Origin of the sequence: Brevibacillus borstelensis, assembly GCF_003710865.1 — a bacterium.
GTDB classification, from domain to species: domain Bacteria; phylum Bacillota; class Bacilli; order Brevibacillales; family Brevibacillaceae; genus Brevibacillus; species Brevibacillus borstelensis.
In genome coordinates this window covers 1-57,671 of sequence record NZ_RHHO01000014.1, presented here as the reverse complement: position 1 = coordinate 57,671, position 57,671 = coordinate 1, and the positions used below count along the sequence as shown (strand labels likewise).

The window sequence follows — 57,671 nt, the reverse complement described above, 5'->3', positions numbered from 1 at the left end:
GGTTTCCAGCCGTCCGGCCCCAAGACTGAGCGAGGCCTCTTCGATGGCAAAATCAAAGTTGGACAGGCTGGATGCGATAACCCGGATGATAAACGGGAGCATCAATACGGTGTGCCCGACCAAAAGGCCCGCGTAAATCGGCAGTTGGTACGTGATGATGACGTATTTGAGCATGGCAAATCCCATGACGATTCCCGGAATCAGAACGGGAGAGATGAAGACGCCGTTTAGAAGCGACTTCCCCTTGAACTGAAAGCGGCTCAGCGCATAAGCGGCCGGGATGCCCAAAGCCAGAGCCAGCAAATTTCCCGCCAGCGACACAATCATGGAGGTTTTAAATGTCTCCATGAACATTTCTACCTCAAAAATGTTTTCATACCATCTCAGCGAGAAACCCTGAGGCGGAAATTTCAACACCGTGCCGGGCTCGAATGAGGTAACCGAAATAATCAGCAACGGCCCGAGCAAAAAGAGAAAGATTAAAAACGTAAACAGGGCGAGCCCTCGATTTTTCTCCCGCATGCCTCTTACCCCTTCGGATTTAGTTTCGTAGCCAGTTTGTTCATCAGCCCGATCACGATAAAGGTGATTGCAATCATGATCGTGGCGATCACGGAGGCCATATGCCAGTCATTCAAGGTAATCGCGTTTTGATAAAGGAACGTCGAGATCACCCGCTGCTTCCCTCCGAGAAGCGCCGGTGTCGTGTAGGCGGTCAGGCTGCCCACAAAGACCAGAATGCTGCCGATGATCAAGCCCGGCACACTCAAAGGAACGATCACCTGGCGAAACGCCGTAAACTTGGATGCACCCAGGCTTTCTGCCGCTTTCAGCAGGTCTGGATCGATATTTTCCATGACCCCTACCAGTGTGATGATGATCAGCGGGAGAAACAGGTGAATCAGGCCGATCATCATGGCGCTCGGCGTATAGAGGATTTCCAGCGGCTTTTCGATCAGCCCCAGCGAAAGCAGCGAGCTGTTCAACAGCCCCTTTTTCCCAAGGATGATCATCCAACTGAACGAACGGACGACAGAGCTGGTCAGCAGCGGGAAGATCGCCAGCGCGAGCAGAACTCCCTTTTTCCGCGGTCCGAGCTTGGAGATATAGTAGGCTGCCGGGAAGCCCAGCAGAATGCATGCAATCGTCGTTACCACGCTTACCTGCAAGGTTGTCCACAAGATCTTCAGGAAGTACGGGTCGGCGAGAAAGTGCAGATAGCCCTCAAGCGTAAAGCTTCCTTCCTGGAAAAACGTAGACAGTACCGTCATTGCAATGGGAATGACCATAAACAGCGTTAAAAACAGCAGTCCAGGCAGCAGCAACAAATACAAACCCAGTTTTTTCATCACATGTACTCCTGTTCCTGATTTCGCTACGACTGCAGCGTGCGGATAAATAGGTCGAGAAACGCTTTGGAATCTACCTCAAGGCAAACGTCCATGTTCGGCGCTTTGGACAAGCGGTTTTGGAAATCGCATACTGTCTGGCCGTCGCACAGCTCGCTCCGGGTCTCCACGTCCACAAAAAGCTTCCGGGTCCCTACCAGGTCTTTTTGCAGCGCGACCCCGACTGCGAGCGGGTCGTGCAGGGCACATGCACGTACGCCATTCCTCTCAAAGTAGCGCTGCATGTAATCAGCCGTGCTTGTCTTCACGTATTGGCCGACAGGAGTGTCTCCAAGCTGGCGGATATGCTCCTCCGTCAACAACGCTTTGCGCGTCACGTCCAGACCGACGAGTGTGAGCCTTTGGAATCCGGCGTGAAAGACGATCTTGGCCGCTTCGGGGTCGACGTAGATGTTGTACTCCGCCGTCGGGGTAACGTTTCCGAAATCCTTGACCACGCCGCCCATCACAATCACTTCTTTTACATGGCGGACGATCTCCGGACATTTCCGCACCGCCAATGCGAGATTGGTCAGCGGCGCCGTCATGATCAAGGTGATTTCTCCGTCATGGCGCAGCACGTTCTCGATCAGGAAGTCAGGGGCAAAGCCGACTGCTGCTTGTGTCTTCACGGAAACGTCCTGCAGCGCTCCGCCAAGCCCGTCCTCTCCATGGACCCGGTGTTCAAAAAAGGTCGGTCTGAGTACAGGACGGTCTGCTCCACGGATCACCGGAATTTCCTTCTCCACGCCCAAAAACTCCAGTACCTTCAAGGTGTTCTCCGTCGCTTTTGCCAGCGACACATTTCCGTTCACCGTCGTGATCCCGAGAATATCGAAGCGTTTGCTTTTGACTGCCAGCATGATGCCCAGGGCATCGTCAATTCCGGTATCGACATCGAGGATGACTTTTTCTTTCACGGCAGGGTCCTCCTTTGGCATGTACAATTGCCAGCGTTTACTTGTCCTTTTGACAGAAAAACAAGGGCATATGTGTGTGATATACCCTTGTTTTCGTCTTAGCGATCTATTGGGCGATTTCCCGGTTCCAGCGGTCAATCCATGCTTTGGATTGCTCGTTTACGGCCTTCATGTCCAGCTTGCGCAGCTTGCCGATGACCTCTGCACCGTAGGTGACGCCTTTTGCTTCCTCGTCGGAAAGCTGTACGTTCGTATTTACAGGAGAATCGACTTTGGCTTTCGCCGATTTTTCCTGGACTTCCTTGCTCAGCTGCCAGTTGATGAACGCTTCGGCCAGCTCTTTGTTCTTGCTTCCCTTGACGACGTTCACGGTGTTCATGACCGCGTAGCCGCCTTCCTCAGGGGATACGAATTTTGCTTCCGGTACGGCAGCCTGGATGTCCTTGAAGTACATTTCCATGATCGGACCGATTGCGATTTCGCCTTGGCTAAACATGTTCACATATTCGGAAGTTTTGTCGTAGTATTTTACGACGCCCGGATTCACTTCTTTTACCTTGGCAAACGCCTTGTCTTCATCGAATGCTTCGCTGCCCGCTACAATTGAAGCAGCGTCCAGCAGCATTGGACCGGTGGTCGACGTGATGTTCGGCAGTGTCAGTTTGCCGGCCATCTCCGGATTCCACAGGTCTTTCCAGAATTTCACCTCGGTCTTGATGACGGTCGGATTATAGGCAATGCCAAATTGGCCGATGGTATAGGCTGGGCCGTAGTCCTCGCCCAGCGGCGCTTTGGCGATGTCGTAGATTTGGTCAATGTTCGGGATCTTGCTGCGGTCGATTTTTTCAAACAGACCGGCATCGATGCCCTGCTGAGCATAGTAGTCGGAGAGGTAGATGACGTCTACTTGCGAGCTGCCCTGGCGGATTTTATTGAGTCGTTCCGCATTGTTTCCGATTTCCACGACGATTTTTACGTTGTGTTCTTTTTCAAACGGCTCGTACACTTCTTTGCGGAAAAAGTCCTCGGAGAAGCCCCACGTAGAGATAACCAGCTTTTTCGGTTCGCCTTTGTTTGAACCGCCTGCTGCTCCGTTTTCCGCTTGTCCGTTTCCTCCGCCGCATCCGGCCAAAGCCGCGGACAACAGGGAAATGGTCAGAAAGCCACCAAACAGTTTCGTTTTCTTCATCGCTATATTCCTCCACCCATTGCGTTATTCACTAAAATCGAACATTAATATAATAACATCAAAATACGTTCGTTTTTTTAATTGTTTTTTAGTAAAAAAAAACAAAATAATGCTTATCATTGTCCTGTTTGCTAATCTTCAGTTGTGTTTGGGTTCGCTCGGCTGCGTTTTTCTACGTTTTGTTTTGCTTCATTTCGCTTGTTTATCTTGCGCTGCAGTCTCACCGCCTTGCCATTTGTATTTTTTTGCCAAATAGAAAAAGAAAAGTACCCTTGGTAGAAAACTTGCTTTCTAACAAGAGCACTTTTCTTTGTAAACAAAGAACAGTGACGCCCGTTTCAGCCACGCTCCGGTCATCTCTTAAGATAGATCAAAAGGGATAATCCGTTCACTGGCGGTTTCACGTATTCGATTATGGCGACTCCAACAAAATCACATTGGTGATCGCCCACAACGTCGGTGCATCATAATCCCGCAAGACTGCCTCAATGCGCAGACCCATCTCTTCCTCCAGCCGCTCGCGGAGTCTCTTTTTGTACAAAAGCGACATCCGGAAATCGACTTCCAGCTTGAGCGTTGGGGCTTCACCTTCCAACGCTGCTGAACGAGGCGACCTGCGATGCTTGGCTTGAAAGGTAATGATCTGCTTGTCAATCTCCACTCGCAAGAGCGTTGTGCCAAATCCGAATAATTCCTTGGAGATCTCGTTGTAGATATGGCTCAGCTTTTTTTTACTCTCATTCGAGTCCAGTAGGCTCATGATATCACCTGCTAGAGCGATGTTCAGGTATATTCATTGTCCTCATTATACATATGATCTTGTCTTCGGGCAAGTAAACATTCGTATTTTCGCACAAATAATAGACGATGCGCAGCTTTATCATTCGGAATGGGCTTTATCCTGGCTTTATCCTGGTGTGTACCTGCTTTATGAGGATAGCCGTTGCTGTCGTGAAAACCTGTATAAGCAACGGGACTGCAGGGAAAGAAGCATGTTCCCAGACTCACTTCGGCTCCGCCCTGCGAGGAAGCTAAACTGTCCGCTTCGCAAGCAATCGCGGGAAAGCGCAAAACGACGCGCAGCTTCGAAGCTTATTCATAGGTTGCGCTTTGTTTCCCCGCGATTGCTTGCGAAGCTGGGCAGGGCTCCACAGGCGTTCGTCTGGGAACATGCTTCTTTGACGAGCAGGGGGTTTGCTTCGGGTTTTTGCTGGGGAGTCTTAAGGGAGGTAACGGATTTTGTAGGAAACTCAGGATGAGAAGGGAGTCTGAAGTGTTCAAGGATGACGGCTTATCCGATGGTTGAGATATGATCTGATGGCGAAGAAGGTGGACGCTTGCATAATAAGAATAAGGTTGCAATTCTGATTCAGACTCGGATTTCATTTCTTATTCCTCTGTCCTTTATCCTTCCCTCTTTGATTTACCCGGAAAAAATGTCTGAACGAACCCCAAAGCTGTAGAGATGAAAAAGCAGAAAAACGCGAAGGTCTTTGGGACACCTCCCAGGCAGAGCGAAGAGTGCGGAACACGCTTTTAGCGTCCAACTCTGAGAAGCTCCCTGAGTCGCTGCTTTTGGACGCGGTTCCGCTTTTGGAGTGGAGCCGGACAGTGAATCTTCCAAGCAGTGTCCCACCGAACCTTGAGCGTTTTTCTGCTTTTTCATCTCCTCCACCAAAGCCCGATCAGCGGCCTTTCGGGCTGTACCCATTGGAAAGAAAAAGAGCCCCAGTTGCCAGACGCCGACCAACCGATTACAGTGAAGGAAAATCACCTGCGGAGGGAAGCTGAACACGATGAACAAGACGGACCGCCTGCTCGCCATCGTACTCGAATTGCAGCGTAAAGGAACATTGCGTGCCGAAGATCTGGCAGCCATTTTCGAAACAAGCGTAAGAACCATCTACCGCGATGTCCAGGCGCTGTCAGAGGCTGGCGTTCCGATTGTCGGCGCTCCCGGGCAGGGATATTCCTTGATGGAGGGCTACTTTTTGCCGCCGCTTCATTTTTCGGCGGACGAAGCGGTAACCCTGCTGCTCGGACTCGACTTCGTCGAACAGCAGCTCGATCCGCTCTATCTCGCCAAAGCGAAAGCCTCGCGCAAAAAAATCGAAGCGATCCTGCCCCAAGCTGTACAGCGGGAAGTGGAGAAGACGCGATCCGGCATGAAACTGCTCACCGCCCAATCGGCAGCAGATGCCGATTCCCGGACGATGCTGCAATTGCTCCGTCAAGCAATACAAGAGGAAAGGAAAGTGCGGTTTCTCTATACGAAAAAGCTACCTGAAGCAGATGGAAATCGCCAAAACCTCCGTACCGTCGCTCCTTATGGCTTGGTATTCGTAAACGGCTCATGGGGACTGCTCGGGTACTGTGAGCTGCGGGCGGACATCCGCCGTTTTCTCGTAAAGCGAATGCGTGATCTTACCCTGTTGGATGAAAAAGCGGTGCGGCCTCCCGATTTCAATCTGCAGGACTATACCCCGGCAGATGACCGAACTATGACAATCACTGTCCGCATTGCGCATGACGTTTCCGACAAGGCAAGGGAATCGCGTTTCTATTATATAGACGCTATTCAAGACCATCCGGACGGCCTGCTCGTCACGCTCCGGGTCCGGCAGCCCGAGGAAGTGCTGCCATGGGTGCTCGGCTGGGGAAGCAAGGCGGTGGTCGTCGAGCCGGAATCGTTTCGGCTGCAAGTGCGTAAAGAAATCGAAAACATGCTGAAACACTACTGACATACTGCTGTCAGGAGCGCTCTCGTATAGTAAGGATAGTAGATCGAGAAAACGAGAGGAGCTGTCTGATATGCTTATGAATACGAAAGAGACGTTGAAAAAAATGGAGGAAATCACGGAGCTGTACGTGAGGGAACTGGACCGCTATGATATGGAGCAGCTCACCCGCAAACCAAGTGAAGACGAATGGTCGCTCGGACAAATGTATATGCATTTGATCCGCGCCGCCCTGTTCATGCAGCTTCGCCACGTGGATACCTTCAAAGCGCAGAGCGAGCAGATTGAAGCCGCAAACGGCGAAGCTGGCAGCGAGTCCTTGTCAGGCGGAGATACGCCAGGAGAAAAAACGGAAGCAGGGCAAGCGGTATTTGCCCAAGGCAGCCTCCCTCCTGTGCGCATTCGTGTCCCGGCCTCCCCGGAATATACGCCTCCGCAGCCGGAGAGCAAGGAGCAGCTTGCAGAAGGATTGCGCCAGGTTTTAAGCAAGATGCGCGAGCTGGAGCCGGTGTTGGCTGACATTTCTCCCGTCTTTACGGCTCCCCATCCAGCCTTTGGCCACTTGAATGCGACGGAGTGGTTCGCCATCGTAGAGATGCACTACCGCCACCACCTGCGGCAAAAAGAACGTCTGGATGCTCTGCTGATGCAGGTATGACCGACTGCTGCGAGAGACCGGCCGGAAGAAACTGAGGCACACGGTCCGAAGGCATGGGACCAACTCCAAGTGCCCAATAAGCAAAAAAGGCTCTTTCCTCGACACACGTTTCGCCGGGAAAGAGCCTTCCGCTTTTTTAAGACGTTCACTTGCTTCGAGTATGATACAGCACCCATGCGGCAGGACTCGGGCTATTGCCGCCCCTCCTCGCTACAGCACCATCTCCAGCCATTCCTCTTTGGTGACCGGCCCGAAATAATACGCGAGATCCAACGTATCCAGCACCTGCTCCAGTGCTTCCCGGTCATACCTTACACCCACCAGCTTGTCCGTAAACTCCGAAGTTTCGCCCAAGCCAAAGAAGTCTCCATAGACGGAGGCAGATTTGATCAATCCCTTTTCCACATACAGACGGACATCGAAGGTCCCTGAGCCAAGCCGCTTCACCCGCTTGACGTTGAAAGCCGGCGACTTGCCGTAGTTCCAGTCCCAGTTCCGGTAGCGCTCCGCCGAGATCTGGTCGATGCGTTTCCAGTCTGCTTCAGTCAGTACATACTGCTGCACTTGTGATCCGGCAAAAATCGAGTTGAGAATGTGCTGCCGAAATTGTTCGATGCTCATCGGCTCACGCAAAAACTCGGAAATGTTGGCCACGCGGCTGCGAACCGATTTTACCCCTTTGGATTTGAACTTTTCCGGGTTCACATTCAAGGCTGAGGCTACATTTTCCATCTGGGAGTCAAACAGCAGGGTCCCGTGCGTAAACATGCGCCCTTTGGTGGAAAACTGGGCGTTGCCGGAAATTTTCCGCTCCCCTACCTGAATGTCGTTGCGTCCCGTCAGTTCAGCTTCGACGCCCAGCTCGTTCAGCGCTTTTACGACCGGCTCCGTGAACTTGCGGTAGTTGTGAAAGGAGTTCCCGTCGTCATTGGTGATAAAGCTGAAATTGAGATTGCCCAGATCGTGGTAGACAGCCCCTCCACCGGACAGGCGGCGGACGACGTGAATGCCGTTCTTGGCTACATAGTCGGCATTGATCTCTTCGGCCGTATTCTGGTTCTTGCCGATGATAATAGACGGTTCATTTATGTAGAAAAGCAGGTAGTCGTGATCGGCGGGGAGATATTTCAATGCGTATTCTTCGATGGCCAGATTGATCCTGGGGTCGGTTATGTTTTGATTGTCGATGAAAAGCATCAGGCTTGTCCTCCTGTCACTCTTTTGTCTTTTGCTTTTATTTCTGCCTCTGTCGAAGGCCGGGAAAACGGATGCACTCTCTTGTACTATAACCGATCCGGCCCTTTTTTCCTATGAGTCTGCTCTCTGTATGGCACACTCTCTGTCACTTCCAGGCAAAAAAAAAGAGAAGCGTTCGGCCTCTCTTTAAAACGAACGCCCCTCCGCGTCCGTTTGTCATTGTTTTTCAGAGGACACGATCGTCTTCACTCTGCCGACCTGCCCATCCTGCAAGCGAACCTTTATCCCGTGCGGGTGAGCCGGAGAATTGGTCAGAAGATCTTTGACGATCCCCCGCGTCGTCTTTCCGGTGCGTTGATCCTGTTTGAGAACGATCTCGACCTCAAGTCCCGGATATATGTTTTTTCGCTGCTGCCCCGCCAGGCTGGTTGGCAGCGGTTGATTCGCTTTGTCTGCCATTGTTCGCAAAACCTCCAGTTGTCTGTATCCTTCCTTGTCTTACAGCCTTCTTTTGAACCTGCTCTGTCGACAAGCTCAACCCAACATCCTCACTTCGTGCAAACCGCCACTCCGATAAAATAACGAACGCCGTTTCTCGGCTTCTCAAAGGTAACACCCCGCTGATAGTAGATGTCTACATCTGAGAAACGGACAAACAGCTCCTGGAACTCTTCCGGCGTCAGCTGATGGACATGAAAAGGCTCGCTGGTCGGCATGCCTCTCCCCCGTCCGAACGGACTGGACAAAACAAGCGTCCCGCCCGGCTTCAGCAGACGATAAAGCTGGTCCATGAACCGAACGTCATCCGCTACATGCTCAATCGTTTCGAAACTGAGGATCGTATCAAACATCCCGAGCTTTTCCGGCAGGTGCGGGTCAAGCGCATCGCCCTGCTGATAGACAACCTTTTGGTGATTGTACTCCCGATTGGCATACTCGACCGTTTCCGGATCAATATCCACCCCGACAATCTCGGTGACTTCGCGCTTTCGGTCCTTGGCCACCATATGACAGCCATATCCAGTGCCGCATGCCAAATCCAACACCCTTCCGCGGATGTACGGAGTGGCGAAATAATAGCGGGCGATGTGCTCCAGCAGCATGCCATTTGTCGGCTTTAGCAGCTTGGGGATAATCCTTTCTCCTGTCCATGAAAGCATACCCGTCACCCCTTCCTGCATGATTTTCTCCCATCTTACCGCATTCACAGGCAAATTCATAGAAACGGCTCGGAAAGCACCCAAAGTCATTATTGACATAAAATATTTTCATGTGGTAAGATTATTTATTTTTACCGAATATCAAATTTGTGTTATACTAGATGTATTACAAGATCGGGGGTGGGGTTATGTTTCACATTGGCGACAAGATTTTTTATCCGATCCACGGAGCCGGAGTGATCGAAGCCATTGTTGAGAAAGAATTTCTCGGCGAAAAACAGCCATACTTTGTTTTGGACATGTTGCTTCGAGAACTGCAAATCATGGTCCCGCTGCACAAGATGGACGATCTGAACATTCGCCCGATTGTAGAAGAGCATACACTGGAAGCTGCTTTTGTCGCCCTGAACGAGGGAGAGCCTGACTTGAGCGTCACCGCTGCCCAGAGACACCGCATCAATATGGAGAAGATCAAACGCGGGGATATTTACGAGGAGGCCGAAGTCATCCGCGATCTGACCTGGATCTCGAGAACAAAGGTGCTCGGCACAGGAGACAAGCTTATGCTCGATCAGGCACAGCAATTATTCATCAGCGAAGTAGAACTCGTCAAAGGGATTGCAACAGAAGAAGCATCCGCCCTATTGATGCAGGCCATTCATCGGTAATTTATCACTGGCTATAGCAATACCCTCCACTACCTCAACGAACCTGTGAGGCAGTTTTTTTATGCGATACGCAAACAGGGGCTCCCCTCGTCTTTTCAGACATGAGGGAAAGCCCCTTTTTTCTATGTTTTTTGATAGACCATGCAGTATTGTTCCAGATCGCTGTTTGGCCATTTGATGATGTCCACGATCGCGAACTGGTTTTGTAAAAATTTTGGGTCAGGAGAGATTATTTCACGAGCTTTTCCGCGATGGCGAGCAAGTCTTCCTTAGCAATGTCCGGGGAAGAAGTCGATACAAAGACCATCAATTTTTTATCTTCCTTGTAAAATTGAATGGACTTGTCAACCCTTACTACACTTCCGTTTTCTCCCTTGAGATTAGTCAGTTGGTAAAGGGCCTCCTGGCCGCCTACTTTTACATTTTCCACAGTATCGTCCGGGCCTGCTTCCGCGGCAGAATACTTGACTTTTTCAAAGTTCTCGATTCTTACCGTAACGTCACCTTTGCTATTGGAATAGGTACCTGCTATCAGCTGGAATGTCGGTTCCACCTTCAGTTCTTTTACGATGACATCCTTCTTTGTTTCCTCTGCCTCTTTATAAAAGTCTTCCTTGTTGTAGTCACGAATGACTTCGTGTTGAACCGAACCATCTTTAAACGTGAAACCGCCTGCCAATTCGGCCGGGAAAGTAAACTTGTCTCCCGCCTCCTTCTGTATTACTGCCCGGTCAGTCGAGGTAATCGGGATCTGGAAGAAGCTCACGATCTTATTCGGATTGTCCGGGACGATATAGACCGCAGCAGCATTGCCCGGTTTGACAGATTCACGGACTTCATTGAACAATTGGCTGTAGGTTTTATGCTGACCCTCTCCCGGTTCTGCTGTCGTGTGGGTGATCTGCGATACGACTTCGCCTTTTTCATTTTTCAACTCGTACACTTTTACCGCCCCATACGCTGTTGTCACACTGAATACCATACACGCCGCAATGATCAATCCCATTCTTTTTTTCACTCGAAATTCCTCCTTTTTATTTTGCCGCTCGCGCAAACGATCCAGCACCTGATCCTTGACATCAATCTGGGGAACTGGTGTATCCGTTATCAGCTGTTTGACTTCATCGAATGAGTCTGAACGCTTCACTCATTTCCCCACCTTTCTGCGAAATTAGTTGGTTTTTGCACTTTTTCATTGCCCGCTCGTATCGTTTTCTCAAGGTTGCCGGCTTTTCTTGGAAAAGAACAGATAACTCCTCATAGCCTTTTTCTTCGATTACCCGTAAAAGGATCAAATTTCGTTCCTCCGGGGATAGAGTCGATAACGCCCGATGGAGGGGAGCGCTCAACTGGCCCTGTTCCACCCGGGCTGCTCCTTCCTCTCGGTCATCCGCCGGCACCCGATTGTTCAAAAAGGGAACCAGGCGGTAAATCCGCTTTCGCTTGATCAAGTTAAGACAGTGATGATAGGCAATCTTGTAAACCCATGCGGAAAAGGAAACCACTTCCGTGTACTTTTCCAGGTTTTCATAGGCTTTAATGAAAACCTCCTGAACCGCGTCCTCCGCCTCCTGCCGATGCCCGAGCATGTGGTAGCAGTAGGTGAAAATAGGCTGCTGCAATTGCTCAATGACCATTCCGAACCCTTCAAGCGAACCGGAGGCCTTGATCTCCACGACAAGCCGCTCGATTTGCTCTTTATCCAAGAGCTTTTCACCCCCTTTTGCCCTTCTATAACAATCAACGATCGCACTTTGTGACCGTATCCGAAAAATTTTTTTCGTTTGGGAAAACTGTCTACTGGCAATTGACCATAAAAGTGCGTCTATGCTAACGTAAGGTAGTGATAATGATTATCATTATTGAAATTTGGAGGTTTCCAGCTTGGAATATACCCCTGACCATACACAATCTGTCCAAAACATTTTAAACGACCTGTGGCTGAAGCTGCAGAGCGCCGAACTGATTCGCGTCGGCAAGATGGAACAACAGCTCATCGAGTCCCATATTCTCTTCGTCTCCAAAGCCGGAGAGGGGCGTTTGATGATCGATTTTCACGATTACCGATTGCGTCCGGATGCGATTCATTTCGCTTATCCCGGTCAAACCATCGGGGTGTTTGCCGAGTCTGAAAAGGAAGTCGAGCTATATGCGGTCAGATTCGCGGTTTTGGAAGACACAAAGACCGCTAGTGTCTTCCCCTTGGCGGGCGAGGTGCCGGTTTACCCCGAGCCCAAGGCTTTGCTGCTGTGCGATCTGGTTACCGCTTGTTTTCGCAGCGACCAACCGTTGGAACATTTTCGCGGGCAATCGGCGTTTTTGGAGCTGATGTATGTGCTGCTGAAAAAGATCCGGCTTCTCCCCGAGCGGGACCCGCGAACAACGCTGGACAGCATCAAGACGTATATCGAAGCTCACTACCAGCAGAATCTGACGATTGAACAGTTGGCCCGCATGGCCGACATCAGTCCGAAGTACTTTGTCGACCTGTTTAAAAAGACGTACGGAAAAAGCTGCATCGACTACCTGACAGAGGTGAGGATCAACAACGCCAAACGGCTCATGCTGCAATCCGATATTCGCCTTCGCGATCTTGCCCACCAGGTAGGCTATAGCGACGAGTTCTACTTTAGCCGAAAGTTCAAGAAAGTGGTAGGAGTTTCCCCCAGCATTTACATAAAAAACCGCCGCCGGAAAATCGTTGCCTATACTCCGTCCATTCTCGGACATTTGCTCGCGCTGCAGATCACGCCCTACGCCGCACCCCTCCACCCGAAATGGACGCATTACTACCATCGGCGGTATCGGGCGGATATTCCGCTGCACCTGAGCGCCTATCGGTTCAACCGGGACTGGGAATCCAATGTGGAAATGCTCGCCCATGCCAAGCCGGATATCATCGTTTGCGACAAGGACAGCCTGCACACCAGGGAGCGGGAAGAGCTGGAGCAAATCGCGCAGATCCTCTACATACCCGGAGCGGAGATGCACTGGCGGGATCAACTGAAGCTGACGGCCCAGTTGTTGGGGGCGGAGCATGAAGCCGACTGCTGGCTGCGCAGCTACGACCAAAAGACAAAGTCCGCCAGGGAGCGGCTACATCGGGAACTGAAGGATGACAAAGTGCTCGCCATGAGTATCTACAAAAAAAGCTTCTACGTATCTCCGGCTCGCGGGATGATGGATGTCCTCCGCCGCGATTTGATGCTGAACGTCATTCCCGGCCCGCGTCCTGACGAACACCGGCAAGCCATTTCCGTGGAGCAATTGGCCGATCTGGACCCCGATCATATTTTGGTCAACGTTTGCCAGGAGCCGGAATCGCTTGGGGAATGGCACCATTTGCAATCGTCCGCAGTTTGGCGGGATTTGAAGGCCGTCCGCAAGAACCGGGTGCATCTCATCTCCTCCGACCCGTGGCGAGAATACTCCGCCTATGCCTGCGACCGAATGGTGGACGACCTTTTGATGCGGCTGCATGGAGATCGTCCAAATGATTTCCGGATATAGTCCATGTTCCGTTCGCGGGAGCTGGTTTATACTCATTGTTGAGAATGATTATCAAACGCATTTCCTGGAGAGGAGAAAAGCAACGATGCTCAAAAAATATTGTGCGGTACTGTTCGTTTCCCTGATGGCAGCGGCGCTTGCGGCATGCGGAGCCGACAAGGCGGCGACAACGGCAAACGGTTCATCGACAAGCCCTGCCGTGGCCCAGGAAGCTGGCGGCAAGCCTGCTGCCAATCCGGCAAACGCTACCGCCGAATCAAGGACAATCCAATATCTCGGGAAAGACTACACGGTTCCGGCTGTCGCCGACCGGATTGTGATCACCGGATCGGTCGAGTCAATGGAGGATGCTCTCGTGCTTGGCGTGAAGCCGGTTGGGGCGATGACGACCGGAGGCAAGTTCGCTCCGATGTTCGCCGAGATTACCGAAGGAACCGTAGGGATCGGGGAGAAAACACAGCCGGATATCGAGGCGATCTTGAAGCTGAAGCCGGATGTGATTCTGGCCAGCACCAAATTCCCGGCAGAAACCATCGAGAAATTGAACAAAGTCGCTACTACCATTCCGGTCTCCCATATATCGACAGACTGGGAAGCCAATCTGAACCTCTTGGCAGAGCTTGCCGGAAAGCAAGACAAGGCCAAGCAGGTGCTGCAAACCTACAAGGAACAAGTGCAGGAGCTCAAGGAAAAAATCGGGCCGATCTTTAAAGACAAAAAGGTTTTGGCCATTCGCGTCCGGGCAGGCAGCACGTTTATTTATCCGGAATCCGTATTCTTCAACCCGTCCCTTTACGCCGACCTCGGTGCGGAAGCTCCTGCGGAGGTCAAGCAGGCGAAGGCGCAGCATCTCATTTCCCTTGAAAAGCTGTCCGAGATGAATCCGGATTATCTGTTCGTCCAATTTGCCGAGAGCGAAAACAAAGACACCCCCCGGGTTTTCGAGGAGTTGCAAAACAACCCGATCTGGAAGAGCATCAACGCCGTTAAAAACGGCAATCTCTTCGTGAATATCGTAGACCCGGTTGCCCAGGGCGGCACAGCCTACAGCAAAGTGGCCTTCCTCAAGGCGGTAAAAGACAGTGGCATCCAGCAGACAAAGTGAGCAGAATACGATGCGTTCAAACAAGCTTGCATCTGCCCTGATCCTGGGGAGCTCGCCGGTTCTCATCGTCCTTGCGATCCTGCTGTCAGTCCTTTATGGGGCCAAGGAGATTGATGTGGATACGATTCGCGATGCGCTGTTCCATTTTGATCCGGGCAATGTCAATCACCAGATTATCATGCACTCCAGATTTCCGAGAGCGATCGGGGCCCTGTTGATCGGGGCCTTCCTGGCTATTTCAGGGGCGATCATGCAGGGGATTACACGAAATTATCTGGCGTCGCCTTCCATTATGGGGGTGACCGACGGTTCGGCTTTTGCCATCACGATCTGCATGGTGTTTATGCCCAACTCGTCCTCGATGGAGATGATTCTCTTTTCCTTTATAGGATCGGCCCTCAGCATCTTTCTTGTTTACACACTGTCCACCCTGCTGCCGGGGGGGCTCTCCCCGGTGCGCATGGCGATTCTGGGGACGATTATCGGCACGTTTTTGAGCAGCGTGGCTACCGCTGTGGCGACCTACTTTCAGGTGTCGCAAAGCATCAGCTTCTGGTACAACGCCCGGCTTCACCAGTTGGACCCGACGCTGGTCAAGCTGGCAGTCCCGTTTGCGGTGGTCGGCATACTGGCAGCGATCTGGCTCTCCAAGTCCATCTCGGTCCTGTCTCTCGGAGAGGAGATCGCCGTCAACCTCGGGCAAAAAACGACCGCTATCAAGTTTATGGCTACCGGAAGCGTGGTCATCCTGACCGGCATATCCGTAGCGCTGGCAGGAAAAATCGGCTTTGTGGGACTCATCGTTCCCCATATCGCCCGCTTTTTGGCCGGCGCCGACTACAGATGGATCATCCCGTGCTCCGGAGTGCTTGGCGGCATCTTTCTGGCGCTATGCGATGTGCTCAGCCGGTTTGTCAACTATCCGTACGAGATGCCGATTGGCGTGGTCACTTCCTTGCTTGGCGTCCCTTTCTTTCTCTATCTGATCCGGACAAGAGGGGGCGAAAAGCGTGCATAATGCTTCCAAAGGCCGTTACGCTGCCGTATTGGCCGCCGGGATCGGCGTGATTCTGGCCGCTGCTTATATCAGCTTGACGAACGGCTCTTTCGATATGACTGTGCTGGATATTGTTCGGACGCTTTTGCGTATCGACCCGCAGCCGGAACATGATTTGGTCATCCTTGAGTTTCGTCTGCCGCGCATCGTCATCGCCGTGCTGGTCGGAATCGGGCTTGGCATTGCCGGAGCGGTCATTCAGGGAATTACGCGAAACGGCCTGGCAGATCCCGGCATTTTGGGAATCAATGCGGGGGCAAGCGCGGCCATGGTGATCTTTCTGTTTTTTTATCAGGGACAGGTAAAGGGAACCGGGTGGACGGCGATTTTGACCATGCCGCTGTTCGGATTGGCTGGCGGTCTTCTGGCGGCCCTCCTGATCTACCTTTTTGCCTGGAAAGACGGGCGGCTGGAGCCGCAGCGCCTGCTTTTGACCGGGATTGCGATCGGTTCCGGGCTCGGTGCGCTCACCCTTTTTCTGACCTTGAAGATGAACGCGAGCGATTTTGAGATGGCCGTCGTCTGGAACTCGGGCAGCATTTACAACGCCAACTGGAAATATATCGCCTCCATCCTCCCGTGGCTTGTCTGTCTGATTCCCGTCATTGTCAGCAAGTCGGCCATCCTCGATGTGTTCAAATTGGACGAAGACATCGTCATCGGCATCGGTGTTTCGTCGGAAAAAGAAAAGGCAATGCTCATCCTGTGCAGCATCGGCATCGTGAGCGCCTGTGTTTCGGTGTCGGGTGGCATCGGTTTTATCGGACTGATGGCTCCCCACATCGCGAAGCGACTGGTCGGCCATTTCCACCGGTACATGATTCCTGTTTGCGGACTGGTCGGAGCGGCGCTGGTGCTGGTCTCCGACACGATTGGCAAGCTCCTCTTTGCCCCGGCCGAATTGCCGGTCGGAATCGTCATTGCGATCATCGGTGTTCCCTATTTCATCTTTTTGCTTTCCAGAAAAAAAAGCCGTTGAGTCCGAAAAAAATACTGCGAGAGGAAGTAGATACAGTGGAGAGCCAGCAAAAGGAGCTTGAAGAAGTGAACGTGTGGGAAGGCGGAGGCGGGGTCTTTCTTCCCCAAACCGAACAGTACGCCATGCGCTCCAGCGTCAGCAGCCGGGAGTATCGCATTCTCATTTACAGGCCAAGCGAGGCTCCGCCACCCTCGGGGTATCCGGTGATCTATTTGCTCGACGCCAACGCCTTGTTCGCCACGATGGCGGAGGCCGTACGCATTCAGTCCCGCCGCTCCGAGAAGACGGGCGTTTTTCCGGCGGTTATTGTCGGGATCGGCTATCCTGAAGAAGCGCCGTTTCCGCCCGCCCGCTTTTATGATTTTACGATGCCAAGCCCCCTTGCCGAGCTGCCTCCTCGGCCCGATGGGACCGCATGGCCGGAGCATGGCGGCGCCGAAGCCTTTTTGACATTCATCGAGGAGGAGCTCAAGCCGAGGATTGAAAGCCGCTGCCCTGTCGATAAAAGCAGACAGGCCATCTTCGGGCACTCTCTTGGCGGTCTTTTTGTCCTGCAAGTCCTGTTCACCCGTCCGCAGGCCTTCCAGACTTATATCGCCGGCAGTCCGTCCATCCATTGGAACAAGGCCTTTCTGCTGGAAGCCGAGAAGCAGTTCTCTTCCCTTGCAAAGCAGCAGGCAGTCGGCGACATCGGCATCATGATCGCGGTAGGAGAGCTGGAGAAGGGCCACCAGAGCCGCATGAACGAGAATGCAAAGGAGCTTGCAGAGCGTCTTTCCGCCTTGGCAGACTGCGGGATTCGCACCGAGTACAAGGAGTATGAGGGAGAAGGCCATGTTTCGGTGCTGCCGGGCTTGATCAGCCGCGCCGTGCGGTTTGTATCCCGCCCTTTATAAATGGGGCCGCTTCATAAAAGGGAGCCACTTTTCTTTATAAGCATAACGCCGAAGCCAACTTACCTGGACAACACCGCTACAGCCAGTCCAGCTTCTGCTATACCCATTTGCAGCGGAAAAGGAAAAAGCTGACGTATGCAAACTAGCTTGCAAACGTCAGCTTTTGTTTTCCTCTCAAGCAGCATGGAGGCGGGGACTCACTTTCCTGACAGCCTGACTTACGCTTTTGCTTTGAGTCCGGCCCCTTCGCCAAAGCCGCATCCCTCACATTACTTCCACGGAATCAGCTTTCGCTCCAGCCACTGCAGCGTGCGGTTGAAAATCAGACCGAGCAGGGACAGGAACAGCACGCCCACCATCAGCTTGGTCGTTATCATCAGGTTTCCGTAGTGCAGCACCATGGAACCAATCCCCTGCTGGGCCGCGATCATTTCCGCAGACACCAACAGGAGCAGCGAGGTTCCGGCCGCCAGCTTCAGACCGGCAAAGATCATCGGGAGCGCCCCTGGCAGGATCACTTTTCGGATGACATTGAGATGGTTGGAGCCAAAGGTGACAGCGGCCTTGATCAAAATGGGATCGACCGTTTTCACGCCCGAATACGTATTGATCACGACCGGGAAGAACACCCCGAGCGCGATGATTGCGACCTTGGGCATCTCGCCAATCCCGAACCAGAGGATGATCAGCGGCAGCAGGGCAATTTTCGGAATCGGATAAATCGAATAAACGATAGGGGTCAAAATGGCATCGGCCCACCGGGAGAACCCGAGGATCAGGCCAATCGCGATTCCACAGATCGCTCCGATGGCGTATCCCGCTCCGATCCGGTACATACTGGCCAGCAGATTCTCGATCAGCTCGCCGTTCACGAGCATGTCCCATGCTGCTGTCAAAATAGCGGAGGGAGCAGGCAAAAAGAGCGGGGGTACGATGTTCATCCGGCAGACGATTTCCCACAGTACCACCAGTCCGGCAATCCCCAGTGCGGCGGCATACCCCGGAATTTTTTGCTCCAGAAAGGCGACGCGGTTGGTAATGACTTGTCTTTGCTCGTTCATCTTGCTCACCCCTCCTTCAGCGCTTCCTGGGCATCGTGTTTGATCAGCTGCCAGATTTGATCGGCGTATTGCTCGAACTGGCTGCGGTACTCTTCTTTGTCCCTTCCTATTTTCGGAAGGTCAATGCGAATAATCTCCTTGATCTGGCCCGGATGTCTGGACAGGACAATCACCCGGTCAGCCAGGTAAACGGCCTCTTGAATGTTGTGCGTTACATACAGCGTGCTCAGTCTGGTCCGGTCCCAGATCGTCAGCAGCTCCTCCTGCATGAGTGTGCGCGTCTGGGCATCCAGCGCGGAGAAAGGCTCGTCCATCAACAGCAGATCCGGCTCGACCGCAAGCGCTCTGGCGATCCCGGCCCGCTGCCTCATCCCGCCTGAGAGCTGTTTCGGGTACGCCCCTTCAAAGCCCTGCAAGCCGACCATGTCGATGTAGTGCTTGCCCTTTTCCTGCTGCTCCTGTTTGCTGGCGCCGCTCTCTTCCAGTCCGTAGATGACATTTTCATAGACCGTCCGCCACGGAAACAGGGCAATTTCCTGAAAGACAATGCCTAGTTTGGGCTTTTTCCCCTGGGTTCCTTCAAAATAGACCGTCCCGCTGCTGGGCGACATCAAGCCTCCGACGATGTTGAGCAGCGTGGACTTGCCGCAGCCGCTCGGTCCGACCAGCACGACGAACTCCTGCTCTTCAATGGAAAAATTGATGTTCGTAAGCGCGGTCACTTCTCGTTTTTTTGAATCAAGAAACGTCTTGCCGACATCTTCGATGACAATTCTCATGCGATCACTTCCCTAACTTTTGCAAAGCATCTTCCAATAGCTGCGTATTCACGATTTCGCTCGTATCGATCGCTTTGTCGATCAGCTTTTCCTTGGCATACCACTCTACCTGGGTCTTGATGTCGGACTCCAGCAGCTTGCCGTCGCGGTCAATGTAAGGCAATCCTTTTTTGATCATGTCCGGCTCTTGATCGGTGTACTTGGCGATGATTTGGACGACTTCATCGTAATGCTTGCCAGGGACGATCTGTCCGTCTTTCTTTGTGAGAACGGCATCGTAGTAGTAACGGGTCGCTTTTGCGTATGCCTTCAGGAAGCGTTCGGCCACATCCTTGTTCTCAGCCAGCTTCGGAGAGAAGAAGATGCCCGAAGTCTGGTACTCGATCTCGTCGCCTACCTGGGCGATTACCTTGCCGTAGCCCTCGTCTACAACGGTCGAGATATTCGGCTCGTTCAAAAGAACAGCATCCACTTGTTTGCTCTTGAGGGCTTCCATCAATCCTTTGATGCTGTTGAGCGGGACGAGCTCCACGTCGCCAAGCCCGAGGCCGTGCTTTTCGAGCATTCTGCCGGCCATGTAATGATAGGTCGATCCGGTCTGTGTGATGCCGATTTTCTTGCCCTTTAATTCTTCGATGCTTTTAAGTGGTGAATCGCCAGGTACTAATAAAGCAGAGGAGGAGTAGCCCTGCTGTTCCCTTCCTTTATCGGCCACAATTACCAGTTTTTGTCCGCCAGACACCATATTGTACAGGCTCGCCGTAATCCCGGTCGCTCCGACATCCACGCTTCCCGCAGCTGTCGCTACCGCGATCGGCTGAGCAGCTTCAAACCACTTTGCCTGCGCATCAATGTTTTCTTCTTTGAAAAAGCCTTTCTCAATCCCGATAAACAACGGTGCAGAGCTTGTCAGCTTGAGCATCCCGATTTGGACAGTAGCCGCTTCCGCCTTCTGCTGCCCGTTTGATCCTCCGGCTGCGCTTTCCCCTTCCTGCTTTCCACAGCCAGCGAGAGCCAGGGATAGAGTCAATAGAGTGCTTGCAACTAGCATTGCTGATTTCTTCACGTAACGCCCCTCCATGTCGTGATCTTTTGATCGTCGTAAAATTACCATTATATTTCGACAAAGTAACACAAAAAGTGACATAGATCAATGCTTCCAGCTCAATAAATGCTCATCGCCGTCCTGTAAAAGCTTGGTCATGTAGACAATTTGACCTGTATGATACGAATAATGGGCAGTCGTATGGTACAGGATTTCCAGCAAATGACGGGTGTACGAGGCCATTCCCGTGTCCGGCGGATAGACAATCGTCACTTCTCTTTCCATATCTTCTGGCGAGAGCGATTCCAGTATCGCCCGCGTCTGCTGGCGCACGCCTGTCAGCTGCGCCAAAAGCTCGTCCGGACTGACGCCGCCTTCCGCGAGAAATTCTGCCGATCTTTCCCGGATGAACGGCTTTTGGCCGATCCCGCTGACGATGTTTTGATATTCGTTTCCGGCCAGATGCAAGCAGAGATTGCCGACGCTGTTGGTGCTCCCGCGCACTTTTTTCCACACCCGCTCCTCCGGCAATCGGTCCAATGCTTTTTTGATCCGTTCCAGCTCTGTGTCCAGCAGCTTCAGTGTTTGGCTGTAAAAACGATGCATGCCTGCTCCCTCTCTTCCCTATGTATTTTGATTCATACTCCATAGGATACCACAGGTCTTCCGGGAACTGGCGCAATGTCGGCATCAAGCGCCTGACGCCCCCTTTTGCCTTTATGAAAATGGGCTTCGCGAAACTTTGTTGGCCAAAGAAAAAACGGCCGGAAGCCAGCCGTTTTTTCTCCCTGCGGTGCTGTATGGCAGTAGTCGGACCACATTGTCTACCATTGCGACGACCCGGAGGATCTCCCGCTGTTCGACGACCCGCCTCCCCAGCTTGAGCTGCCTGACGAATGGCCGCCTCCGCCCCAGCTCGAGCTTCCCGAAGAGCGTCCTCCTCCCGAGCCGCCGCCAAAACCTCCTCCGAAGCCGCCTCCAAATCCGCCAGAATTGTTTCGTCGGCGCTCCTCATCCAAAGCTCGCCGGTACTCCCGATCCATTTCGCTGAGGATCGTTTCTCCTCGGGAGATTTCCTGCATGGCCTCGGCAAAGGACCCCTCCCTGATCGCCAGCTCCACCTGTTCTTTTAAGCGATCGTACTGGGAGGAATAGCGGGAAAGGCGGATTCTTCTGCCGTATCGATTGCGTCTGCTCGAATAGGCGTCCTCGAACCTCCGGAAAGCGCGCACCGTCTCTTCCTTTTTCTGCTTGACCAGCTCCACCCGGTGAGCAAGCTGATCGACAAGCATTTCAAATGAAGTCAGCGCCTCCTCGATCTGATAGACGTCGAGCAATTGACCGTTCATCAGGCTCTCCAGCCCGTTGATCTCCTTGTCTATCTCGGCGATCATCCTGGCAATCTCGGGAATTCTGACATAAAGCTGCTCAAAAGCAGACGCTGATTGATAGAAACGGCTTTGGAACTGCTGAAAACGGTCGCCTGCCGTCTGTACCCGCTCCTCCAAAGCCATGCGATAGCCAAGGCTCTGCTCCCGGACATTTTTTATCTGTGAAAGCAGGTGCTCTGACAGCTCGCTCCGTTCGTGGGCCAGCCTGTATTTTTGCACGCGCTCGTCAAGCGCCGACTTTATTTCGATCAAAAGCCGTTCAAGCTCTTCCTTGTCCCCCATGATTTGTCCGTAACGCTCTTCCTGCTCACGGAGATGAACTTCGGCAAAGCGTTCGCGCAGTCTCGCGAACTCCTGACTGTACGCGGAGTCATATTCCCGCAGTTCAGCGAGAAGCTGTTCCGTACTGCGCACTGTCGTCTTTGCCCTGTCCCGGTGCCGAATCATTTCTGCTACGACGTCGCTCGCCTGCTGCAAGTCATTCTCCAGGCCATCGACACATGCTTTTGCTTCCTTGCTGTCGCCTGCTTCAATCAGCGCTCCGAGGCGAGGCACTTCCGCTTCCGCCGCTTTCAAAATGGCAAAGGGGTCGGCATCGACAAGCAGCAGTTGTTCACGTCCTACCACTTGGCGAAGCTCCTCCTCCTTCGCTTTGATTCGGGCAGGAAGCTCCCTGTGCTTTTCGATCTGGGCTCTGATCTCATCGACAGCAGCCAGCAAGCCGTCAAACATCTGGTGGACCTCTTTCGCCGGTCCTTCGGCTTGCAAGTAATCAAATTCGTCCATGCTGTCCGCTTTGTTCAAAATGGCTTCCGCCTGCTCCAGCTGCTTCCTCATGACGGTCAAGGAGAAGGACGTTTCCCCGGCGAGCGCCTCGATGATTGCCGACGTCTCTTTTTCTCTGTCTTTGGCCTCCTCGACGAGACGCCTTACCTCGACGGACAGCCTTTCAATCTCTTTCAATCTTGCTTGATTTTGTTCAATCTTCGTGCAATACTCCTCCACTGTATCCAGAAGGTCCTGTATGGCCTGTTCCGTTTTGGCCCCGGAGAAAAAGGAAACCTTTTGTCCCGCCAACTGCTCCTGCAGCTGCTGCGATTCTTTATGCAGTTGGAGGGCGGCTTGTTCAAGCTGTGCAACCTGCTTTTTCGTTTCCCCCTCGATGAGGCCGACCTCCAGCTCGCGGAACAGCCCGGAGACGATCATCTGGTCGACGGCAGGCGTCGCTTCCGCATGGCTCTTTACAGCCCGGTCCAGCATTTTCTTTAGACGGGAGCGATAGACAAGCTGTCTGATCGTGAAAAACAGAGCCGCTCCGACGCACAGAAAGAGCAGAACCCAGACGATGGAGTTCTGGGAATGAGCCGATGTCGCCGATTTGGCCTGTGCAGGAGCCGAACCGGATGGAGCGGATGATGGCGGCGGAGTCGCAACGTGCTTCGATGTTGCCGCATTGCCGGAGGGTGCCGTTGAAGCGCCTGAGGCCGCGGGCGATGCTGACGGTGCCGTCGTCGCATTTGCCGGAGACGATGCCGGGGTCGTCGCAGTGACTCCCGCATTCCCCGCAGACGCCGACTCGGAAATCTCATTGACGTAGTCGCTGACCGCAATCACTCCTGCAGCGACATTTCCCTCTCGCGCCAGCGGTACGAATTGCAGGTCGAGAATCCCCTTTACATCCCCCGCATCGCTTTGGGCGACTTGACTTGCCAGCTCCTTGTTTTCGAATACGAGATGCACGTGATTCGGATTCACCGTCACGACCAGCATCAGTTGATTTTTTCCGAGCTTCCAGCCGTCGTAGGCCTCGTTGGCCAAGCGCTCCCCTTCCGCCTCATCCAGCCCGCTGGCGGTAAGGAGCAGCAGCTCGTACTTTTTGTCCTTCGTACTCTCTTTGATCTGCTCGGCTTCATCGGATGAAAACAACCCGACGGGGTCGGTCACGACTCCATTCCGCTCCGGGAGAGCGGCCGCGGAGGCGATGGAGCCCGAGACAAGCCACAGGATCGCCAACATAAACAAACTGATTCTCTTCATTCTTTAATCCTTTCCTGATATGTCGTTCATTTCCAAATTATACAGTAACGAGAGCTGTCGCGCTTGCCCGGCTTGCTTTTCCATTTTTCTCCTCCGCAATCGAAAGGCCAATTGTGGAAGTGGCTCTAGACTCGCTCGTCGGCTGCAAGCAATACTGTGGGTATTGACGAGAGGAAGATCATGAAGGAGGCGATACCCATGTGTTCAGAAAAAAAGCTGGCGGTTATTACCGGTGCGGCTCAGGGACTTGGCTACGCGATTGCAGAGGACCTCGCTGCTTCTGGTCACCGCGTTGTTTTGCTGGACCGCAATCCGGATAAACTGCTTGCCGCCGTCGAAACGCTCCGATCCAAAGGTCATACAGCAGATGGGAAACAAATCGATCTGGCGGAAACAGATGCGATACAAGGCCTGCTCTCCCAGATCGTTCAGGAGCACGGGGCCTTCCACGTTTTGGTCAACAACGCTGGCGTCAATATCGTCAAGCCGATGGATCAGGTCACAAGCTCCGACTGGGACCTGGTGATGAATATCAACCTGAAGGCTGTCTTTTTCATGATACAAGCCGCCGCTCCATTCCTGCATGACGGCGGCTCCATCGTCAATATCGCCTCGGTTGCGGCAAACAGCCCGCGCCCGCTCTCCGCAGCCTATGCGGCTTCAAAAGCGGGGGTTTTGAGCGTGACAAAAACTGCATCGATTGTCCTTGCCCCAAGACGCATTCGCGTAAACGCCGTTTGTCCCGGTGCCATGGAAACAGAGCTGTTGGCGAAAATGGCTGACGACATGAGCACTCTCTTTGGCCAAAGCAGCGAAAGGTCCCTGCAAAATTACATCGGTAACATCCCGCTCGGGCGAATCAGCTCCGCGCATGATGTAGCAAAGACCGTTTCTTTCCTGGCATCCGACGCCGCTGCCTATATAACAGGCCAATCCATAAACGTCTGCGGCGGGTGGACAGTTACATAGCCGGGAGGATCGCCTATGCTTCGCTTTTTCCAAGCAGCCGTCACCAAATTGTTGCCCTTGTGGATCGTCTGTTGTGCGCTTCTCGCCTACCACTTTCCCGGCCACTTTCTGTTCTTGAAAAATTGGACCGCCCCTGCGCTCGCTTTTATTTTGTTTAACATGGGACTTACCTTGTCGCAGGAGAGCTTGAGACGGGTCATTCGGCAGCCAAAGAACGCCTTGCTTGGCGTAGCCGGCAAATGGACGATCACGCTGGGCATTTCCATCGGGCTCGCGTTTCTGTTCTTCCGGGATCAGCCTGATCTCTTGGCGGGGACAATCCTCGCAGGGGCGGTGCCCAGCGGGACATCAGCCAATCTGTACACCTTTATGGCAGGAGGAACGCTCGCTTTGAGCATCATGATGTCCGCTGTGGATACGCTGGTGGGCCCCGTTTTGACCCCGCTGATCATGAAAGCGACGGTCGGCAGCGTTGTCCCCGTAGCTTTTCTGCCGCTGTTTTTGCAAATGGTGTACGTCGTCCTCCTGCCGATTTTGGCGGGCCTGGCGATCCAGTGGAAATGGGAGTCGCGGCTGGCCCCTGTCAAGAAAGTCATTCCCCTGCTCTCTGCTGCCGCCCTCATCGTTGTTGATCTCGCTGTCGTTTCCGGCGCGCAGACTATGCTTCAGGAGAATCTGGTCCTGCTCCCCTGGCTGTTTCTCTGCGTATTTCTGCAAATAACCGTTCCCATGGTGCTCGGGTACTGCTTTGGCGCCGGTTTCCGGATGCCGGAAGCGGATCGACGGTCCGTCGTCTATGAATTCGGGATTTGCAATACGGCCCTGGCTGCGCTTCTTGCCATGGAGCACATCAGCCCGATCGCTGCGGTCCCTGCTGTAGCGAATATGATCACCAATACGTCCCTCGGCGCTTTCATCGCCGTTTTGTGGGAACCGGCCCGCACCCGCTGGCAGCGATACAGATCGAGCTCAAGCTCTGCGGCACAACATCAGTCAACGCAGTAAGGCCCCTTTTGTCTGCGAGACAAGGGAGCCTTTTTTTGTCTGTTTAGGTTTCTGCAAACCAGCCTTTTCCCTGGCGTGTACGGCAGTGCCTCTTGGCAGGCATGCAAGCCGCAGCCTCCCTGGACTAGGGGAGGTGAATTGCTTGCCCCATGATGCTCATCGCGGCTTCCTGGATGCCTTCCGCGACCGTAGGATGGGGATGGATCGTTTTGACCAGCTCGTCGAGCGTAGCCTCGAGCGTCAGACCGAGCGACGCTTCCGCAATCATTTCGGTCGCGTGCGGAGCCAGCAGATGAATGCCGAGAAGCCGCCCGTACTTTCTGTCCGCTACCACCTTTAAAAACCCGTCCGTCTCTCCCCCAACCAGGGCTTTGCCGCTTGCCATCAGCGGAAAGACCCCTTCCTGAACGTCGAATCCCCTGTTTCTCGCCTCTTCTGCCGTTAGGCCTGCCATAGCCGCTTCCGGATGAGAGTAGACGCAGTGAGGGACGAGGTCGAAGTTGACTGGCTGTGTGGGGAAGCCCAGGGCATGTTCAGCCGCTACCCTGCCTTCTGCCATCGCGACATGCGCCAGCATGATCGGACTTGCGCAATCCCCGATGGCGTAGATGCCCGGCTGATTCGTCTGTTGATACGCATCTGCCTTTATTTTGCCGTTCACTACCCGAATCCCCGCCTTATCCAGCCCGAGCGGTTCCAGAACGGCTGCTCTGCCCACCGCCGCCAGCACCAGGTCGGCCTGTACCGATTTGCCTTCCGACAATTGCAGCTCCAGCCCTTCCGTTTCCTTCTTGATGATTTTTACGACCTTTTGGCCAAGGCAAAAGGCAATGCCTTGTCTTTCCAGCAGCTCTTTCAACTGCCGGGACAGTTGCGGGTCCATATTCGGCAGGATGCGCTCTGCCGCTTCGATGACATGCACATCCACGCCCAGCTCGGAAAAAGCGGTCGCAAATTCCACACCGATGACCCCGCCTCCGATGATGGCAAGGCGTTTGGGCAGCTCGGCAACGGAGAGCAGCTCATCGCTTGTGACTACTCCCGGCAGGTCAATGCCTTCAATCGGCGGAACGACCGGACGGCTGCCTGTCGCCAGGATAATGGCATCCGCCTCCAGCAACAACTGCTCTTCTCCCGCAACAGCCACCCTTTTCTCTCCGGCAAGCGAAGCTGTCCCTTTTACGACCCTGATCTGCCCCTTCCGAAGCAACCCTTCTACGCCTTTTCGAAGCTGCATGACCGCTTTTTCTTTCCGCTCCAGAATGGACGGCCATGGAACTTCACCAGCTTTGTTCTCCGGGAACCACTGACTGCTTTTCGCCCATATGTGGGAGGACTCCAGCAGGCTTTTTGTCGGGATGCAGCCGACATTCAGGCAGGTGCCGCCGAGCTGTCCTTTTTCAATCAGGGTGACGTCCGCCCCCAGTTGGCCCGCGCGCAAAGCTGCCGTATATCCTCCCGGCCCTCCACCGATGACGATCAGCCTTTTTTTCATCCTACCGCCTCCCCTTTACAAGCAGCCGCAGCGGCTGCTGGATGTAGTCATGCACCGTCTGGAGGAACCCGGCTGCCTCCGCCCCGTCGAGTGCCCGATGGTCAAAAGAGAGGGACAGCGTCAGCATGGAACGTCGAGCGAGGTCATCACCGATCCATACGGGCTTTTCGACGATCCTGCCGATCCCCAATATCCCGGTTTCTGGCGGATTGATGATCGGCGTAAAACCGTCGACACCCATCATGCCGAGATTGCTGATCGTAAACGTGCCCCCGCGCATTTCATCGACCGTCAGGCGCTGCTCGCGGGCGCGCGTCGTCAGATTATGCAAGGCTTCCGCTATCTCGCCCAAATCTTGTTTGCACGCGTGAGGAATGACCGGAACGAGCAGCCCGTCTTCGACAGAGACAGCCACGCCGAGATGGACGTCCGGGTGGATAGTGATCGCCTGATTTTGGCACCAGGCGTTCAGACTGGGGTGCTTTTGCAGAGCCATGGCAACGATTTTGACCAGAAAATGGGTAACGGTCAGCTTGGTCCCCGTACTCGCCAAATCTGCGGAAAGAATGGCATGTGCGGCCAGCAGCGGAGTTACATCGACTTCCCTGGTGAGTGTAACGTGGGGGATCTGCTGCCAGCTTCGGGTCATCCGCTCCGCGATCACCTTGCGTGCGCCTGTCATCGGGCGGGTTGCGGCTGCCGACTCCGCTTCCCGTGGCGGATGCGTCCACTGACCTCCCGCTTGCTTCAGTTGTTCGGCAATCACGTCAGGCAGCATGATCCGCCCCCGCTGGTCGATCCTCTCCCAGGCCACACCTTGCTCCTCCGCATATTTTTTGGCTGCTGGCGAGATAGCCGGCTGCTTTGCCCCAGTATCCCCGACATCGCGGGAGACAACGATGCTTCTCGGGCCGGATGCACTGACTTGGCCTATATCGATTCCCTTCTCCCTGGCGAGCTTGCGAGCGAGCGGAGTCGCGAGGCGAAACCCCTCAGAAAGGGTGTGATCGCCTGATTCGAGACTCGAAGCATCGTTCGAATCACGGCTAACAGCATCGTTGGATTTGTGATGTGAACCCTCGCCTGCCCCCTGCTGACCGTCTGCTCCCAGCAACCCGCTAATATCCTCGGACTCTTCCGCCACGATCGCAAGCGCTGCCCCGACCTGTGCCGCTGCGCCTGCGGGCGTAAAAATATGGCGCAAAACCCCGGTTCCTGGTGCCGTCACTTCATTGGTGATCTTGTCTGTCTCCACCTCGAACAGCACTTCGCCGCTCTCGACACGCTCGCCTACAGCTTTGCACCAGACGGAAACGGTCCCCTCTGTCATCGTCAAACCGAACTTGGGCATGGTGATTACGAATGCCATGTTATTTCCCCCCTTCCTTCAATTTGTTTACCAGCGTGCCCGCAGAACAGCTTCTACGATTGATTCCACTTGTGGAATCACCCGCTTTTCCAGAGGCGGGCTGAAAGGAATCGGGGTAAAGGCGGCACCTACGCGGATGATGGGGGCGTCCAGGTACTCGAGGATGTTTTCGCTGACCGAGGCGGCAATTTCTCCCCCGACACCGCCTGTTTTGACAGCCTCATGAGCTACGACAAGACGATGTGTCTTTTTGACAGACTCGTAGATCGTCTCCATGTCCATTGGAACAATCGTCCGCAGATCGATCACCTCCGCCTCGATTCCGTGCAGGCTGCCAAGCTGATCGGCGGCCTCCAGACATTTCCCCAGCATGGCCGAGTACGACACGATGGTCACGTCCTTCCCTTCGCGCACGACCGCCGCTTTGCCGATCGGGGTGAGGTAGTCGCCGTCCGGAACAGGTCCTTTTTTGCTGAACAAGTCTTTGTGTTCAAAATAGATCACCGGGTTTTGGTCGCGAATCGCCGCTTTCAGAAGCCCCTTGGCATCCGCGGGATTGGACGGAATGACGACCTTGAGGCCCGGAATATGCAAAAACCATGCTTCCAGCGATTGCGAGTGCTGCGCCGCCGCTGAGCGTGTCACGCCGTCAGGTGCCCGCAGCACGAGCGGCAGGGTCGCCTGGCCCCCGAACATGTAGCGTATTTTGGCCATCTGGTTGAGCACCTCGTCCATCGTCACCCCGATAAAATCGGCAAAGTGCATATCGACGACCGGCACAGCTCCCGCGAGAGCGGCGCCAATTCCCGCTCCCACCAGCGCAGTTTCCGAAATCGGCGTATCGCGTACACGCTCCAGGCCGAATTCCTTTGGCAAGCCCTTGAACTGCCCAAAAATGCCGCCCTGGCTTGCGATGTCTTCTCCCATGATGAAAACTCGCTCGTCCCGGCGCATTTCTTCCTGCATCGCTTCCAATGTTGCCTGAGAAAAGGATATGTTACGCATGGCTGGCCTCCTCCTCTACGTACAGATCATCAAATGCTTCCTCCGGATCAGGGTAAGGGCTCTCCTCGGCAAAGCGGATCGCCTCTTCGATTTCTTCCGCGACCCGCTGCTCGATTGCTTGGAGCTGCTCTTCGGTCAGAAGCTTTTCCGGGAGAACCCGCTCGAGGAATTTCTTGATCGGGTCGTTGCTCTCCATCTGGCTCATCACTTCTTCCCGCGTCCGGTACTGCTCCGGATCGCCTACGAAGTGGCCTTTGATCCGGTACGTTTTGCACTCGACAAGTGTAGGGCCCTCGCCTCGCCTGGCTCGTTCTACGGCTTCTACTGCGGCTTCATACACGGCAAAAACATCATTGCCATCCACCATCGCGCTCGGCATGGCATAGGACGACGCTCTTACGCAAATATCCGTGACGGCCGTCGCTTCGTGAATCGGCGTCGTCGATGCCCACTGGTTGTTTTCGCAGACAAATACGACGGGCAGCTTCCAGACGGCTGCCATATTCAGCCCCTCGTGAAAGGTACCCCGGTTGCTCGCCCCATCGCCGAAAAAGCAGACGGCTACCTCTGAGCCTTTGCGCAATTGGACTGCCAGCGCGGCTCCGACGGCCAAATTAAACCCGCCGCCCACGACGCCGTTTGCCCCGAGCATGCCAATGCCAAAGTCAGCAATATGCATCGATCCGCCCTTTCCCTTGCAGTAGCCTGTCTTGCGCCCGTACAATTCGGCCATGCACCGTTTTGCTTCGGCGCCTTTTGCCAAGGTGTGGCCGTGCCCCCGATGTGTGCTGGTAATGTAATCGGTGCGGTTCAAGGCGGAGCAAACGCCGACTCCGGTCGCTTCCTCGCCAATGTACAAGTGAACAAAACCCGGAATGTCCCCGGCTAAAAACTTCTCGTTGATCGCCTCTTCAAAGCGTCTGATCAAGAGCATGTGGTAATACCAATCCTGCAAGAGGTCCGTCGATATCGCTTTATTACCCACCAAAAAACACCCCTTCTGGTAAGATTGTGAGAATTCCCACCATCAGCATAAGGGGTGTGCAAACGTTTTCATATAACCATTCCCGTGATTGGTCTTACTGATATTCGGAAATGGCCTCACGAATCATTTCGAATCCGGGTTTCAACAAGTCCAGCGAGGGCTGTGTATAGGCCAGGCGGAGATAATTTTCTCCCAAGCCCACGCCGCTCATCCAGTTCCCCGGCACAAACGATACGCCTTTGCGCAGGGCTGTCTGCAGCAGTCTCTCCGCCCGGACCTGGCTGGGGATCCTGCACCACAAAAAGACACCGCCCTCCGGCATGCTGCAGCGGATTTCAGGCATGTCCTTTACGATTTCCCTGATGAGGGACAGACGCGCGCTGTAGGCCTGACGGAGCCTGGCTGCGTGGACCGACAGGCGCCCTTCCGTCAAATAGGCATGAACGGCAATCTGCGTCAGGTTGTTGCTGTGCAGATCGATCCGCTGCTTGATCGTGGATAAATTGGAGATGATTCCCTCCGGGGCTACCAGGAGAGCTACCCGCAGGCTCGGAAACAAATACTTCGAGAACGACTGGAGGTGGATGACATAATTGTCCTGATCCAGCGCTTTGAGCGGCGGCACCGGTTTTTTGCCGAAATAAATCAAGCTGAACGGATCGTCCTCGACGATGGGAACCCTGTATTTTTTCGCGAGGACGAGCAGGTCCTTTCTCCGTTTCAGGGACATGGTCACGCCAGTCGGATTGTGAAACGTCGGGTTTACGTAAATAAACTTCACCGGAAACTGCATCAGGAGATTCTCCAGATTGTCAATGCGAATCCCTTCCTGATCCAGGGTGATGCGCAATATTTTGGCGCCGGTCGCCGTAAACGCGTCAGAGGCGGCGAGAAATCCGGGGTCCTCCATGATGACGTAATCGCCCGGAGCCAGGAACAGCCTGCTGATGAGATCCAGTCCTTGCATCGCTCCGGAGACGATCATGATCTCTTTCGGGTCGACGTGAATGCCGCTCTCCTCCAGCCATTTGCAAGCGTCTATCCGCAGAGGCTCATAGCCCTGCGTCGGTGCGGGCAACTGGAGCAGGATCGGGTTTTTCCGCAAATGCTCGGCAAAGTATTGGCTCAGCTCGATTCCCGGGTGAACCTCGGGGGCCGTGCCGACACCCGCGAAATTGATCAGGCGCGGGTCTCGGCCAAAACGCATGATCTCTTCCATCGCATGATTGACATTCCCCGTCTGATAGGCGAAGTCGGCATGCCAGGTGACAACCTGCTCTGTCCGCTCCATCTGCGGTCCGCGCATGATATATGTGCCGCTCCCCTGCTGGCTGCGGACGATCCCTCTTGCTTTCATGTCTTCATTGGCAAGCGTGATCGTCATCCTGCTCACCTTCAACAGCTCAGCCATCCGCCGCTCGGAAGGCAGCCGCGTCCCGGGCTTCAACTTCCCTTCGTGCACCATTTGTTCTATCTGCCGCGAGATTTGCTTGTACAAGGGCTCTTTTTCCACCGCATCCAGAACAATTTGATCCCAATGGGTCGCTGACAAAAGAGATCACTCCTTATTTCATGTTCAACAGTTCAGGAAGCCACAGTGTAATAGACGGAATGTAAGTGATCACGAGCAACGCGAGTATGGATGCGACAATAAACGGAATAACCCCTTTCGATATCTCCTTCAACGAAATTTTCGCCAGTCCGCAAGCAACGTAAAGATCGAGGCCAACGGGCGGTGTGACCAGACCAATGGCGAGGTTCATCGTCATCATGACGCCAAAATGGACAGGGTCAATGTCCATCATGGTGAGAATCGGCAAAAAGATCGGCAAGAAAATATAAAATGCGGATATGGCATCCACAAACATCCCCGCGATCAGCAGGACCAGGTTGATCATCAGCATCATCGTAATCGTGTTGGGGGCGATGCTCATCAAGGAATTGGCCAAATCCTCCGCAATCCCCTCAACCGTGATCAGCCAGGCAAAGGTGGAGGCCGAGGCGACGATAAGCATGATCATCGCTGTCGTTTTCGCAGATTCCACCAAGAGGCTTGGCAAATGTTTGATTTTGATTTCCTTGTAGATAAAAATTCCGACAAACAAACCGTAGAATACTGCCACAACGGCAGACTCTGTCGGCGTGAAAATCCCCGTGTAGATTCCCCCCAGGATGATCACAGGGGCCATCAAGCCCCACGAGGCATCCTTCAGAGCAGCCACAATGTCCCTGGCGCTCGCTTTCGGAAGCGTAGGGATCTGTTCTTTCCTGGCGATCATGTATCCCGTCAGCGCCAGTATGGCACCCATCAAGAGGCCGGGGACAATCCCCGCCATAAAGATTTTACCAATGGAAACCTCCGCGATTACACCGTAGATGATATAGGCGATGCTGGGCGGAATGATGATGCCGATGCCGCCTGCCGTCGCGAGAAGCCCTGCCGACATATCCTTGCGATAGCCTTGCTTGACCATGGCCGGTATGATAATCGCGCCCACGGCGGCCATCGTAGCGGGACCGGAACCGGAAATCGCCGCGAAGAAACACGCTGCCACGACTGACACGATGGCAAGCCCGCCCGTGAAATGGCCGGTAAGCGTCTGAGCTAGCTGGATCAGCCTTTTGGAGATGCCCGCCCTCTCCATGATCAGCCCGGCGAGGAAAAAGAACGGAATCGCGAGCAGCGTAAATTTGGTCAACGATGAATACAAGGTCGGCGGCAGCGACTGGATGGGCAGATCAAACAGCAGCAGCGTGATCGCGGTAGAGAGGCCGAGGGCTACGGCGATAGGCATGTTTAAAAACAGCAGCAGAAAGAAGGACCCGAATAGACAAATCGCTGTTGCGCTCATTGGTTTGCCTCCTCTCTTTTATGCCTTCGTATCTCCAGGACGTACCCTTCCCAGAAACGAAACATGCACAGCAGCGCACCGAGCGGCACCGACAGACCCATCAGCCACTCCGGCAGGCCCATGGCCGGCGTCTTCTGGTTGTACTGATACTGCTGCATGACCATTTCCCAACCGTACCAAAGCAGAATGACGAAAAACACCGTCGTCAAACAGCCGACAATCACGGTACAAACGATCCGGAAGCGGGCGGGAAGCTGATCGGTCAAAAGCGCAAAGCCGAGGTGCCCGTTTTCCCTGGCAAGCAAGGCCGCTCCGATAAAAATGATGAAAGCGAAGATGTTGGTGGTCAGTTCTTCCGTCATGGAAAGCGAGCTGTTGAAAAAATATCTCGATAATACGTTGACCATTGTCAAAACGCAGATGATGCCCATTAAGACTGCCAGAATCCACTCTTCCAGCCGAACCCAGAATTTCATGACGATCCCCCCGTAAAAAGCAATTGCCCTGCGATTGGGATGAAAAAGGGGGCTTTATCGCCCCTTTTTCCACCTGTCGTGTTTACTTGCGGAATGCATCCAAAAGATCCTTGCCGATGATGCCCTCATATTTGTCGATAACCGGTTGGACTTTTTCCTGGAATGCCTTGATCTGCTCAGGTGTCAGCTCGACGACTTCCATCCCTTTTTCCTTGAGCTGCGCCAGCACTTCTTCGTTCTCTTTGCGATTCAGCTCGATCTGGTATTTGGCGGCTTCTTGGGCCGTTTCTCTCAGCAGCTTTTGCGTGTCCGCGTCCAGACTGTCATACAGCTTTTTATTGACGCCAAAAACAATCGGATCGTACATGTAGTTCCATACAGTCAAGTACTTTTGCACCTCGTACAGTTTGGAGTTGAGAATGATCGGAAGCGGATTTTCCTGTCCGTCGATCACACCTTGCTGCAAGGAGGTAAACACCTCCGAGAAGTTCATAACCGTCGGATCTCCGCCAAACTCCTTATACGTAGCCACCATCGCTTCCATGGAAGGCGTTCTGATCTTCAGTCCGTTCAAGTCTTCCGGGGTGAGAATCGGCCTCTTGCTGTTTGTAATTTGACGGTAGCCGCTTTCCCCGAATGCGAGAGGCTCGATCCCTTTGCTGCGAACGAGCTCCATCAATTTTTGCCCGGCTTCTCCGTTCATCGCTTTGTCAGCCTGTTCGTAGCTTGGTATGAGCCAGGGAAGAGAAGGCGCGGCAAACTTCGGGTCGAGTACGTTGTAGATAATCGTAGAGTGGAGAGAAATGTCCGTCGACCCGTTTTGGACTGCCTCCAGACCTTTTGGCTGGTTGCCGTTGGAGAGAGATTCATTTGCATACATTTTCATTTTGATCCGGCCATTTGACTTTTGCTCGACGTCCTCCATCCACTTCTTCACCGCAACTCCCCAGGTGTCTTTCTCCGAGACCGTAATGCTCACTTTGAGCTTTAATTCCTGCGACGCGCCTGCCCCCTGAACTTGAGAGCTTCCGTTCGATTGCTGGGAACCGCAGGCTGCCAGCGCTGCCGCCATCAATACAGAGAGTCCAAAACTTACGAGCCTTTTCATATGTCCTCCCCCGCGTTGTATACGCTTTCAATTTTTAATTTTTAGAATAGTGGCAATTATGTTAAGGGTATATATCCAATAATCAAATTGGCCTTATATTTTGGGCGTTATTTGCAAACATCCCTTTATTTGGATAGCGATTTTCCTTGCAATTCCTTGATTCCATATATCCACTTTCAAGATTTGCCCCTTGCCTTTATCTCCTTTTTTGTGAACTGGATTCGGAACGAAACAGCAAAAATCGATCAATTATGTTACTATTTGTTGGTAATTGTCGTCTTACCTTTGGTAACATGCTACATAGTAAATAGATTGGAGAGTCATATGGGATTGCCGAATTCTGTGAAAGTAAAAGCGCAAACAGCACCTGTCCAAAATGTTTTGGTTTTGTTGATTCGTCAGCTGCGGCCTCAGCAATGGACAAAAAACCTGCTTGTTTTTGCTGCCCTTTTGTTTTCTTTCCGCCGAGTGGATATGGATGTTGGCGGCAAAGCTATTCTCGCCTTTTTCCTTTTTTGCTTCGTATCCGGCTGTGTCTATATATTGAATGATTTTGTAGACATCAAAAACGACCGGAACCATCCCGAAAAGCGGTTCCGGCCCATGGCTTCGGGGGCATTAAACCCGTTTTTGGCACTGACTTTCGGTGCTTTGCTGCTGATTGTTTCCCTTTCTGTCGCCTTCTCTGTCAATACGCTCCTCGGTTTTGTGCTGCTGGTTTACTTTTTGCTGAACTGCGCGTATTCACTCAAGCTGAAGCATGTAGTCATTCTCGATGTGATGATTATCTCTGCCGGTTTTGTCCTCCGTGCGATCGGAGGCGGCCTCGCGATCGGAACCCCGCTGACCCCGTGGTTTTTGCTTTGCACCATGCTGCTGGCTCTCTTCTTGGCCATCAGCAAGCGGCGGCACGAGCTTCAACTGCTGCAAGCGGAAAAAGGTTCCCACCGGAAAGTACTGGAGTTCTACTCGACAGAATTGTTGAATCAATTCAATACGATCGTGACAACGGCAACGATCATCAGCTACTCGTTGTTCACCTTCACATCCGGGCGGACGATCCAGTTGATGTGGACGATTCCGTTCGTGATTTTTGGCATTTTCCGCTACCTCTATTTGATTGCGATGAGCGGCAAGGGAGGCAGTCCGGAAAAAGTGCTGCTGGAGGACAAGCCGATCCTGATCACGGTGCTCTTGTATGTGGTTACGGTGGCCGGCATCCTGTATTTTTTTGAATAACAGCACAGATAGGTGGATGAAGGGTATGCAGGCGCACGTCCTGATTTTTGTTTCGATCCTGCTCAGCGCATGCGGGCAGGTCGCCATGAAGCTGGGAGCCTCGTCTCTGGCGGGAAAGAGCGATCTGTTTTTGCTGAAAATCTTGCAGTACATCACCAACGTACCGATCGTCGTCGGACTTTCCCTGTACGGAATCTCCGCATTTGTCTGGATAGCGGCCATCGAAAGGGTACAGCTCTCCTACGCCTACCCTATGGCCGCCTTGGGCTATGTCCTCGTAGCGATCCTGTCGGTTTTTCTGTTTCAGGAGCCGATGTCTGCCACGCGGATGGCGGGCCTTGCGATCATCATCATCGGCGTCATTGTGCTGGCACAATCCTGACACATCCCGCAGCTTGGCAGTTTATCTTATCGGAGGAATTCACATGTTGTACGCGTTGGCACCGTTTATCGGATGGCTCGTCTCGGGAACGGTCAAATTTTTTATCAACTACCTTCGCTTTGGGAAGGAAGCCCGGTCAAAAATAGGAAACGGCGGATTCCCCAGCACCCATACGACTGTGATGGTCACCAGCATTGCCCTGATCGGCCTGCGCGAAGGCTTTGACCATCCTGTATTCGGGCTGGGAGTTGCGGTTACGTTTATCGTCATCATTGACGCGATGGGATTGCGCAGGGCCGTCGGCAAGCATGCGGAAGCGCTGAACCGGATGGCGACAGCGCCGTACCAGTCGGTCTCTGCAGAGTCGAGTGTCACAGCGGATTCGCCTGCTTCCGTCGCAAAGCCGCTGCGCGAAAGCATGGGGCATACCAAAGGTGAGATTGTAGGAGGGATTGTTCTCGGCGTGCTGCTTGCGAAGCTTTTGCACGTGCTTTCACAAGCAAGCCCGAGTCTATTTGGCTAGGAATGGGAGAGAAAGAGAAAGTATGAACGAATCAACAAATATAAACAAGCTGGGGAACTATTCCTTTATTCTGGGGATTGCGTTGATCCTCTTTTTAGCCTTTATGCTGTTTTTCACTTCGGTCCTGTTGTTATGCGGAATACCGATTACCGGCATCAGCCTCTGGCTGTCCCTGGCTCTCGGCCTTCTTAGCATGTGGGGCATGACGCGCTCATTCTTTCCTGCCCGCACAGTGGCCGCGTTTCTCTCCACTCTCGCGGGGCTTGCGCTCGTTTTGGGAATCAGCTTGTATGCGAGCGCCCACACCTACGACCTGTCATGGGATGGGCAAACGTATCACCAGGAAGCGATTATCCTTCTGAAGGATGGATGGAATCCGGTCTATGAACAGCTGGAGGCGCCCACAGATGCAGAGCTTGCGAAGCTGCAGGGACGCGAGCTGCTGACGGTGTTCGAGCTGTGGATCAACCACTACAGCAAAGGCCCTTGGCTCCTCGATTCTCTGCTTTACAAAGTGACCGATCAGATTGAAGTGAGCAAGATCTTCAACTTCATCCTGCTGTTTGCGTCTTTTTTTCTGTCTGCAGCCGCCATGCTGACAGCTTTTCCAGCGAAGCCGAAAAGAGCGGTTATTCTCTCGCTCCTGTTGGCCTGCAATCCTGTGGTGGTAACGCAGCTGATCACCTTTTACATTGACGGACAGCTGGCATCGCTCATTTTGTGCATCTGTGCGCTCGGCTATCTTTTGTACAAACGGTATCACCCGTGGACGCTTGCCGGGCTTTGCTCGGCGCTCATTCTGCTCGGCGAGGTGAAATTTACCGCCCTTGTTTACGCCGTCCTGCTCGGCTGCGGGCTGCTGCTGCTCTTTTTCCTCTACGACAGCGAGGGGCGGTGGAAAAGCCTGCTTGCCGCATTCACGGCCAGCTTGCTCATCTGTGTGGCGCTCGTCGGCTACAATCCATACGTAACGAATACGCTGACGAAGGGCCATCCGTTTTACCCGCTGGCTGGCGAAAATGCGGTCGACATCATGAAAACCAACAGCCCGCATGATTTTCTGGACAAAAACCGGTTTGAAAAGTTCTTTGTTTCTCTGTTTGCGACGACCGCCAACGTCGGAAACGACGGAGAAAGCCAGCTCAAATGGCCGTTTTCGGTCACGCCGTACGAGATAACGGCGTTCATCTCTCCCGATGTGCGGGTAGCCGGATTCGGTCCCATGTTCGGGGGAGCCGTGCTGCTCGGCTGCCTGGTCATTTTTGGCCTGCTGCTGCAAAAGAGACGGGCGCATCGGCCAGTTTTCCTCGTCATGGCTATCCTGCTGTTTACGGTTTTGATCAATCCGGAGTCGTGGTGGGCCCGGTATGTCCCCCAGCTTTGGATCATTCCCGTCCTGATTGCCGTGATGGGACTGGAAAGCGGAAAGGCGTGGATTCAAAATGGAAGCAGGCTTTTGCTCTGCGCTCTTATAGCAAACGCGTTTTTGGTCGGCTTCGGTCATTTTATCGGACAGAGCTATTCGCATCTGCTGCTCAAACAGCAGCTGCAGGCGATGAAGCAGAGCACTCAGCCAGTGCTGGTCGATTTCCGGCACTTCAATGCCAACCGCGTCCGGCTGCAGGAGGAGGGAATCCCGTTTGTTGAGACCAAAATCGACGAAAAGCAGGCGAAAGGTTTGTCTTCTTCCCGGACGCTGTACATTATTCCGTAAGTAATAAGGGAATCTCGAAACAAAAGCGCCTTCCTGTCATCAGGAGGCGCTTCGTTTGTTTAATTGGCTGCGATTTTCTATATTGTCGAGGTTTCTACCGGATCTTTGCTGTTAGGAAAGCCCGTTGTTCTTCCCCTGTCTGCTAGGCAGGGTCTCTCTGTGCAAGCTGCTCCAACTGCCCTTTCACATTTTGATCGCTGCGCCCGCCGTGGTAGCAAATGACCGACTCGATCTCATAATCGAGAAGCTTTGCAAGTGAGCGCCGGGCTTCTTCCATGTCCAGGGTTGTCCGGGCTACAGGACCTTGCAAAGTGCCGTTCACACAGATCAAGGCATCGCCTGCAACCAGCGTCTTGCTTTGGACGAGATAAAGGCTGATGTGCCCATCGGTATGCCCCGGTGTGTGAATGACGCGAATCCCGCCGCCATAGGGCAATTCGTCGCCGTCATCAAGAGTATGGTCCACCTTGGCCTTCGGCGGATTGCCAAAAAAGTCTATCGCCTTCTGGCGTTCTTCTTCCGGGAGCATCTCCAGCAAAGGAGCCATTGCTTCGGGACTCGTTTTTATGAGAGGCAGCGTCCCCTCGATGTAAGGCTGATCGAGCTTGTGTGCATACACTTTTGCTTGCTCCGCCTCAGCGATGATCTCGGGTACGCTGCCGATGTGGTCGAAATCCTGATGCGTCAGAATTACTGCTTTCAATATGGCAGGAGAAACACCCGCCTCCAGCATGGCTGTGCGGATTCGCTCCCATGATCCGGGCATACCGGTATCGATCAGGACAGCTGCCTCGTCATCCCAGATCAGGGTCGGGTGCAATGCGGTACTGCCACCGACAGAATTCTCATGCAAATGAAGCATGTTTACACCAGTCTGTTTGCTCAAAAAAGATTCCCCCAATGTAAAAGTGGATGCAGGAGATTGTCAAAGTATGGATTCTCCTATAAGCTACACAATATTATGTATCACACTTTCAAAGTTGAGGTCAATTCCATAAATTATAATCATAACACAAATATTTATTTTTGTCAACAGATATTTTTCCGGTAATCATGCCAACATTCTCCGTTCATTCATCCACTTGAGATCCGTCAAGATTTGCATATTCGTTAGTCCTTTTGCAATCAATTCCACAGCTCCGACCTGCTGAGCGATACCGCATCCGCTCCGTGGGCAAGCGCTTCCTGCACCTGCTTCCGGGTCCAGATCAACCCGCCCAAAATAATCGGCTGGGAGAGCTGTTCTTTGATATACGGAATGATCGAAGGCGCGATGCCCGGCATGATTTCGATGGCATCGGGCTGGTTTTCCTGCACATTTCTGATCGTATTCTGCAAAGAGCTGGAGTCGATCAAGAAGACGCGCTGAATCGTCAAAAGCCCCTCCTTTTTCGCCACGCGGATCATCGGTCCTTTGGTTGTGACAATACCTGCCGGGCGTATGTGCCGGGATAAAAAACGGCAGGATTCCTTGTCATTGGAAAGACCGTTCATCAGATCCGTGTGAACGAAAATCGGCTTGCCCGCTTGCGTGAAGGTCTCCGTCTCCTCCATCAGCCGGGTCAGCTTTGCGTACATCAGCAAAATGGCGCTGACCGGAGATGCCATCGCCGCTGCAAGCTGGTCCTGCTCCGTGGCGGCAATGACCGGATTTGCCTTCAGTAACGTCCTTATGTCCATCGGTATCCCCTCGCCTTCTGACATTGTTCCCTCGCAACCTCCCTCATCGCTGCTGGCTCAACCGCGAGATACTCAGCTCGGCATCCGCGACGCATGTCGTCTCAATGACCCAGCTGCCGGCAAACCCCTTTTCCTTGAGTAGAGACAATATCGCGGCAAAAGGAACCGTTCCTTCGCCTACAGCCAGATGATCGTCCTTGATCCCCCGGTTGTCGCTCAGGTGAAGGGCCTGCATATACGGAAAGACCTCCCGGAGACCATCCAGAGCGTAGCCTTTGCGGATCAGATGAGCGTGACCGATGTCGTAGACAATGCCCACCGATGGCGAAGCCACTTGTTTGCAGATGGCGATCAGATCGGAGACAGTCCAGCCGAGCACCTTGGGGTAGGGTGGCACGTTTTCCAGAAGAAGCCGTGTACGCGAATCCCCGATATGTGGCAGAAGCGGTTCGATAAACTGCGCGACCCGCTCCACTCCCCGCTCGCGCTCCGCCCCATCCAGGCGATCCTCTACCTCTCCGGCGTGCATCACCACATGCGTGCAATCCAAAAATGCAGCCACCTCCAGACAGCGCTTCATCGCATCTGCCGTCTGCTCCCTCAGCCCGCCTGCTGCCGCCGGGTTGCATCCGTCGATAGGCGCGTGGATCGACCAGACGATCCCCTTTTCGCTGCCCAGCGCCCGCAGATCGTTCAGCTCGCCAGCCGACCACTCGAGAAGCTCCCTGTGTCCTGCTTCGCACATGATTTCGATCGACGTCCAGCCGCCGTCGGCAAGCCGCTGGATCGCTTCCCTGAGCGGCTGGTCAAACAGCACGTACGTTGAGATGGCATAAGAAGCTTTTGCACTCATCGCTTTCCCCCCTCGTCATTTCACACCGGAATGGATGAAGCTGTTGATAAACTGCCGCTGAAACAGCAAAAAGGCAAGCAGCAGCGGGAAAATGACCATCACTGTGGCGGCGCTCACCTCGGCCCACTGCGCCCCTGTCTCGAACGACTGGGCAAAAATGGCGAGTCCGACGGTCAACGGACGGTTTTCCACCGAATTGGTGACGATGAGCGGCCACATGAAATTGTTCCAGTGGTAGCTGACCGACACCAGTCCAAACGCGATGTAGGTCGGCCGGGCCAGCGGAACGTACACCCGCCACAAAATCTGCCACCACGAGCAGCCCTCCATACGTGCGGCTTCCTCAAGCTCATGCGGGATCGTCTTGAATGTCTGCCGCAAGAGAAAAACGCCGAACGCCGAGGCGAAATACGGCATCATGATGCCCAGCTTCGTATCCAGCAAGGACAGGTCCCGCAGCACGTTGTAATTGGGAAAGATGAGGATGTCTGCCGGCACCATCAGTTGCACCAAAAACAGGATGAACAGCGCGTCCCGCCCCCAAAACCGGAGCTTCGCAAAGGCGTAGGCAGCCAGCGTGGCGGTCACGATTTGCACGGCGAGCACGCCCGTTACGATCAGAAATGTGTTGAGATAATACTGGGCAAAGGGAGCCGCATTCCATACCTTGATCACGTTATCCAGCGTGAAATCGGGACTGAGCGTCCAGGAGATCGCCAGCTCTCGCGGCCGGAATGCCGTCCAGAAGGCCCACACAAGCGGAAACAGCCAGAGGGCGGCCAGCCCGTACATCGCCACCCCCGTTATTTTGCGAAACATCTGACTCCCCCTCAGTTGTAATGAATCTTTTTATCCAGACCAAAAAATTGAATCGCGGCAACGAGCAGCAGGATGACCACCATGACGACTGTCAAAGCGGAAGCCATGCCCTGATCCCAGAAGGAAAACGCCGTCTCGTAAATGTAGTAAAGCAACAGGTTGCTGGCGTTGTCCGGACCGCCCTTGGTCATGATGACGAGATGGTCGACCAGCTTGAACGAGTTGGTAAACGCAATGATCAAGACGAACATCGTGGTGGGCATCAACAGCGGAAACGTCACTCGCCTGAACACCGTCCACGGCTTGGCTCCGTCCATCGAGGCGGATTCGTACAGTTCCTTGGAAATATTTTGCAAGCCGGCCAGATAAAAAATCATGAAGTAGCCCGCTTCCTTCCAGATCACCATGAAGATCATCGCAAACATGACGTTCGTCCGATCTCCCAGCCAGTTCATCCCGCCGTGGCCGAACCATTCCATGACATGGCTCAAAGCCCCGTACTCCGGCGTGTAAATGAACAGCCATATATTCGCGACGGCAATCATCGGGACGACCGTCGGATAAAAGTAGGCAGTGCGGACAAACCCTTTGCCGCGCAGCGCCTTGTTTGCAAACAAAGCCATCGCAAGTCCCAGGGCGATACTCGTCGGCACCGTCCCCAGAGCAAACCACAAGTTGTTGGTCAGCACCTTCCAGAACACGTCATCTTCCAGCATGATTCTGTAGTTGTCTCCCCCGTTAAAAAACGGCTCCGGGGAACCCAGATCCGCTTGGTAAAAGCTCAGGATAACCGTTTGAAGAACGGGATAAAAGGTAAACAGAACAAGGAAGATGAGGGAGGGAAGGAGCAGAAGCCAGGCGTAGATGTTGATCCTCCATTTTGCGCGATGTTCCAACCCCATTGTCGCTCCCCCAATTCATCTGCTGCTTTTATTTGTTGAACGGCGCGAGGATTTTGTCCGCTTCCTCCTGCGCTTTTTTCAATGCCGCGGCAGGCTCCGCCTGACCGGTAATCACGGCTTGCAGACTGTCGTTCAGCGCTTTGGTCACCTTCCCGTTGTTATGTGTAGACAGCTCGGCGTGTCCGTATGCCAACTGGTCGCGGGCGACTGCCGCCACCGGGAATGTTTTGACGTACTCTTTCATGCTCTCGGTTTCGTAGGCCGATTTGCGCGTGGCTACGTACCCTGTATCGATGCTCCATTGCGCGGCCCTCTCCGGCTCAGTCATGAAACGGATGAACTTCCACGCCGCTTCCTGCTTCTTCTCGTCGATGCCTTTGAACATATAGAAGTTTCCTCCGCCTGTCGGGCTGCCAAAGGTCTTTTTCGCGGGCAAAAACGCTACCCCAAAGTCAAACTTCGCGTTGTTTTTCACGTTCGTCAGGTTTCCGGTCGTATGGTACATCATCGCCGTCTTGCCCTCGAGAAAATCGGACGGCACCGTCGCCCACTCAATCACGCCCTCCGGCATGACCTGATGCTTTTTCGCCAAATCGACCCACAGTTGCAGCGCTTCGACGTTTTCCGGCGTATCGAAGAAGACCTTTTTCCCGTCTTCGGTCATCAGGTTTTTGCCGTTTTGCAGAGCAAAGGACTGGAACATCCAATACGGAAACCCGGATGTCGGGATTTCGACACCCCAGCGCCCGTCTTTTTTCAGCTTTGTCGCATACTCCACCAGCTCATCCCAGTTTTGCGGCGGCTTTTCCGGGTCAAGGCCGACTTCTTTGAACGCTTCCTTGTTGTAGTAAAGGACGATGGTGCTGCGCTGGAACGGGATGCTGTACGTCTTGCCGTCTACTTGCGAGTTGGCCATGAAGCCCGGATAAAAGTCGTTTACGTACTCGCTGCCGCCATCCTTGGCGATAAAATCGTCCAACGGAAGGATCGCGTCCATGTCCAGCATCGTGTACAGCTCCGTCGAGAGCATGACCGCAACGTCAGGCGGCGTCTTCCCTTGGACGGCGGCCTGGATTTTCGTCGTCGTATCCTGGTAGCTTCCGGTGTAGACCGGTTTCACGGCAATATCGGGATTCGCCTTGTTGAATTCCTCCGCCATGCCGTCGACGATCTTCGTCAGCGGACCGCCGACCGCTACCGGATAGAAGAAGGTAAGCTCTGTTTTTTCCCCGCTTGCCTTGCCCGCTCCCGATCCGGCCGCGGCTTCCGATCCTGCTCCTGCTCCAGCCTGACTGCCCGTCGCCGGGGCATTCCCGCTCGAGCAGCCCGTGATCAATGCCATGCTCATCAGTACGGAAAACAACCCTTTCACAACTGTACGCATCGGTTACTCTCTCCCTTTTCGCGTCTTTTAGATGGCGTTTATTTGCAAAACGTTTTGGTGGATGGTCTTTGACTCCGAAGCAGTCAGATTTTTGCCCGACTGCGGGTCAAACAGGCAAATTTGGCCCGGGTAGAACCCGACTCGGACCATTTCTCCCCTCCGGCAAGGCCATTGCCCGTTCCATTTGGCCTTCCAGCGGGCGCCTGCCAAAGCGAACTCGACGATCGTCTCCGAGCCGAGAATCTCGACAGCCTCCACCCTGACGGGCAAAGTGATGGCTCCGGCACTCGCATCCGAGCCTGCCGCCGGGCTTGCAACCGGATTTGCAGCCAGGCTTGCCAACTGGCTTATGCCCTGGACCGCCCGCTCCGCTTTGCCCTGACCGGCTCGCTCGCTCGCCGTATGGTCCGGGATGCCGACGGTCGGTTCCGCTGCGAAGGGCTGCAGCGCCTCGGGACGGATGCCCAAGACCACCGGAGCGCCCTCCCTGATCCCCTCGCGATAGCCAATCGGGAGAAATGCTTTTTCATTGCCTGTCCCGATCACCACGCCCTGGCAAGAACCGTCGCCTGCCCACGTTCCGTTCACCGTGTTCATCGGAGGGGAGCCGGTGAATTCGGCGACGAACAAATTGGCCGGCTGGTTGTACACGTCCAAAGGTCGTCCGATTTGCTGGACTTGCCCGTCGCGGAGCACCATCATCCGGTCCCCCATCGTCATTGCCTCCACCTGGTCGTGCGTAACGTAGATCATCGTGATCCCCAGCTCCTGCTGCAACTGGCGGATTTCCGTGCGCATGTGGCCCCGCAGCTTGGCATCGAGATTGGACAGCGGCTCGTCCATCAGGCAAATCGGATGCTGGCTGACGATCGCCCTCCCGAGCGCTACACGCTGGCGCTGCCCGCCGGACAGCTCGCGCGGCTTTCGCTGCAGCAACTGAGAGATCCCCAGCATTTCTGCTGCATGCGCAAGCCTTTTGGCCTGCTCCTGCTTGTCCACCTTGCGCACCTTCAGGCCGAACAAAATATTTTCTTTCACCGTCAAATGCGGGTACAAGGCGTAGTTTTGAAACACCATCGAGATGCTCCGGCCGCTCGGCGGGACGTGATTCATCTGTTTTCCCCCGATCAGCAGCTCCCCGGAGCTGATATCCTCCAATCCGGCAATCATGCGCAGTGTGGTCGACTTGCCGCATCCCGAGGGACCCACCAGGACGAAAAACTCGCCCGGCTCAATCAGGGCGCTCACCTCGTGGACAACCGTTTGCCGGTCAAACGTTTTGCAAATGCGCCGCAATTCTACTTCGGCCATGTCTCTCCCCCCTTATCTCTGCACTTGTGCTCCATCGTTCTCTGCATGCCCCTCCCATCATAGCAATCGCTTGCGAAGGAATAATTTGGTTTGTGTAAAGGTCCTGTTAAGCCGTCATGAAACGGCTCCCGTTCCGGTTCCCGCAATCGAAAACAACTGCCCAATCGTCGGCAGGATGTAGTCCGGAACAATTTCTGAGGATTCAGCAGCGCATCTGTCCGTTACCCCCGTCAAGACGAGGGCCGTTTTCATGCCGCTTTTTCGTCCGAGGAGGATGTCCGTTTCCAGCCGGTCCCCTACCATCAGGCACCGTTCCGCTGACAGCCCTGCTTTCGCCAGCACCTTCTCGGCGTAAAAGGCGGAAGGCTTGCCGATCATCGCCCAGGCGCTCTTGCCGCTGGCGGTCTCAATTGCTTTTGCCAGCGCTCCTGTATCGGGAATGGAGCCGCCGGGAACGGGACAGACCGGGTCGGGATTGGTGACGATCAGCCGGGCGCCGCTGCTGACGGCTTCCATCGCGGCCTGCAGCTTCGCATATGTAAACGCGCGGTCCATGCCGACCAGTACATGCGTCGCCTCCGCTGGATTTTGCACCTGCTCAATTTGAAAGCCATCCACTTCCTCTTTCAGCGCAGACTCGCCGATGATCAGCACGCGCGGCCGGGCTTCCTGTTCTCTCAAGTACAGGCCTGCGGCATAGGCGGCCGTCATGATTTCCTCCAGCTCCGCGTCTACGCCCAGCTTGTGCAGGCGCACCTGACAGCCCTCCCGCGTCTGGACGGAGGTGTTGGTCAGAAACATCACTTTTTTGCCGCTTACGCGCAGCCCCGCGAGTGTCTCTGCCGCTCCGGGAAGCAGCCGGTCTCCGAGAAAGACCGTCCCATCCAGGTCAAAGAAATACGCATCAAACAACGTTGTGTCCAGCAAAGCCTCCCGCCTGCTCCTTTCCGTGACAGCATCGGCTGTACGCAAAATGCCCCCATGCAGCAATAGCACAGATAAACATCCCTGCAAAAGCCAGGTCTGTCTTTTCTCCACGCTATTCCTGTATGGGGGCTTTCTCCTCGTCTCAACCCGCGTACAGTCGGTATCAAATGATTGGTTGCAAGATGATCGTACCAACCGATTGTTAAGCTGGTGTTGAAGAATCGTCTCAGTTTTGTTAAGCCGCGTCAAAAAACAGAAAAAGTGGCCTCACAAATACATAAGGCCACTCCATTATCACCGATAGCAAACGATTACTGATCGCGATCGTTGCGAATGAATCATTAATTGTCCAGCTTCAGCTTGGCAAGCGCGTCTTTGAGTGCCGTATTCATCATGCCGTCGGCTTCCTTTTCCTGCTCCTTCAAAAACTTCGCTACCTCCCGCTTGGACACCTTGGTGTTCTTTTCCTTGCTCCGCCGCTCGTTAAAGGTCGACAGCTTCTCCCGGTGGCCGCAGACGCAGACGAACGTCTGGCCTTCTCCCTCGCCCCGCAGCTCCAGCCTTTTGTGGCATTGCGGGCATCTCGCATTCGTCACCTTGGCGATTGTTTTCCGGTGGCCGCATTCCCGGTCCTGACAGACGAGCATCTTGCCTTTTTTCCCGTTTACCTCCAGCATGAACTTTCCGCACTCCGGACATTTGCTGCGGGTCAGGTTGTCGTGGCGGAATTTCTTGTCGCTATTCTTGATTTCCTGAACGACGGTTTTGGCATAGCTCTTCATCTCGCCGATAAACGCTTGCTTGTTCAGCTTGCCTTTGGCGATCGACCCCAGCTTCAGCTCCCACTGGGCTGTCAGCGTCGGCGATTGCAAATCTTCCGGGACGAGCTCCAGCAACTGCTTTCCTTTCGAGGTGATATGGATGTGCTTGCCCCTTTTCTCGATCAGGAAGCTGTTGAACAGCTTTTCGATAATGTCGGCGCGCGTCGCGACCGTTCCGAGCCCGCCCGTCTCGCCGATGGTCTGGATCAGCTCTTTCTTTTCGTGCGCCATATATTTTGCCGGATTTTCCATCGCGGACAAGAGGCTCGCTTCGGTAAACGGCTCCGGCGGCTTCGTCTCCCCGGTTGTCCGCGTCGCTGAACTGATGCGCAGCCGGTCTCCCTTGGAGATGCTTGGCAGCAGTTGATCGGCTACACCTTCTTTTGACTCCTCTTCCTCGTAATCGTGATCGTACACTTCTTTCCAGCCGGAAGCCGTGACCCTTTTTCCTTTGGCTGTAAACAAATGAACGCCGATTTTCGCCTGGATCGTCGTCTGCTCGTACTCAAACGGCGGGAACAACACCGCCAGAAAGCGTTTTACCACCAGGTCAAAAATCTTTCGCTCCCTGTCGCTCAAGTCTCCCAAAAAGACCTTCTGCTCGGTCGGAATAATCGCATGGTGATCGGATACCTTGCTGTCATCGACAAAGGACTTGTTTGCCCTGATTCCGGACCGCAGCACCTTCGCAGCCAACTGGGCATACGGCTTGATTTGTACCGCTTTGATCCGGTCCGCCAGCGTCTCAACGATGTCAGAGGACAGGTAACGGGAATCGGTTCGCGGATAGGTCAGCACCTTGTGGTTTTCATACAGGCTCTGCATGATGGAAAGCGTCTCTTTGGCCGAATAGCCGAACAGCTTGTTGGCATCCCGCTGCAATTCGGTCAAGTCGTAGAGCTGCGGAGCATAGCTCTTTTTCAGCGTTTTCGCGACTTCGACGATTTCGGCCTCCTTCCCCTTGATGTCCTTCAGGATCTGATCGCTGGCATCCTTGGAAAAGGTTCTCGTTTCCTTTGTTTTCGGGTCCTGCCAAATCAGCCGCAGGTTGTTTTCAGCGACAGCGGCAATGCCGTAATAAGGCTTTGGCACAAACCGGCGAATTTCTTCCTCTCTTTTGGCAATGATGGCGAGCGTGGGCGTCTGTACCCGTCCGCAGGAAAGCTGGGCATTGTGCTTGCAGGTCAAAGCCCGCGTCGCGTTGATGCCTACTACCCAGTCCGCTTCCGCGCGGGCAGCCGCAGAGGCGTATAGATGCTCGAATTCCTTGCCGTCTTTTAACCGTTGGAAGCCCTCTTTGATCGCTTTATCGGTCACGGACGAAATCCAGAGGCGTTTGAGCGGCTTGTTTGTCCGGACCATTTCGATGATCCACCTGGCCACCAGCTCTCCCTCGCGGCCCGCGTCTGTGGCGATGACGATGTCTTTTACGTCTTTGCGGAGCATTTGCTGTTTCACCGCATGAAATTGCTTGCTGCTCTCCCTGATCACCACCAGCCGGAAGGAAGGCGGCAGGATCGGCAAGTCCTCGATCTTCCACGAACTGAACTGCTCGCCGTACGCTTCCGGATCAGCCAGGGTAACAAGATGGCCCAAGGCCCACGTTACGATATACTTGTCTCCCTCGAAAAAGCCGTTTCCTTTTTTATGGCAATGCAGCACTCTTGCTATATCCCGACCAACGGAAGGCTTTTCAGCCAGTACCAACGTTTTGCTCATTGATGACATCCTTTCTTGAGAAGTGAAGAGGGACCGGTGTTTGTTTGCCATGATGTTCTTTCCTCTTCAGAGAATCCTTCCCCCATCATAATCAATTCTCTGTCTCTTGAACAATGTTTGTGAGGGATCCATGTCCATTTTGCGCCCGCCAATGCTCGAAAGGCATTTTATTCCCCCCCTGAATAAAAGGGATTGTATCGCCTAAATAGAATTATTGAAACTATGACGAAAAGAAAACTTTTCCTAATTGCTATTATCTTTATACTGACTTTGACAAGTATCCGGATTTTATGGATGTACCTGAACTTCCCTCCGGATCAGCCACGCGCTGTCCAGGGCGTACTGGACTTGCGTGATTGGGACTTTGCGTCTGAGCGTCCGATTTCTTTGAAGGGCGAGTGGGAGTTTTATCCCAGTCAGTTTCTCGCAAGGCACTCAGGCACGGATACAGGTTTGCAAGGGCAAACGGAGACATCCAAGAAAATCGTTCAAGTACCCGGCCACTGGAAATCTTATCTTACTTCCGAAAAGAACTCATCATTCGGGTACGGTACATATCGCTTGCGCGTACTGGTGAATCCTGACCGCCATCAACCGTACGAAATACGTGTCCACCGCATCGTCTCCGCCTCTGAACTGTACGTAAACGGCCGTTTGATGGGGCAAGCCGGCTATCCGGATGTAAACGCTGAACAAACCAAAGCGATCAGTGTCCCTTATTCTGCTGTTTTTACGGCGGACAGCGGGGAGATAGACATCGTCATTCACGCCGCCAATTACTACAACGGCGTTTCCGCGGGAATGGTGGACCCCGTCAAGTTCGGGTCCCAGCAAGCGGTGAATCGGGCCGTGGAATTTTCCGTCGGAACCCAAGTCGTTGTCATCCTGATTTTGAGCCTGCACATTATTTATGCCTTGATCTTCTTTTTTCTCGGGGTACGGCAAAAGTCGCTCATCTATTTTGCTTTGTTGATGATGTCGGCCATTTTCACGATTGTGCTGGATGATGATCGGCTCCTCCTGCAATGGATGCCGCTCGAATACGAATGGCACCGGAAGCTGGTCTCCATTTCCTTTCTGGGGCTTCCGTGTTTCTCTTTCAATATGTCAGGCACCTCTTTCCGGATTTTGTGGTCTTTCGAGCTTCCCGTTGGTACCTCGTCGCTGCTTGCATCAGTTTGATCCTGAATTTGTCGACGTCTGCCCTGTACCCTGCCATCAATCTCTTTAAGGTGCTTGTCGTCCTCTTTCCTTTTTTGATCATCCCCGGGCTCTTTTTCCAAAAGACCTTGAAGGATGACCCGGATGTCGTTTTCTTGTGTCTCGGCGCCATCAGCATCATGCTCAACATGCTATGGGGGATTATCAAAGGCAACAGCTCGATGGAGATGGGTTATTACCCGCTTGATATGATCGCAACGGTCATCGCTCTCGCCTCCTACTGGTTCCGGCGCTATTTCAGGGCTTCCACCCAGACGGCCTTGCTTGCCGAGAAGCTGAAAAAGACAGACAAGCTGAAGGACGACTTCCTGGTGAACACCTCGCATGAACTGCGAAATCCGCTGCACGGCATTTTGTCGATTGCACAGTCGGTACTTGATAGCGGAAGCATTTCTGACAACAACAGCAGGGAAAACATGAAGCTGCTCATTTCCGTCGGCAGACGAATGTCCCTGATGCTCAATGACCTGATTGATTTGAATCGTCTCAAGGAGGGGCGGATTCAGCTGCAGGTAGCAAACGTGCAAGTGCAAACCGTTGCCTCGGGCGTGCTGGATATGATTCGTTTTCTTACGGAAGGAAAACCTGTGCGGCTCGTCAATCAGATCCCCGGCAACCTGCCCGGCGTCATGGCCGACGAACACCGCCTGATCCAGATTTTGTTCAATCTGCTTCACAATGCGGTGAAATATACGCCCGAAGGAGACATCGTCGTCAAAGCACAGGCAAAAGCGGGGAAAGTCTTTATCATGGTCTCCGATACCGGAGTCGGGATGGACAAAGAGACACAGCTAAGGATTTTCCAGCCTTACGAACAGGGAAGCGCCGGGATGGAAGGCGGCGGGTTCGGATTGGGCCTGAGCATATGCAAGCAATTGGTTGAGCTGCATGGCGGCACCATTGAGGTAAGCTCGACGCCTGGAAAGGGCACTACTTTTACCTTCAGCCTGCCGCTTACTGATCCATCTCGTCTTCCATCTGGCAATGTTTCCGTTCTGGCCTCATCCGATTCGGTTACCCGTCTGGAAACTGCCGTATCCGTTTCCGAGCTGCCCGCGGTCGCGGCGAAGCCAAAAGCGGACGTCCCGGCAACGGAAGGAGCACGCATCCTGGCCGTCGACGATGATCCGGTAAACGTCAACGTACTCGTAAACATTTTGTCGTTGGATCACTACGAAATCGTCACCGCTTCGAGCGGAAAGGAAGCGCTGGCCATTTTGAGCGAAAACGAGTGGGACCTGGTTATTACGGACGTGATGATGCCGCAGATGTCGGGGTATGAGTTGACGGCGGCAATTCGTGAGCGGTTTTCCATTTCTGAGCTGCCCATCCTGCTTTTGACCGCACGCAATCGCCCCGAGGATATAGAAGCGGGCTTCCACTCCGGCGCCAACGATTATGTCACAAAACCGGTCGATGCGATGGAATTGAGATCCCGGGTACGGGCCTTGACCGAGCTGAAAAACTCCGTCAGCGAACGACTGCGTCTGGAAGCTGCATGGCTCCAGGCACAGATTCAACCTCACTTTTTATTTAATACCTTGAACACCATTGCCGCACTCAGCGATATCGATTCAGCCCGAATGACAGCCCTGCTTGAGGAGCTTGGTAAATATTTGCGGGCCAGCTTTGATTTCAACAATTCCAAGAAGCTGGTGCCGATTGAGCATGAGCTTGCCTTTGTCCGCTCGTACCTGTTCATCGAAAAGCAGCGGCATGACGACAGGCTGGACGTCGTCTGGGAAGTGGACGACCACATCGAGGTGCAAATTCCGCCTCTTTCCATCCAGCCTCTCGTCGAAAATGCGATCAGACATGGCCTCATGAAACGGGCAAGAGGAGGAAAAATCCACATACGTGTTACCAATTGCAAGGAGTATGTGGAAATTTCTGTAGTCGATGACGGCCTAGGCATGGATGACTACACGCTGAAAAACGTCCTCGAGGGTACCTTGGAGAAACCCCGGGGCATTGGACTCATCAATACGAACCGGCGATTGAAACAAATCTACGGGAAAGGTCTGCATATCGAGAGCATTCCTGGTCAGGGCACCGCCATTACTTTTTCCGTTAAAAAGTAGGAATCTGTCCTCCCCCTGATAATGAGAAAAAGGCTAGCCAGCGGCATTCTGTGCCGCGGCTAGCCTTGCTTCATTTGTTGCCTGTCGCATTCGGAGATGCAACTGCACCGTTTAGATTTTTTGTCGCAACCGGTACAAGACCCCTGCTATCAGGAAGAAGGCAACTCCTATAAACGGCAAGTACGACATCGACTCGCCTGTTTGGGGAAGTGTCTTGCCCGGTGTTCCGTCCTCGGATGCAGGAGGAGCTTGGTTGTCTGGCTCCAGGGACCCTGCCCCTGCCGGGATATCGTCAGGGTCAATGGTTTCCAGATTTTCGGTTGGCGGAGTGTTTGGTGTTGCAGCGCCAGGTTGGCCCGTGCCCGGAGTCGGAGTGACGTTTCCTCCACCGGGATTGCCCGTACCCGGTTGTACCGGAGTGCCAGGGTTGCTCGGATTGCCTGGATTACTTGGATTGCCCGGACTGCCTGGATTATCAGGGGTTCCTGGGTTATCCGGGGTATCCGGTTTATCTGGCTTATCTGGCTTATCTGGTTTATCTGGTTTATCCGGCCTATCCGGTTTCTCAGGTTTCTCCGGTTTCTCCGGCTTCTCCGGTTTGTCTGGTTTAGACACCAGACCTGCATCGATGCTCAGATTTTCCTCTTCCTGCTCCAGCTTGATCCGCTTGGTCCAGCCGTCCTTGTCAGGATCTGAGTCAATATTTTCGTCAGAACCGACTAGCCTTTCGGTAAAGGAGTATCCTTCCGGCAAGATAAAACGGACCTGGTAGGTACCCGCATCCAGACGGGCAAACTCGTAATACCCCTTTTTGTCGTTGACGGTTGCTGTCACCGTATGATCAAGCTGTTTTCCGTTGTCATCATACAGCTCGACCTTGACGCCGTTTATACCGGGCTCATCCTCATCCTGAAGGCCGTTTTTATTTTTGTCGATCCAGACCGTATCGCCCAGTTTCGCTTTTCCGCTGTTGCCAGTGGACGCGTAGACTCCGGCATCAATGGTCAGATTCGTCTCTCCGGCTCCGAGGATGATCGGCTTGGTCCAGCCTTCTTCGTTTGCGTTTGAATCTTTGCTCCGGTCTTCGCCCTCCTCCGTCAAGGTAAACTCGTACCCGTCAGGAAGAAGGAAGCGAACCAGATAGGTACCGCCCGTCAACTGGTTAAACTCATAGTAGCCGGCTTTTCCGTTGACTGTCGCCGTTTCCGTGGTCGCGATCAGTGACGCCGTTTCGTCAAAGAGCTGGACGGTTACACCGTCAAGACCGCTTTCGGCTTCGTCCTGAAGACCGTTTTTGTTCTCGTCGATCCATACTGTATCACCCAGCTTTGCCTTCAGTACAGGACCTACCGGAGCCGAATAGACTCCCGCATCAATCGTCAGGTTGGTCTCGCCCGGCTGAAGAGTAATCTCATCGGTCCAGCCCGTCGATTTTGCGTTGGAATCGGCAGCCCTGTCGGAGCCCGCGCCGGTTGTCGTGAACACATACGCTGAAAGCGGAACAAACCGGACTTTGTACGTGCCCGCATCCAGTGAATCGAACAGATAGTAGCCCTTTTTGCCGTCCTTGGTTTGTGTCTTCGTCGTCGCTACCCGTTCGTTTTTACTGTTGTAGAGCTCGACGGTCATACCGTCCAGGCCCGCTTCACCAGCATCCTGAAGGCCGTTTCGGTTGCTGTCGACCCATACATAGTCACCCAAAGCGGCTGGCGGCAGTTTAACCAATCCGGCGTCAATCGTCAGGTTCAGCTCGCCTTGGCCCAGCTTGATCACTTTTGACCAGCCTTCTCTGTCCACGTCGGAATCTTTTCCGCGGTCGGAGCCCTGCTCCTGCTTGCCAAAGCCATAGGCGATGGACGGAGCGATTACCTTTACCTTGTAGTCGCCTGGCGGCAGCTGATCAAACAGGTAATACCCTGGCTTGCCGTCCTTGGTTCTTGTTGTCGTCTTGATTGGCGGACTGTTTTCACCGCTATACAGCTCGACAACAACTCCATCGACTCCGGACTCGTCGTCATCCTGTATTCCGTTGTCGTTGGCATCGAGCCAGACGTAGTCGCCGATCGCGCCTTTGTTTGGAATATAGCCGGCGTCAATGGTGTGATTCTTCTCGTTCTCCGACAGCGTAATCAGGTCGGTTCTGCCGGTAGCGGGATCGGCATCCGAATCCTTTGCCGCATCCTGGCCCGCCTTTTTCACTGTCAGCTTCTCATGATGGAGGGAGCTTCCAAAACGGACCATGTATGAGCCCGGCTCCAGGTTGGGGAACAGGTAATAACCCGGATTTCCATTGAAATCGTCGCCCGTCACCGTCTTCTCCAGCGTTGTTCCTTGCGCGTTCAACAGTTCCACGACAATTCCGTTGATTCCCTCTTCGCCGTCGTCCTGAATGCCGTTCTCATTTTTGTCAGACCATACATAGTCACCGATTTCCGCTTTGTTGCTCTCGTAAATGGTCATTCCGACCTTGGGAGGCTCGGCAGGCAGAAGCGGTTCTCCAGCTTTTGTCTCCGCCATGTATCCAAAGGAGTTCCAGGCTACTTCCCCGTTCGTAGGTGCACCGACCGGCGCCCTCATCGGCCACTGGATTTCCAGTTCATCCTCAGGCTCAAGATAAATACCCGGGTCAAGGACGAATTTCAGCGCTGTCACCTTTGTAATGTCAGAAGGCGGACTTGCTTCCCAATGACCGTTATCAACGCCCGTTACCGGGTGCATCGTGATATTGGGCGTAGTGGAATAGTACACCGTTATGTGTTCGGAAACGCTGACTTCCCCCATCAGAATAGGGCCCCACTGGCTTTTCCGCTTGCCGTTTGTGGAGACGACTCCCGTGTCGCCAATTCTCGGCAATGTGTTGATCATGACGAGATTTTGCAGTGTTTGATTTCCAACATTGGAAATCTTCAACCGGTAGTCGGCGGTGCCGCCCGGCGTTGTCCTTCCTTTGTCCGGATAGCGGGACCAGTCTCCATCCAGCTCGCCTCGTATCCACATGATCGATTGAACGGTAGCACTGACCACGACCGCGACTTTCGCAGACCGCTCGATAACATACGTACCGTCTGTCGGCTTGCAGTCCGGACATTTTTTGTACGTAAAGGAGACATCGTTGAGATAATCGTCATCCGAGGTAAGCTGCAGCTTGTTTTCAATCTCGCCCGGCTTTGCACCCGCCTTGACATGGGTACGCAGGACGATCTCGACCGTTTCCCCAGGCTTCAAGCTGCTGTTCTCCCAATGCCATACGAGCTGCTTCGTGCCGTCACCTTGAGTATCCTCATGAAACGATGGTTCCGGGAGGCCCGCAGGAGCTTTGGTCATTTTCCATTCGTCAAATACAAGATCGGCTGGCAAGATATCTGTCAACTTTGGGTTAGTCAGGTTTGCGCTGCCGTATTTGGTGTTTTGCATCGTCAGGGTGAATGCAACTTCCTCTGTAGGCTGCAAAGAGGTTCGGTTCGCCTTCTTTTCCAGGTTCACCAACGGCCGGGGCTTGACGACGTCAATAGTGGCCGAACTTGTTTCCTCTCTTGGCTTGCCTTCGAATTCATACTGCAACAGAGCCGTATTGGTAATTTTTTTGGCCTCGTCATCAGCTAGCGGAAGGTTCTCTGGTACGCGGTAGGTCAGGACGAATGCTTTTCCCTGAACAAAATTGATGGGGAGGTTTTCGAAACGATATTGAATTCCCATGATGACCTTGCCCGGCACCACGTCGCTCACTACCAGCTTCTGCGACTTGGAAGCCGAAATGTCCTGCTTCAAAGGCACCCAGTCAGCGTCTGTTGGGTTTTCTGTCTCCGTGTAGTAGATGTCATACTTTTCAATGCCGGAGAAGGTGGCGGTTTCCAGTTCTTCAAGAACAAACTCGATATCGATATCCTCGGTTCCAGGTATCGAAGATCCGGCCTTTGTCGGGGTCATATCGGTGATGACCGCTTTTGGTATGCTCTTGTTTGACCTGTTTTCAAAGCCTTCGATTGTAAAAGAAACGGTTTGGTTTGGGGATACTTCCTTGTTGTACCAAAAAGGCTGCTTGCGAATGGAAGCTCCGAAGTCGTCCGGATTTGTGTGGAATTTGTGCTCGACGAAGGCATCGAGGGTGACTTCTTCCTGCTCCAACGGGGTAAACTTTGCAGTTACTGTGTTTTTCACCGTGTCTTTGTCAAGGTCTTCCGGGTATTTCACCTTCACTTTGAAGATCTTCTTCCCTCTCGTGTCATCCTCCAGTTTCCAGCTTATGGTGTGCGTTTCCGGATCGTACTCCCCTTTCGGAGAGGAGGCCGAGGGATCAGAGTCGTCATACACCGCCTCCGGCGGCAGTGTATCTACGATCGTAATGTTCTTGATATCGAGTCTGCCGGTAGAAGTCGAACCTTTTTCAGTGAAATCGATTTGATACTCGACTACCGAGCCTTTCAGCGGATCAGGCAGGGGCCTTATCTTCTTTTTGGTCAGCTCCCACTCTGCTTTGGCTTCGGCAGTAACCACAGCTTCGTTGGAAGGCAATTCTTTCGGTTCCGCATCAACCGTCGTTTCAAACGTGCATTGCGCTGTTGTAGACGTCCCGTCCGGCGTTTTGTAGTTGGGATATCTGGCCTGGACCTTCAGCGAGCCAGTGGAACCAGCCGGGAGCGGGTCATCGAGAAAGGTAAAGGTTACTGTGTTTTTGTCTTTGTCAAAGCTGCCCTCCGAAATTTCGCTATCGACCAGATCGACAAACTCGACGCCAGCTGGCAGCGGAAATACGATTTTCGGAGATTCAAACTCAAGCTTTGACGTACTGGACACGCTGTATCTGATCGTATACTCAAACGTTTCTCCGGACTTCACATGATCCTTGCTGGCCTTAAGATCGAGTACAATCAGTTCGTCAAGTTCCTCCGGGGTTGGTGTGACTGGTGGTGTAACTGGTGGCGGTGGCGGTGTAACTGGCGGTGTTCCCGGAAGAGGTTCCCCTGTTGGCGGGGTACCGGGCGTTTCTCCGTTCGTCGGCGGGGTACCAGGGGTTTCTCCGTTCGTCGGCGGGGTGCCGGGCGTTTCTCCGTTC

General features: G+C 53.7%; 49 protein-coding genes (1 of these 49 running past the window's edge). 16 read left to right on the top strand and 33 right to left on the bottom strand.

The window, feature by feature from the left end:
• From EDM54_RS07650 to EDM54_RS07630, 5 genes are all read right to left on the bottom strand, one after another.
• Nucleotides 1-522, bottom strand: the 5' portion of a protein-coding gene (locus tag EDM54_RS07650) for an ABC transporter permease (protein ID WP_003388662.1). The gene continues 267 nt to the left of window position 1, outside the view; the window shows 522 of its 789 coding nt (coding positions 1-522); its start codon is at nt 520-522; its stop codon lies beyond the left edge, outside the window.
• Between the two features lie 5 nt (nt 523-527).
• A complete protein-coding gene (locus tag EDM54_RS07645; RefSeq protein ID WP_122958016.1) occupies nt 528-1,349 on the bottom strand; it encodes an ABC transporter permease in 822 nt (273 codons plus the stop codon).
• 26 nt (nt 1,350-1,375) lie between these two features.
• Nucleotides 1,376-2,329 carry a nucleoside hydrolase gene (locus EDM54_RS07640; RefSeq protein WP_031932503.1) on the bottom strand — a complete coding sequence of 318 codons (954 nt, stop codon included), beginning with the start codon at nt 2,327-2,329 and terminating at the stop codon, nt 1,376-1,378.
• Between the two features lie 85 nt (nt 2,330-2,414).
• The gene (locus tag EDM54_RS07635; protein ID WP_122958015.1) at nt 2,415-3,497 is read right to left on the bottom strand and encodes an ABC transporter substrate-binding protein; all 1,083 of its coding nucleotides are present in this window, start codon (nt 3,495-3,497) and stop codon (nt 2,415-2,417) included.
• A gap of 412 nt (nt 3,498-3,909) precedes the next feature.
• Nucleotides 3,910-4,257: a hypothetical protein gene (locus EDM54_RS07630; protein WP_003388668.1), complete on the bottom strand. Its 348-nt coding sequence runs from the start codon at nt 4,255-4,257 to the stop codon at nt 3,910-3,912.
• Between the two features lie 1,036 nt (nt 4,258-5,293).
• On the opposite strand from EDM54_RS07630, the gene EDM54_RS07620 reads away from it, so the two are divergent.
• The gene (locus EDM54_RS07620; protein ID WP_003388670.1) at nt 5,294-6,238 is read left to right on the top strand and encodes a helix-turn-helix transcriptional regulator; all 945 of its coding nucleotides are present in this window, start codon (nt 5,294-5,296) and stop codon (nt 6,236-6,238) included.
• A gap of 76 nt (nt 6,239-6,314) precedes the next feature.
• Complete coding sequence (locus EDM54_RS07615) at nt 6,315-6,893, top strand: DinB family protein (protein ID WP_122958018.1); 579 nt, start codon at nt 6,315-6,317, stop codon at nt 6,891-6,893.
• 210 nt (nt 6,894-7,103) lie between these two features.
• On the opposite strand, the gene lplA is transcribed toward EDM54_RS07615, so the two are convergent.
• From lplA to EDM54_RS07600, 3 genes are all read right to left on the bottom strand, one after another.
• Nucleotides 7,104-8,090: a lipoate--protein ligase gene (gene lplA, locus EDM54_RS07610; RefSeq protein ID WP_003388672.1), complete on the bottom strand. Its 987-nt coding sequence runs from the start codon at nt 8,088-8,090 to the stop codon at nt 7,104-7,106.
• A gap of 216 nt (nt 8,091-8,306) precedes the next feature.
• Entirely contained in the window at nt 8,307-8,513 is a 207-nt protein-coding gene (locus EDM54_RS07605) for a YwbE family protein (protein WP_024983014.1), read from the bottom strand.
• Between the two features lie 125 nt (nt 8,514-8,638).
• Complete coding sequence (locus EDM54_RS07600) at nt 8,639-9,250, bottom strand: class I SAM-dependent methyltransferase (protein WP_024983015.1); 612 nt, start codon at nt 9,248-9,250, stop codon at nt 8,639-8,641.
• 188 nt (nt 9,251-9,438) lie between these two features.
• On the opposite strand from EDM54_RS07600, the gene EDM54_RS07595 reads away from it, so the two are divergent.
• On the top strand, nt 9,439-9,918 hold the full coding sequence (locus EDM54_RS07595) for a CarD family transcriptional regulator (RefSeq protein WP_003388675.1): 480 nt from the start codon (nt 9,439-9,441) through the stop codon (nt 9,916-9,918).
• 229 nt (nt 9,919-10,147) lie between these two features.
• Here EDM54_RS07595 and EDM54_RS07590 read toward each other — a convergent pair whose 3' ends face one another.
• Nucleotides 10,148-11,065 carry a hypothetical protein gene (locus tag EDM54_RS07590; RefSeq protein ID WP_003388676.1) on the bottom strand — a complete coding sequence of 306 codons (918 nt, stop codon included), beginning with the start codon at nt 11,063-11,065 and terminating at the stop codon, nt 10,148-10,150.
• Nucleotides 11,040-11,624, bottom strand: a complete 585-nt coding sequence (locus tag EDM54_RS07585; protein ID WP_122958014.1) for an RNA polymerase sigma factor — start codon at nt 11,622-11,624, stop codon at nt 11,040-11,042. Before EDM54_RS07585 ends, EDM54_RS07590 begins: the two co-directional genes overlap by 26 nt.
• Nucleotides 11,625-11,802: 178 nt before the next feature.
• On the opposite strand from EDM54_RS07585, the gene EDM54_RS07580 reads away from it, so the two are divergent.
• The 5 genes from EDM54_RS07580 (at nt 11,803) to EDM54_RS07560 (ending at nt 17,465) form a co-directional block, all read left to right on the top strand.
• A complete protein-coding gene (locus EDM54_RS07580) occupies nt 11,803-13,428 on the top strand; it encodes an AraC family transcriptional regulator (protein WP_122958013.1) in 1,626 nt (541 codons plus the stop codon).
• Between the two features lie 85 nt (nt 13,429-13,513).
• Nucleotides 13,514-14,533, top strand: coding sequence for an ABC transporter substrate-binding protein (locus tag EDM54_RS07575; protein WP_003388680.1), 1,020 nt, complete (start codon nt 13,514-13,516; stop codon nt 14,531-14,533).
• Nucleotides 14,534-14,543: 10 nt separating this feature from the next.
• Entirely contained in the window at nt 14,544-15,551 is a 1,008-nt protein-coding gene (locus tag EDM54_RS07570) for a FecCD family ABC transporter permease (RefSeq protein ID WP_003388681.1), read from the top strand.
• Nucleotides 15,544-16,569, top strand: coding sequence for a FecCD family ABC transporter permease (locus tag EDM54_RS07565; RefSeq protein ID WP_003388682.1), 1,026 nt, complete (start codon nt 15,544-15,546; stop codon nt 16,567-16,569). The genes EDM54_RS07570 and EDM54_RS07565 overlap by 8 nt, the downstream gene beginning before the upstream one ends.
• A 35-nt stretch (nt 16,570-16,604) precedes the next feature.
• Nucleotides 16,605-17,465 (top strand): alpha/beta hydrolase, encoded by an 861-nt coding sequence (locus EDM54_RS07560; RefSeq protein WP_003388683.1) that lies wholly within the window; start codon nt 16,605-16,607, stop codon nt 17,463-17,465.
• Between the two features lie 269 nt (nt 17,466-17,734).
• On the opposite strand, the gene EDM54_RS07555 is transcribed toward EDM54_RS07560, so the two are convergent.
• The 5 genes from EDM54_RS07555 to EDM54_RS07535 all read right to left on the bottom strand — a co-directional run bounded on the left by EDM54_RS07555 (nt 17,735) and on the right by EDM54_RS07535 (nt 23,778).
• On the bottom strand, nt 17,735-18,526 hold the full coding sequence (locus EDM54_RS07555) for an ABC transporter permease (RefSeq protein ID WP_003388684.1): 792 nt from the start codon (nt 18,524-18,526) through the stop codon (nt 17,735-17,737).
• Nucleotides 18,527-18,531: 5 nt separating this feature from the next.
• Entirely contained in the window at nt 18,532-19,305 is a 774-nt protein-coding gene (locus EDM54_RS07550; protein ID WP_024983022.1) for an ABC transporter ATP-binding protein, read from the bottom strand.
• Between the two features lie 4 nt (nt 19,306-19,309).
• A complete protein-coding gene (locus EDM54_RS07545) occupies nt 19,310-20,371 on the bottom strand; it encodes an ABC transporter substrate-binding protein (RefSeq protein WP_031932494.1) in 1,062 nt (353 codons plus the stop codon).
• An 84-nt stretch (nt 20,372-20,455) separates the two neighbouring features.
• A complete protein-coding gene (locus EDM54_RS07540) occupies nt 20,456-20,956 on the bottom strand; it encodes a DinB family protein (protein ID WP_031932493.1) in 501 nt (166 codons plus the stop codon).
• Between the two features lie 218 nt (nt 20,957-21,174).
• Nucleotides 21,175-23,778 carry a TPM domain-containing protein gene (locus EDM54_RS07535; RefSeq protein WP_122958012.1) on the bottom strand — a complete coding sequence of 868 codons (2,604 nt, stop codon included), beginning with the start codon at nt 23,776-23,778 and terminating at the stop codon, nt 21,175-21,177.
• A 198-nt stretch (nt 23,779-23,976) separates the two neighbouring features.
• On the opposite strand from EDM54_RS07535, the gene EDM54_RS07530 reads away from it, so the two are divergent.
• Together EDM54_RS07530 and EDM54_RS07525 are read left to right on the top strand one after the other, a co-directional pair.
• Nucleotides 23,977-24,747 (top strand): SDR family NAD(P)-dependent oxidoreductase, encoded by a 771-nt coding sequence (locus EDM54_RS07530; protein ID WP_170208374.1) that lies wholly within the window; start codon nt 23,977-23,979, stop codon nt 24,745-24,747.
• Between the two features lie 15 nt (nt 24,748-24,762).
• Nucleotides 24,763-25,752 (top strand): bile acid:sodium symporter family protein, encoded by a 990-nt coding sequence (locus tag EDM54_RS07525; RefSeq protein WP_024983026.1) that lies wholly within the window; start codon nt 24,763-24,765, stop codon nt 25,750-25,752.
• Between the two features lie 124 nt (nt 25,753-25,876).
• Here EDM54_RS07525 and lpdA read toward each other — a convergent pair whose 3' ends face one another.
• From lpdA to EDM54_RS07485, 8 genes are all read right to left on the bottom strand, one after another.
• A complete protein-coding gene (gene lpdA / locus EDM54_RS07520) occupies nt 25,877-27,247 on the bottom strand; it encodes a dihydrolipoyl dehydrogenase (protein ID WP_122958010.1) in 1,371 nt (456 codons plus the stop codon).
• A 1-nt stretch (nt 27,248) separates the two neighbouring features.
• The gene (locus EDM54_RS07515) at nt 27,249-28,616 is read right to left on the bottom strand and encodes a dihydrolipoamide acetyltransferase family protein (protein WP_003388693.1); all 1,368 of its coding nucleotides are present in this window, start codon (nt 28,614-28,616) and stop codon (nt 27,249-27,251) included.
• Between the two features lie 27 nt (nt 28,617-28,643).
• Nucleotides 28,644-29,621, bottom strand: a complete 978-nt coding sequence (locus tag EDM54_RS07510; RefSeq protein WP_024983028.1) for an alpha-ketoacid dehydrogenase subunit beta — start codon at nt 29,619-29,621, stop codon at nt 28,644-28,646.
• Nucleotides 29,614-30,555, bottom strand: coding sequence for a thiamine pyrophosphate-dependent dehydrogenase E1 component subunit alpha (locus EDM54_RS07505; protein ID WP_122958017.1), 942 nt, complete (start codon nt 30,553-30,555; stop codon nt 29,614-29,616). Before EDM54_RS07505 ends, EDM54_RS07510 begins: the two co-directional genes overlap by 8 nt.
• 145 nt (nt 30,556-30,700) lie before the next feature.
• Entirely contained in the window at nt 30,701-32,158 is a 1,458-nt protein-coding gene (pdxR, locus tag EDM54_RS07500; RefSeq protein WP_122958009.1) for a MocR-like pyridoxine biosynthesis transcription factor PdxR, read from the bottom strand.
• A gap of 13 nt (nt 32,159-32,171) precedes the next feature.
• Entirely contained in the window at nt 32,172-33,458 is a 1,287-nt protein-coding gene (locus EDM54_RS07495) for a TRAP transporter large permease (RefSeq protein WP_122958008.1), read from the bottom strand.
• Nucleotides 33,455-33,934 (bottom strand): TRAP transporter small permease, encoded by a 480-nt coding sequence (locus tag EDM54_RS07490; RefSeq protein ID WP_003388700.1) that lies wholly within the window; start codon nt 33,932-33,934, stop codon nt 33,455-33,457. The genes EDM54_RS07495 and EDM54_RS07490 overlap by 4 nt, the downstream gene beginning before the upstream one ends.
• Nucleotides 33,935-34,016: 82 nt before the next feature.
• Nucleotides 34,017-35,042, bottom strand: a complete 1,026-nt coding sequence (locus tag EDM54_RS07485; RefSeq protein ID WP_122958007.1) for a DctP family TRAP transporter solute-binding subunit — start codon at nt 35,040-35,042, stop codon at nt 34,017-34,019.
• A 324-nt stretch (nt 35,043-35,366) separates the two neighbouring features.
• Between EDM54_RS07485 and EDM54_RS07480 the strand changes: the two genes are divergently transcribed.
• The 4 genes from EDM54_RS07480 to EDM54_RS07465 are packed head-to-tail and all read left to right on the top strand — an operon-like array spanning nt 35,367 to nt 38,900.
• Nucleotides 35,367-36,281 (top strand): decaprenyl-phosphate phosphoribosyltransferase, encoded by a 915-nt coding sequence (locus tag EDM54_RS07480; protein ID WP_024983031.1) that lies wholly within the window; start codon nt 35,367-35,369, stop codon nt 36,279-36,281.
• Between the two features lie 25 nt (nt 36,282-36,306).
• Nucleotides 36,307-36,663: an SMR family transporter gene (locus EDM54_RS07475; RefSeq protein WP_024983032.1), complete on the top strand. Its 357-nt coding sequence runs from the start codon at nt 36,307-36,309 to the stop codon at nt 36,661-36,663.
• Between the two features lie 43 nt (nt 36,664-36,706).
• Nucleotides 36,707-37,186, top strand: coding sequence for a divergent PAP2 family protein (locus EDM54_RS07470; protein WP_003388704.1), 480 nt, complete (start codon nt 36,707-36,709; stop codon nt 37,184-37,186).
• A 22-nt stretch (nt 37,187-37,208) separates the two neighbouring features.
• Complete coding sequence (locus EDM54_RS07465; RefSeq protein WP_122958006.1) at nt 37,209-38,900, top strand: hypothetical protein; 1,692 nt, start codon at nt 37,209-37,211, stop codon at nt 38,898-38,900.
• A gap of 142 nt (nt 38,901-39,042) precedes the next feature.
• Here EDM54_RS07465 and EDM54_RS07460 read toward each other — a convergent pair whose 3' ends face one another.
• The 9 genes from EDM54_RS07460 to EDM54_RS07420 form a co-directional block, all read right to left on the bottom strand.
• Nucleotides 39,043-39,786: an MBL fold metallo-hydrolase gene (locus EDM54_RS07460; protein WP_003388706.1), complete on the bottom strand. Its 744-nt coding sequence runs from the start codon at nt 39,784-39,786 to the stop codon at nt 39,043-39,045.
• A 239-nt stretch (nt 39,787-40,025) separates the two neighbouring features.
• Nucleotides 40,026-40,580 (bottom strand): glycerol-3-phosphate responsive antiterminator, encoded by a 555-nt coding sequence (locus EDM54_RS07455; RefSeq protein WP_024983034.1) that lies wholly within the window; start codon nt 40,578-40,580, stop codon nt 40,026-40,028.
• Nucleotides 40,581-40,623: 43 nt separating this feature from the next.
• Complete coding sequence (locus EDM54_RS07450) at nt 40,624-41,433, bottom strand: sugar phosphate isomerase/epimerase family protein (RefSeq protein ID WP_122958005.1); 810 nt, start codon at nt 41,431-41,433, stop codon at nt 40,624-40,626.
• 15 nt (nt 41,434-41,448) lie between these two features.
• Nucleotides 41,449-42,252, bottom strand: a complete 804-nt coding sequence (locus EDM54_RS07445) for a carbohydrate ABC transporter permease (protein WP_024983035.1) — start codon at nt 42,250-42,252, stop codon at nt 41,449-41,451.
• An 11-nt stretch (nt 42,253-42,263) separates the two neighbouring features.
• Nucleotides 42,264-43,154, bottom strand: a complete 891-nt coding sequence (locus EDM54_RS07440; RefSeq protein ID WP_024983036.1) for a carbohydrate ABC transporter permease — start codon at nt 43,152-43,154, stop codon at nt 42,264-42,266.
• A 28-nt stretch (nt 43,155-43,182) separates the two neighbouring features.
• The gene (locus tag EDM54_RS07435; protein WP_003388712.1) at nt 43,183-44,538 is read right to left on the bottom strand and encodes an ABC transporter substrate-binding protein; all 1,356 of its coding nucleotides are present in this window, start codon (nt 44,536-44,538) and stop codon (nt 43,183-43,185) included.
• Nucleotides 44,539-44,565: 27 nt separating this feature from the next.
• Nucleotides 44,566-45,849, bottom strand: a complete 1,284-nt coding sequence (locus EDM54_RS07430) for an ABC transporter ATP-binding protein (RefSeq protein WP_122958004.1) — start codon at nt 45,847-45,849, stop codon at nt 44,566-44,568.
• Between the two features lie 114 nt (nt 45,850-45,963).
• Entirely contained in the window at nt 45,964-46,776 is an 813-nt protein-coding gene (locus EDM54_RS07425) for an HAD-IIA family hydrolase (protein WP_031932481.1), read from the bottom strand.
• Nucleotides 46,777-47,117: 341 nt separating this feature from the next.
• A complete protein-coding gene (locus EDM54_RS07420; protein ID WP_024983039.1) occupies nt 47,118-49,316 on the bottom strand; it encodes a DNA topoisomerase III in 2,199 nt (732 codons plus the stop codon).
• A gap of 294 nt (nt 49,317-49,610) precedes the next feature.
• Between EDM54_RS07420 and EDM54_RS26905 the strand changes: the two genes are divergently transcribed.
• Both EDM54_RS26905 and EDM54_RS07415 read left to right on the top strand, forming a co-directional pair.
• Nucleotides 49,611-50,498: a hypothetical protein gene (locus EDM54_RS26905; protein ID WP_255320334.1), complete on the top strand. Its 888-nt coding sequence runs from the start codon at nt 49,611-49,613 to the stop codon at nt 50,496-50,498.
• Nucleotides 50,405-52,618 (top strand): ATP-binding protein, encoded by a 2,214-nt coding sequence (locus EDM54_RS07415; protein ID WP_255320333.1) that lies wholly within the window; start codon nt 50,405-50,407, stop codon nt 52,616-52,618. Before EDM54_RS26905 ends, EDM54_RS07415 begins: the two co-directional genes overlap by 94 nt.
• A gap of 111 nt (nt 52,619-52,729) precedes the next feature.
• Here EDM54_RS07415 and EDM54_RS07410 read toward each other — a convergent pair whose 3' ends face one another.
• Complete coding sequence (locus EDM54_RS07410) at nt 52,730-57,454, bottom strand: SdrD B-like domain-containing protein (RefSeq protein ID WP_221175476.1); 4,725 nt, start codon at nt 57,452-57,454, stop codon at nt 52,730-52,732.
• Nucleotides 57,455-57,671 lie beyond the last annotated feature (217 nt).

Bases quoted from the DNA above. Each gene is read 5' to 3' on its own strand.
- EDM54_RS07645 (WP_122958016.1), bottom strand. From the start codon at position 1,349: ATGAAAAAACTGGGTTTGTATTTGTTGCTGCTGCCTGGACTGCTGTTT.
- EDM54_RS07640 (WP_031932503.1), bottom strand. From the start codon at position 2,329: ATGCCAAAGGAGGACCCTGCCGTGAAAGAAAAAGTCATCCTCGATGTC.
- EDM54_RS07635 (WP_122958015.1), bottom strand. From the start codon at position 3,497: ATGAAGAAAACGAAACTGTTTGGTGGCTTTCTGACCATTTCCCTGTTG.
- EDM54_RS07630 (WP_003388668.1), bottom strand. From the start codon at position 4,257: ATGAGCCTACTGGACTCGAATGAGAGTAAAAAAAAGCTGAGCCATATC.
- EDM54_RS07620 (WP_003388670.1), top strand. From the start codon at position 5,294: ATGAACAAGACGGACCGCCTGCTCGCCATCGTACTCGAATTGCAGCGT.
- EDM54_RS07615 (WP_122958018.1), top strand. From the start codon at position 6,315: ATGAATACGAAAGAGACGTTGAAAAAAATGGAGGAAATCACGGAGCTG.
- lplA (WP_003388672.1), bottom strand. From the start codon at position 8,090: ATGCTTTTCATCGACAATCAAAACATAACCGACCCCAGGATCAATCTG.
- EDM54_RS07600 (WP_024983015.1), bottom strand. From the start codon at position 9,250: ATGCTTTCATGGACAGGAGAAAGGATTATCCCCAAGCTGCTAAAGCCG.
- EDM54_RS07595 (WP_003388675.1), top strand. From the start codon at position 9,439: ATGTTTCACATTGGCGACAAGATTTTTTATCCGATCCACGGAGCCGGA.
- EDM54_RS07575 (WP_003388680.1), top strand. From the start codon at position 13,514: ATGCTCAAAAAATATTGTGCGGTACTGTTCGTTTCCCTGATGGCAGCG.
- EDM54_RS07570 (WP_003388681.1), top strand. From the start codon at position 14,544: ATGCGTTCAAACAAGCTTGCATCTGCCCTGATCCTGGGGAGCTCGCCG.
- EDM54_RS07555 (WP_003388684.1), bottom strand. From the start codon at position 18,526: ATGAACGAGCAAAGACAAGTCATTACCAACCGCGTCGCCTTTCTGGAG.
- EDM54_RS07550 (WP_024983022.1), bottom strand. From the start codon at position 19,305: ATGAGAATTGTCATCGAAGATGTCGGCAAGACGTTTCTTGATTCAAAA.
- EDM54_RS07540 (WP_031932493.1), bottom strand. From the start codon at position 20,956: ATGCATCGTTTTTACAGCCAAACACTGAAGCTGCTGGACACAGAGCTG.
- EDM54_RS07535 (WP_122958012.1), bottom strand. From the start codon at position 23,778: ATGAAGAGAATCAGTTTGTTTATGTTGGCGATCCTGTGGCTTGTCTCG.
- EDM54_RS07530 (WP_170208374.1), top strand. From the start codon at position 23,977: ATGTGTTCAGAAAAAAAGCTGGCGGTTATTACCGGTGCGGCTCAGGGA.
- EDM54_RS07525 (WP_024983026.1), top strand. From the start codon at position 24,763: ATGCTTCGCTTTTTCCAAGCAGCCGTCACCAAATTGTTGCCCTTGTGG.
- lpdA (WP_122958010.1), bottom strand. From the start codon at position 27,247: ATGAAAAAAAGGCTGATCGTCATCGGTGGAGGGCCGGGAGGATATACG.
- EDM54_RS07515 (WP_003388693.1), bottom strand. From the start codon at position 28,616: ATGGCATTCGTAATCACCATGCCCAAGTTCGGTTTGACGATGACAGAG.
- EDM54_RS07510 (WP_024983028.1), bottom strand. From the start codon at position 29,621: ATGCGTAACATATCCTTTTCTCAGGCAACATTGGAAGCGATGCAGGAA.
- EDM54_RS07505 (WP_122958017.1), bottom strand. From the start codon at position 30,555: ATGCTCTTGATCAGACGCTTTGAAGAGGCGATCAACGAGAAGTTTTTA.
- EDM54_RS07495 (WP_122958008.1), bottom strand. From the start codon at position 33,458: ATGAGCGCAACAGCGATTTGTCTATTCGGGTCCTTCTTTCTGCTGCTG.
- EDM54_RS07490 (WP_003388700.1), bottom strand. From the start codon at position 33,934: ATGAAATTCTGGGTTCGGCTGGAAGAGTGGATTCTGGCAGTCTTAATG.
- EDM54_RS07485 (WP_122958007.1), bottom strand. From the start codon at position 35,042: ATGAAAAGGCTCGTAAGTTTTGGACTCTCTGTATTGATGGCGGCAGCG.
- EDM54_RS07480 (WP_024983031.1), top strand. From the start codon at position 35,367: ATGGGATTGCCGAATTCTGTGAAAGTAAAAGCGCAAACAGCACCTGTC.
- EDM54_RS07475 (WP_024983032.1), top strand. From the start codon at position 36,307: ATGCAGGCGCACGTCCTGATTTTTGTTTCGATCCTGCTCAGCGCATGC.
- EDM54_RS07470 (WP_003388704.1), top strand. From the start codon at position 36,707: ATGTTGTACGCGTTGGCACCGTTTATCGGATGGCTCGTCTCGGGAACG.
- EDM54_RS07465 (WP_122958006.1), top strand. From the start codon at position 37,209: ATGAACGAATCAACAAATATAAACAAGCTGGGGAACTATTCCTTTATT.
- EDM54_RS07455 (WP_024983034.1), bottom strand. From the start codon at position 40,580: ATGGACATAAGGACGTTACTGAAGGCAAATCCGGTCATTGCCGCCACG.
- EDM54_RS07450 (WP_122958005.1), bottom strand. From the start codon at position 41,433: ATGAGTGCAAAAGCTTCTTATGCCATCTCAACGTACGTGCTGTTTGAC.
- EDM54_RS07445 (WP_024983035.1), bottom strand. From the start codon at position 42,252: ATGTTTCGCAAAATAACGGGGGTGGCGATGTACGGGCTGGCCGCCCTC.
- EDM54_RS07440 (WP_024983036.1), bottom strand. From the start codon at position 43,154: ATGGGGTTGGAACATCGCGCAAAATGGAGGATCAACATCTACGCCTGG.
- EDM54_RS07435 (WP_003388712.1), bottom strand. From the start codon at position 44,538: ATGCGTACAGTTGTGAAAGGGTTGTTTTCCGTACTGATGAGCATGGCA.
- EDM54_RS07430 (WP_122958004.1), bottom strand. From the start codon at position 45,849: ATGGCCGAAGTAGAATTGCGGCGCATTTGCAAAACGTTTGACCGGCAA.
- EDM54_RS07420 (WP_024983039.1), bottom strand. From the start codon at position 49,316: ATGAGCAAAACGTTGGTACTGGCTGAAAAGCCTTCCGTTGGTCGGGAT.
- EDM54_RS26905 (WP_255320334.1), top strand. From the start codon at position 49,611: ATGTACCTGAACTTCCCTCCGGATCAGCCACGCGCTGTCCAGGGCGTA.